The 56213-nt window shown below is 67.6% G+C and carries 52 protein-coding genes and 1 pseudogene; 25 read left to right on the top strand and 28 right to left on the bottom strand.

The features are described 5' to 3' along the window. Window positions 1–151: 151 nt before the first annotated feature. The gene (locus IT41_RS03920; RefSeq protein ID WP_036738897.1) at window positions 152–970 is read right to left on the bottom strand and encodes an IclR family transcriptional regulator; all 819 of its coding nucleotides are present in this window, start codon (window positions 968–970) and stop codon (window positions 152–154) included. Between the two features lie 118 nt (window positions 971–1088). Next, window positions 1089–1229 (bottom strand): annotated as a pseudogene (locus IT41_RS21475) (IS5/IS1182 family transposase); the annotation flags it as partial. Between IT41_RS21475 and IT41_RS03910 the strand changes: the two are divergent. The 6 genes from IT41_RS03910 (at window position 1230) to IT41_RS03885 (ending at window position 8743) form a co-directional block, all read left to right on the top strand. Beyond that, on the top strand, window positions 1230–2231 hold the full coding sequence (locus tag IT41_RS03910; protein ID WP_081967455.1) for an FAD-dependent monooxygenase: 1002 nt from the start codon (window positions 1230–1232) through the stop codon (window positions 2229–2231). A 37-nt stretch (window positions 2232–2268) separates the two neighbouring features. After that, window positions 2269–3216, top strand: coding sequence for a cupin domain-containing protein (locus IT41_RS03905; protein ID WP_036738896.1), 948 nt, complete (start codon window positions 2269–2271; stop codon window positions 3214–3216). A 126-nt stretch (window positions 3217–3342) separates the two neighbouring features. Then, window positions 3343–3828: a YciE/YciF ferroxidase family protein gene (locus IT41_RS03900; protein WP_036738895.1), complete on the top strand. Its 486-nt coding sequence runs from the start codon at window positions 3343–3345 to the stop codon at window positions 3826–3828. 61 nt (window positions 3829–3889) lie between these two features. Next, entirely contained in the window at window positions 3890–5074 is a 1185-nt protein-coding gene (boxA, locus tag IT41_RS03895; RefSeq protein ID WP_036738894.1) for a benzoyl-CoA 2,3-epoxidase subunit BoxA, read from the top strand. A gap of 236 nt (window positions 5075–5310) precedes the next feature. Beyond that, window positions 5311–7923, top strand: coding sequence for a 5'-nucleotidase C-terminal domain-containing protein (locus IT41_RS03890; protein WP_052081266.1), 2613 nt, complete (start codon window positions 5311–5313; stop codon window positions 7921–7923). Window positions 7924–8338: 415 nt separating this feature from the next. Continuing rightward, the gene (locus IT41_RS03885; protein WP_036738893.1) at window positions 8339–8743 is read left to right on the top strand and encodes a DUF2177 family protein; all 405 of its coding nucleotides are present in this window, start codon (window positions 8339–8341) and stop codon (window positions 8741–8743) included. A gap of 4 nt (window positions 8744–8747) precedes the next feature. On the opposite strand, the gene IT41_RS03880 is transcribed toward IT41_RS03885, so the two are convergent. From IT41_RS03880 to IT41_RS03870, 3 genes are read right to left on the bottom strand one after another with little or no spacing between them, the layout of a single operon-like run. Further along, on the bottom strand, window positions 8748–9482 hold the full coding sequence (locus IT41_RS03880) for an SDR family NAD(P)-dependent oxidoreductase (RefSeq protein WP_036738892.1): 735 nt from the start codon (window positions 9480–9482) through the stop codon (window positions 8748–8750). A 3-nt stretch (window positions 9483–9485) separates the two neighbouring features. Then, window positions 9486–10118, bottom strand: coding sequence for a ChrR family anti-sigma-E factor (locus tag IT41_RS03875; RefSeq protein ID WP_036738891.1), 633 nt, complete (start codon window positions 10116–10118; stop codon window positions 9486–9488). Next, window positions 10115–10645: a sigma-70 family RNA polymerase sigma factor gene (locus IT41_RS03870; protein WP_052081265.1), complete on the bottom strand. Its 531-nt coding sequence runs from the start codon at window positions 10643–10645 to the stop codon at window positions 10115–10117. The genes IT41_RS03875 and IT41_RS03870 overlap by 4 nt, the downstream gene beginning before the upstream one ends. 250 nt (window positions 10646–10895) lie before the next feature. Here IT41_RS03870 and IT41_RS03865 point away from each other — a divergent pair, with 250 nt between their 5' ends. Genes IT41_RS03865 through IT41_RS03845 form a run of 5 tightly spaced genes read left to right on the top strand, consistent with a single transcriptional unit; the run spans window position 10896 to window position 16272 of the window. Then, window positions 10896–12179, top strand: coding sequence for an NAD(P)/FAD-dependent oxidoreductase (locus IT41_RS03865; RefSeq protein WP_036738889.1), 1284 nt, complete (start codon window positions 10896–10898; stop codon window positions 12177–12179). After that, on the top strand, window positions 12176–12955 hold the full coding sequence (locus tag IT41_RS03860; RefSeq protein WP_331435191.1) for a DUF1365 domain-containing protein: 780 nt from the start codon (window positions 12176–12178) through the stop codon (window positions 12953–12955). Before IT41_RS03865 ends, IT41_RS03860 begins: the two co-directional genes overlap by 4 nt. Further along, entirely contained in the window at window positions 12952–14118 is a 1167-nt protein-coding gene (locus tag IT41_RS03855; RefSeq protein ID WP_036738888.1) for an SAM-dependent methyltransferase, read from the top strand. Before IT41_RS03860 ends, IT41_RS03855 begins: the two co-directional genes overlap by 4 nt. Next, window positions 14115–15557 carry a cryptochrome/photolyase family protein gene (locus tag IT41_RS03850; protein WP_036738887.1) on the top strand — a complete coding sequence of 481 codons (1443 nt, stop codon included), beginning with the start codon at window positions 14115–14117 and terminating at the stop codon, window positions 15555–15557. Before IT41_RS03855 ends, IT41_RS03850 begins: the two co-directional genes overlap by 4 nt. A gap of 1 nt (window position 15558) precedes the next feature. Continuing rightward, window positions 15559–16272: a tryptophan-rich sensory protein gene (locus IT41_RS03845; protein WP_036738886.1), complete on the top strand. Its 714-nt coding sequence runs from the start codon at window positions 15559–15561 to the stop codon at window positions 16270–16272. A 70-nt stretch (window positions 16273–16342) separates the two neighbouring features. Here the strand turns inward: IT41_RS03845 and IT41_RS03840 are convergent, their stop codons facing one another. Both IT41_RS03840 and IT41_RS03835 read right to left on the bottom strand, forming a co-directional pair. Beyond that, window positions 16343–16828 carry a fasciclin domain-containing protein gene (locus tag IT41_RS03840; protein WP_036738885.1) on the bottom strand — a complete coding sequence of 162 codons (486 nt, stop codon included), beginning with the start codon at window positions 16826–16828 and terminating at the stop codon, window positions 16343–16345. Between the two features lie 218 nt (window positions 16829–17046). Continuing rightward, window positions 17047–17697, bottom strand: a complete 651-nt coding sequence (locus IT41_RS03835; protein ID WP_036739080.1) for a carbonic anhydrase — start codon at window positions 17695–17697, stop codon at window positions 17047–17049. Between the two features lie 144 nt (window positions 17698–17841). Here IT41_RS03835 and IT41_RS03830 point away from each other — a divergent pair, with 144 nt between their 5' ends. From IT41_RS03830 to IT41_RS03815, 4 genes are all read left to right on the top strand, one after another. Continuing rightward, window positions 17842–18219: a hypothetical protein gene (locus IT41_RS03830; RefSeq protein WP_036739079.1), complete on the top strand. Its 378-nt coding sequence runs from the start codon at window positions 17842–17844 to the stop codon at window positions 18217–18219. Window positions 18220–18292: 73 nt separating this feature from the next. Beyond that, the gene (locus IT41_RS03825; RefSeq protein WP_036738884.1) at window positions 18293–19690 is read left to right on the top strand and encodes a leucyl aminopeptidase family protein; all 1398 of its coding nucleotides are present in this window, start codon (window positions 18293–18295) and stop codon (window positions 19688–19690) included. Then, on the top strand, window positions 19687–20541 hold the full coding sequence (locus IT41_RS03820) for a C40 family peptidase (RefSeq protein ID WP_074948004.1): 855 nt from the start codon (window positions 19687–19689) through the stop codon (window positions 20539–20541). The genes IT41_RS03825 and IT41_RS03820 overlap by 4 nt, the downstream gene beginning before the upstream one ends. Window positions 20542–20638: 97 nt before the next feature. Next, entirely contained in the window at window positions 20639–21853 is a 1215-nt protein-coding gene (locus tag IT41_RS03815; RefSeq protein ID WP_036739077.1) for a PQQ-dependent sugar dehydrogenase, read from the top strand. 69 nt (window positions 21854–21922) lie between these two features. Here the strand turns inward: IT41_RS03815 and IT41_RS03810 are convergent, their stop codons facing one another. From IT41_RS03810 to IT41_RS03770, 9 genes are all read right to left on the bottom strand, one after another. Next, window positions 21923–22294 (bottom strand): DUF3775 domain-containing protein, encoded by a 372-nt coding sequence (locus IT41_RS03810; RefSeq protein ID WP_036738883.1) that lies wholly within the window; start codon window positions 22292–22294, stop codon window positions 21923–21925. A 75-nt stretch (window positions 22295–22369) separates the two neighbouring features. Beyond that, window positions 22370–24217 (bottom strand): DNA mismatch repair endonuclease MutL, encoded by a 1848-nt coding sequence (mutL, locus tag IT41_RS03805; RefSeq protein WP_036738882.1) that lies wholly within the window; start codon window positions 24215–24217, stop codon window positions 22370–22372. A gap of 43 nt (window positions 24218–24260) precedes the next feature. Further along, complete coding sequence (locus tag IT41_RS03800) at window positions 24261–25574, bottom strand: M16 family metallopeptidase (RefSeq protein ID WP_081967452.1); 1314 nt, start codon at window positions 25572–25574, stop codon at window positions 24261–24263. Continuing rightward, the gene (locus IT41_RS03795; RefSeq protein WP_036739075.1) at window positions 25571–26974 is read right to left on the bottom strand and encodes a M16 family metallopeptidase; all 1404 of its coding nucleotides are present in this window, start codon (window positions 26972–26974) and stop codon (window positions 25571–25573) included. The genes IT41_RS03800 and IT41_RS03795 overlap by 4 nt, the downstream gene beginning before the upstream one ends. Before the next feature lie 123 nt (window positions 26975–27097). Continuing rightward, on the bottom strand, window positions 27098–27658 hold the full coding sequence (locus tag IT41_RS03790) for a DUF3035 domain-containing protein (protein WP_036738881.1): 561 nt from the start codon (window positions 27656–27658) through the stop codon (window positions 27098–27100). A 30-nt stretch (window positions 27659–27688) separates the two neighbouring features. Next, window positions 27689–28354, bottom strand: coding sequence for a signal peptidase II (lspA, locus tag IT41_RS03785; RefSeq protein ID WP_052081263.1), 666 nt, complete (start codon window positions 28352–28354; stop codon window positions 27689–27691). After that, a complete protein-coding gene (gene purH, locus IT41_RS03780) occupies window positions 28354–29943 on the bottom strand; it encodes a bifunctional phosphoribosylaminoimidazolecarboxamide formyltransferase/IMP cyclohydrolase (RefSeq protein ID WP_036738880.1) in 1590 nt (529 codons plus the stop codon). Before purH ends, lspA begins: the two co-directional genes overlap by 1 nt. A gap of 37 nt (window positions 29944–29980) precedes the next feature. Then, a complete protein-coding gene (locus tag IT41_RS03775) occupies window positions 29981–31630 on the bottom strand; it encodes a heparinase II/III family protein (RefSeq protein ID WP_036738879.1) in 1650 nt (549 codons plus the stop codon). Between the two features lie 38 nt (window positions 31631–31668). Further along, window positions 31669–32940 (bottom strand): RsmB/NOP family class I SAM-dependent RNA methyltransferase, encoded by a 1272-nt coding sequence (locus tag IT41_RS03770; RefSeq protein ID WP_036738878.1) that lies wholly within the window; start codon window positions 32938–32940, stop codon window positions 31669–31671. 54 nt (window positions 32941–32994) lie between these two features. Between IT41_RS03770 and IT41_RS21470 the strand changes: the two genes are divergently transcribed. The 3 genes from IT41_RS21470 to IT41_RS03755 all read left to right on the top strand — a co-directional run bounded on the left by IT41_RS21470 (window position 32995) and on the right by IT41_RS03755 (window position 34782). Beyond that, window positions 32995–33168, top strand: coding sequence for a DUF1674 domain-containing protein (locus IT41_RS21470; RefSeq protein ID WP_036738877.1), 174 nt, complete (start codon window positions 32995–32997; stop codon window positions 33166–33168). 56 nt (window positions 33169–33224) lie between these two features. Beyond that, window positions 33225–34268 (top strand): selenide, water dikinase SelD, encoded by a 1044-nt coding sequence (gene selD, locus IT41_RS03760; protein ID WP_036738876.1) that lies wholly within the window; start codon window positions 33225–33227, stop codon window positions 34266–34268. A gap of 97 nt (window positions 34269–34365) precedes the next feature. Beyond that, a complete protein-coding gene (locus tag IT41_RS03755; protein ID WP_036738875.1) occupies window positions 34366–34782 on the top strand; it encodes a PaaI family thioesterase in 417 nt (138 codons plus the stop codon). A 3-nt stretch (window positions 34783–34785) separates the two neighbouring features. Here the strand turns inward: IT41_RS03755 and IT41_RS03750 are convergent, their stop codons facing one another. Further along, complete coding sequence (locus tag IT41_RS03750) at window positions 34786–35481, bottom strand: fumarylacetoacetate hydrolase family protein (RefSeq protein WP_036738874.1); 696 nt, start codon at window positions 35479–35481, stop codon at window positions 34786–34788. A gap of 113 nt (window positions 35482–35594) precedes the next feature. On the opposite strand from IT41_RS03750, the gene IT41_RS03745 reads away from it, so the two are divergent. Genes IT41_RS03745 through IT41_RS03735 form a run of 3 tightly spaced genes read left to right on the top strand, consistent with a single transcriptional unit; the run spans window position 35595 to window position 38508 of the window. Further along, window positions 35595–36248 carry a protein-L-isoaspartate O-methyltransferase family protein gene (locus IT41_RS03745; RefSeq protein WP_036738873.1) on the top strand — a complete coding sequence of 218 codons (654 nt, stop codon included), beginning with the start codon at window positions 35595–35597 and terminating at the stop codon, window positions 36246–36248. A 23-nt stretch (window positions 36249–36271) separates the two neighbouring features. Then, window positions 36272–37666: a TolC family outer membrane protein gene (locus IT41_RS03740; RefSeq protein WP_052081262.1), complete on the top strand. Its 1395-nt coding sequence runs from the start codon at window positions 36272–36274 to the stop codon at window positions 37664–37666. Between the two features lie 26 nt (window positions 37667–37692). Next, window positions 37693–38508, top strand: coding sequence for a hypothetical protein (locus tag IT41_RS03735; RefSeq protein WP_036738872.1), 816 nt, complete (start codon window positions 37693–37695; stop codon window positions 38506–38508). A gap of 108 nt (window positions 38509–38616) precedes the next feature. Here the strand turns inward: IT41_RS03735 and IT41_RS03730 are convergent, their stop codons facing one another. Genes IT41_RS03730 through surE form a run of 3 tightly spaced genes read right to left on the bottom strand, consistent with a single transcriptional unit; the run spans window position 38617 to window position 41259 of the window. After that, window positions 38617–39774: a LysM peptidoglycan-binding domain-containing protein gene (locus tag IT41_RS03730; RefSeq protein ID WP_036738871.1), complete on the bottom strand. Its 1158-nt coding sequence runs from the start codon at window positions 39772–39774 to the stop codon at window positions 38617–38619. A gap of 31 nt (window positions 39775–39805) precedes the next feature. Further along, window positions 39806–40456 (bottom strand): protein-L-isoaspartate(D-aspartate) O-methyltransferase, encoded by a 651-nt coding sequence (locus tag IT41_RS03725; RefSeq protein WP_036738870.1) that lies wholly within the window; start codon window positions 40454–40456, stop codon window positions 39806–39808. 8 nt (window positions 40457–40464) lie between these two features. Beyond that, window positions 40465–41259 (bottom strand): 5'/3'-nucleotidase SurE, encoded by a 795-nt coding sequence (gene surE / locus IT41_RS03720; RefSeq protein WP_036738869.1) that lies wholly within the window; start codon window positions 41257–41259, stop codon window positions 40465–40467. A 170-nt stretch (window positions 41260–41429) separates the two neighbouring features. On the opposite strand from surE, the gene IT41_RS03715 reads away from it, so the two are divergent. Together IT41_RS03715 and IT41_RS03710 are read left to right on the top strand one after the other, a co-directional pair. Further along, window positions 41430–42353 carry a sulfite exporter TauE/SafE family protein gene (locus IT41_RS03715; protein WP_036738868.1) on the top strand — a complete coding sequence of 308 codons (924 nt, stop codon included), beginning with the start codon at window positions 41430–41432 and terminating at the stop codon, window positions 42351–42353. Continuing rightward, window positions 42350–43162: a TIGR02186 family protein gene (locus tag IT41_RS03710; protein WP_036738867.1), complete on the top strand. Its 813-nt coding sequence runs from the start codon at window positions 42350–42352 to the stop codon at window positions 43160–43162. Before IT41_RS03715 ends, IT41_RS03710 begins: the two co-directional genes overlap by 4 nt. Here the strand turns inward: IT41_RS03710 and IT41_RS03705 are convergent. The 5 genes from IT41_RS03705 to smc all read right to left on the bottom strand — a co-directional run bounded on the left by IT41_RS03705 (window position 43159) and on the right by smc (window position 49563). Then, window positions 43159–44289, bottom strand: coding sequence for a GNAT family N-acetyltransferase (locus tag IT41_RS03705; RefSeq protein WP_036738866.1), 1131 nt, complete (start codon window positions 44287–44289; stop codon window positions 43159–43161). The two genes, IT41_RS03710 and IT41_RS03705, sit on opposite strands and share 4 nt — an antisense overlap. 128 nt (window positions 44290–44417) lie before the next feature. Further along, complete coding sequence (locus tag IT41_RS03700) at window positions 44418–45173, bottom strand: glycerophosphodiester phosphodiesterase family protein (RefSeq protein WP_036738865.1); 756 nt, start codon at window positions 45171–45173, stop codon at window positions 44418–44420. Beyond that, window positions 45173–45613, bottom strand: coding sequence for a RidA family protein (locus tag IT41_RS03695; RefSeq protein ID WP_036738864.1), 441 nt, complete (start codon window positions 45611–45613; stop codon window positions 45173–45175). Before IT41_RS03695 ends, IT41_RS03700 begins: the two co-directional genes overlap by 1 nt. Window positions 45614–45622: 9 nt before the next feature. After that, on the bottom strand, window positions 45623–46075 hold the full coding sequence (locus IT41_RS03690) for a YbjN domain-containing protein (protein WP_036738863.1): 453 nt from the start codon (window positions 46073–46075) through the stop codon (window positions 45623–45625). Window positions 46076–46116: 41 nt separating this feature from the next. Then, on the bottom strand, window positions 46117–49563 hold the full coding sequence (gene smc / locus IT41_RS03685) for a chromosome segregation protein SMC (protein ID WP_036738862.1): 3447 nt from the start codon (window positions 49561–49563) through the stop codon (window positions 46117–46119). Between the two features lie 149 nt (window positions 49564–49712). On the opposite strand from smc, the gene IT41_RS03680 reads away from it, so the two are divergent. Both IT41_RS03680 and IT41_RS03675 read left to right on the top strand, forming a co-directional pair. After that, the gene (locus IT41_RS03680; RefSeq protein ID WP_036738861.1) at window positions 49713–50066 is read left to right on the top strand and encodes a CidA/LrgA family protein; all 354 of its coding nucleotides are present in this window, start codon (window positions 49713–49715) and stop codon (window positions 50064–50066) included. After that, on the top strand, window positions 50063–50779 hold the full coding sequence (locus IT41_RS03675; protein WP_036738860.1) for an LrgB family protein: 717 nt from the start codon (window positions 50063–50065) through the stop codon (window positions 50777–50779). The genes IT41_RS03680 and IT41_RS03675 overlap by 4 nt, the downstream gene beginning before the upstream one ends. Before the next feature lie 39 nt (window positions 50780–50818). Here IT41_RS03675 and IT41_RS03670 read toward each other — a convergent pair whose 3' ends face one another. From IT41_RS03670 to IT41_RS03660, 3 genes are all read right to left on the bottom strand, one after another. Beyond that, complete coding sequence (locus tag IT41_RS03670) at window positions 50819–53899, bottom strand: efflux RND transporter permease subunit (RefSeq protein ID WP_036738859.1); 3081 nt, start codon at window positions 53897–53899, stop codon at window positions 50819–50821. Then, window positions 53896–55026, bottom strand: coding sequence for an efflux RND transporter periplasmic adaptor subunit (locus IT41_RS03665; RefSeq protein ID WP_139221596.1), 1131 nt, complete (start codon window positions 55024–55026; stop codon window positions 53896–53898). Before IT41_RS03665 ends, IT41_RS03670 begins: the two co-directional genes overlap by 4 nt. A 342-nt stretch (window positions 55027–55368) precedes the next feature. Further along, on the bottom strand, window positions 55369–56213 hold an 845-nt coding region (locus IT41_RS03660; protein WP_462498363.1), incomplete at its 5' end, for a Vgb family protein.

Here is a 56213-nt window from a genome sequence, read left to right as displayed (position 1 = left end):
AATATGAACTTATTGTTCAAATTTTGATGGCGAAGTTTCGCGAGTCGGACAAGAACAGCATTGCCGTCTCGTCAGCGGGAGGGCGCATCCGGCCGCAAACATGGCCTGCAGCCCCGGTTGCAAAGCCGCCCAGGCCGCAATTCGGGGCAGTTCAGCGCTGCGCCCCCATCAGCGAGGAAAGCTGCTGCGCCGTTCCCCGCAGGCGGTCGGCGATAAGCTGGCGCGCCTCGCTTTCGGGTTCGAACGTGCTTTGCTGCCCGGCCACGCTGATCGCGGCAACCGGCCGGTTCGAGTGGTCCAGCACCACTGCCGCGCAGGAGCCGATGCCGGATTCATAATTTCCGGCCGACCATGCCAGCCCCTCGGCGCGGTCTGCTGCAAGCTGCTCGTCCAGCTGTTCCAGCGTCACCGCCGTATGCTGGGTGATCGCCGTCAGCTTCTGGGCCGAGAGGGTCGCGTGCACCTCGTCGGTCGACATATTGGCAAGGATGATCCGGCCCATGACGGTCGCATAGGCGGGCAGCCGGCTGCCTTCGCGGATATTGCTGACCAGCCGCACCTCGGGCGCCTCGCGGACCAGGACGATGACATCCGCCCCGGACAGCACCCCCAGATGCGCGGAAAGCCCCACATCCGAGGCGAGCCGCGCCAGAAGCGGCCGCGCCAGGCGCGCCACATCGCGCGAGGACAGCATGCTCGACGCCAGTTCCAGAAGGCCATAGGACAGCCGATAGCCGCCGTCACCCTCGTCGCGTTCGATCATGTTTTCGCGTTCCAGCGTGTGCAGCAGACGCAGCAGGGTCGTTCTGTTGATATCCAGCGCCGATGCGGCCCGCGACATGTTCCGGCAGCGGTTCCCCTCGCTGATATAGCGCAACAGGCTGAAGTCCCGCGTCACCGGCGGGACATCATAGCTGCGACTTGTGTCATCGACTGCTTCGACGGCTGACGGCTGTGACGGACGGGTCATCTGCAACGGCCTGCAAAATTTGGAACGAATGTTTCTATAATGAACAATAACCCACGGCCTCCAAGCAGGTTCCGGCGAAGCCCTGCACCGCGCCCTGCCCCTTGGGCCCCGTGGACATTCAGCGTGATGCGATCATGGTCGCGGCGAGATGCCAGTTGGCGGCATAGCTGCAGGTCGTCTTTTCGCAGCGCGTGGCTATGGCCCGGAATTCCTTGATCTTTGCGAAGAATTTTTCGATCAGATGCCGCCATCTGTAGACGTGTCTGTCGTAGTCACGCTTGATCTTGCGGATCGCTTTACCGCACAGGGCCTGTTGAAGGCGCGTCCCGACTGGGCCGTGGATGTCTATGATTCGCTGCCGGTTCCCTTTGGCCTCGTGCGCTATGGCGTGGCCGCCGACCATCAGGGCAGCAAGGCCATCACCCGCCAGTTCGAGCGTATCTTCGAACGTCAGGGCGCGCGGTTCTTTGGCAATGTCTCGCTGGGGCGCGACGTCACGCTGGAGGCGCTGCGCGGGGCTTATGACGCCGTCGTGCTGGCCGCCGGGCTGGCCGGGGACCGCGATCACGGTCTGGGCGAGGCCGACGGCATCCATTCGCCGGTGCGCCGGGCGCTGTTCGGCGAGGACGATCCACGCTTTACCGGCCTGATCTCGTGGCGCGCGGTGGTGCCGCGCGCGGCGGTGGCCGATCTGCCCAATCTGGACAGCTTTACCAAATGGTGGGGGCCGACGCCGGACCGGCAGATCGTCACCTTCCCGCTGAGCCGGGGCGAGGAGATCTTTGTCTTTGCCACCACCGGGCAGGACGACTGGACCGAAGAGGGCTGGACCCTGCCCGGCGATGTGGCCGAATTGCGCGCGGCATTCGCCGATTTCCACCCCGAGGCGCGGGCGCTTTTGGCCGCCTGCACCGAGGTCACCCGCTCGGCCCTGCATGTGTGCGAGCCGATGGCCGAATGGTCGCGCGGTTCGGTCGCGCTCCTGGGCGATGCGGCGCATCCGATGGTGCCCTTCATGGCACAGGGCGCCTGCATGGCGATCGAGGATGCGGTCGTGCTCTCGCGGGCCCTCGGGGGCGTCGATGCCCAAGGCATCCCCGCCGCGCTGCGGCATTACCAGGCGGTGCGCATCCCGCGCACCAGCCGCGTGCAAGAGCGCTCGCTGGCCAATGAATGGCTGAAAGAGGGCGGCAATGCCGACTGGGTCTATGGCTATGACGCCTGGTCCGTCCCGATCCCCGATGCCGCCCCGGCGGCGTGACGAAATTATCCGCAACCCTTCTGAAAAAAGGTGAACCATGACCGTACAGGACACGAAACTTCAGACCCTTGCCGATGAGCTGAGGGCCCATACCGGACGCTTTACCGATAAGCAGTTCGACTGGAAGGCCTTCCCCTCCAATGTCGGCTTCGACGAATTGTCGCGCGCTCAGATGCGCTATATCGGCGCCGGCGGCTCGCCCAAGGTGGGCGACAACACCACGCTGAAGCCCGACAATTTCACCCTGTCGCTGATCTACAAGGAGCCGGGCAAATACGCCGCCTGCCACAGCCACGAGATCGAGGAAAGCTTTCTGATCATCGACGGCGCGCTGATCGTCGGCTGGGAAAAGGACGGCGATGTGGTCGAGGTCAATCTGGGCCCCAAGGACATGATCCTGAACGTCCGCGAGATCGGCCACGGCTTTCGCGTGGACGGGGTCGAGCCGGTGATGATGTCGATCTCGGTCGATGTCGGCAAGCCGCTGCCGCCGGTCTATCACTACCACCCCAAGGAGCATCCCCCGGAACTGGCCCGCGCCTTCGGCGCCCAGCCCGGCAGGACCCAGGTCTTCGACCGCACCAGCAGCCATCCGCTACAGCAGCTGATAGCGAAATATGTCGTCCGCCATTCCGAGCTGAAGACCCATTGGGACGATGCCGGCTTCAGCCGCAAGATCTATTGCGGCCCGGGCGGGGTCGAGGTCGATACCTGCCGCAAGGAGATGCTGGGCATCCCCTCGCGCGTCGGCGTCAAGCCCTTCAGCCGCGATGTCGAAGACGCGTTCCTGGTGCTGGAAGGCAGCCTGACCGTCGGCTGGGAGGAAAACGGCGAGAAGGTCGAGATCGAGCTTGGCCCGCGCGATCTGGTCAAGACGCCGGCCGGACGCAAGCACTGGTTCCGCAACAATGGTGCGGGCCATGCGACGGTGTGGTACATTGTAGGTTCCGGCTCGCCCGAACTGGTCAAGTTCGAGGCCGCGTAAGGTCATGACACGGGCCGAGGCGGATCCGCTCCGCCCCGGCCTTACCGCCCTGAAGCCTGACACCGGGGCATGGCGGCGCCTTCAGGGCGGCGTCCGGTCGTGCCCAGCCACGGGGGAGGAGAACCCATGAAGACATTCAACGACCTGTTCATGCATTTCCTCAAGGACATGTATTTCGCCGAGCAGTCGATCCTGAAGATGCTGCCGGAACTGGCCGCCGCCGCCGATGACGGCAGGCTAGGGGCGGTGCTTCAGGGCCGCGCGGACGAGACCCGGCAGCAGATCGCCCGTCTGGAAGAGGCCTTCAAGGCGCTTGACCAGAAGCCCGAGGGCGTGACCTGCGAGGCGATCCTGGGCCTGCTGCAGGAGACCGAGGACGTGCTGAATGACGGTCAGGGCAAGGGGGCGTTGCAGGATGCGGGCCTGCTGGCCTGTCTGCAGGCGATCCAGCATTACGAGATCGCGCGTTTCAACACGCTTGGCGCATGGGCCAGGGCCAAGGGGTTGCCGGCCGCATCGCATCTGCAGGGCGCGCTGGACATGGCCAATGCGCAGCATGCGACGCTGGACGATCTGGCCGCCGCAATCCATGACAGCGCCGTGGCGGCCTGACCGGGAAACGGCCGCGCCGGCCTGCTGACCTCGTTCAACGGGCCGGCGCGGGCACTGGGCCATGACCATCCGCCAGCATCTGATCGATCCCGAAATCTGCATCCGGTGCAACACCTGCGAAACGCGTTGTCCCACCGGGGCGATCAGCCATGACCGCAACTATGTCGTGAATGTCGATATCTGCAATTTCTGCATGAGATGCGTGCGGCCCTGCCCGACCGGCGCCATCGACAACTGGTTCGATGTCGAGACGCCCTTTACGCTGGACGAACAGCATGGCTGGCAGTTTCTGCCCCCGCGCCCGGCTGCGGCGGATGTGGCGCCGCCCGATGCCTTCGACGACGAGGCCGCCGACCTTCTTGCCCGCGCCGCCGGCGCCATGGGCGGCGCCGCCCGCGCCCCCGCCAGCGCCGCGCATCCGCAGGTCAATGTCTATACCCGCGCCGATCCGGCCCATGCCACCGTGACCGGCAATGCCCGCATCACCGAAAGCGGCACCGACAGCGACGTGCATCACATCATTCTGGATTTCGGCTCTGAATACTTTCCCTATCTGGAGGGGCAGAGCATCGGCGTCCTTCCCCCCGGCACCGATGCCGAGGGCCGGCCCCATGCGATGCGGCTCTATTCCGTGGCCAGCCCGCGCGACGGCGAAAAGCCCAATACCAACAATATGAGCCTGACGGTCAAGCGGGTGATGCGGTCGGACGGGCAACCCGGGCTGGCCTCGAACTGGCTGTGCGACATGGCCGTAGGCGACCGGCTGGACGTGATCGGGCCTTTCGGCTCGACCTATCTGATGCCGGACGACCCGACCACCGATCTCTTGATGATCTGCACCGGCACCGGCGTCTCGCCCTTTAGGGCCTTTTCGCTGCGCCGCCGCCGCACCGCGCCCGAGCCGGGCCGCATGTATCTGTTCTTCGGCGCCCGCACGCCCGAGGAACTGCCCTATTTCGGTCCGCTGCAGCGCCTGCTGCAATCGCAACTGCACCGCGAACTGGTCTATTCGCGGCAGCCGGCGGCTGAGCGCGAATATGTCCAGGACCGGCTGCTGCAGCGCCATGACCTGGTCGCCGACGCGCTGCGCAACCCCAAGACCTATATCTATGTCTGCGGGTTGCGCGGGCTGGAAGAGGGGGTCGAGACCGCCATGGCCGAGATCTGCGCCCGCCATGATCTGGACTGGCCGGCGCTGCGCCTGCAGATGTGCGACGAGGGTCGGCTGCATATCGAGACTTACTGAATACCCCCGCCTCTCCATCCTCCTGACTGACAAATGACATGGCGGCTTCGGCCGATCTGGGACCCATGTTTCGATATCCGGGACGCGGGCGCCCGAACACCGCCCGGCCCCATGATCCGGTTACATAATCTTCATGTCCGGTTCATCGGCGTGTCGCAGAGTGACCGCCACCATGTCCTTCTGATGAGGCTGCCTCTCAGAAACGGGCTGATTTCTTGTTTTTTGGGGAAAAACGGATGTTTGCAAAATTCGGCGCTTTCGGCGGGGACTGGACCGGTCGCGGAAACTTCGGAAAAGGCGACGGGCGCCGGTCCGATGACGGGCACGGCAGGGACAGATGGGACGGCCGCGACAAGGATGACGGTCGCGACAAATGGGGCGGCCGGGATGACGACCACGGCCGGGACAAGGGCCGTGGCGGGCGTGACGACCACGGCCGCGACAAGGATGACGGCCGCGACAAATGGGGCGGCCGGGATGACGACCATGGCCGGGACAATGGTCATGGCGGGCATGACGGCCACGGCCGCGACAAATGGGGCCACGGCGGCAAGGACGGCTGCGACCGCCCCGAGCCCACGAACGAAAACCCGGTCGCCGCCGACGATTACGTGCTGGCCGACGGCAAGAAGGTCACCGTCGATGTGCTGGCCAATGACAGCGATGCCGACGGCAACCGCCTTGAGGTGACCGAGATCAACGGCATCAAGGTCGACAAGAACTGCAAGGTCATCCTGCGCGACGACGATGGCGACGTCCAGGGCTGGGCCAAGGTCAACGAGGATGGCGAGATCGTCGTCAAGAAATACGACGATGCCGGCGAGATCCAGCTGACCTATACCGTCTCGGACGGCAAGGGCGGCGAGGATGAGGCGACCCTGACCGTGGCCGATCAGGATACCACCTTCCGCCTGAACCTGCTGCATTTTTCCGATCAGGAAGCCAATGCCAGCTCGACCGAGGACGCGCCGAACCTGTCGGCGGTTCTGAACGCGCTGCGCGATCAGGATCTGGGCGCCGATGGCGTGCTGACCGTGACCTCGGGCGACGCGCTCATTCCGGGGCTGTTCTTCGACGCCTCGACCGCCGTCTATGGCGCGCCGGGCATCGCCGACATCCTGATCCAGAACGAACTGGGCATCGACGCCATCGCGCTTGGCAACCATGATTTCGACCTGGGCACCGAGGTACTGGCCGATCTGATCTCGGGCGCGGCCGCCGAAGGCTTCGGGGGCACCGCCTTCCCCTATCTTTCGACCAATCTGGATTTCTCGACCGATCCCAATCTGGCGCCGCTGGCCGTCGAGGGCGGTCAGGCGCCGCAGGGCAATTCGGTGACCTCATCGGTGATCATCGAGACCGGCGGTGAACAGGTCGCCGTGATCGGCGCGACCACGCCCACGCTGAGCCGGATCTCCAGCTCGGGCGAGGTGACCGTGATGCCGGTCTGGGCCGACACCATTCCGACCGCCGAGGAAATCGCCGCCCTGGCCGAAATCATCCAGGCCGAGGTGGACGCGCTGCTGGCCGCGAATCCCGACCTGAACAAGGTGGTGCTGGCCACGCATATGCAGCAACTCAGCATCGAAGAGGCGCTGGCGCCGCTGCTGGAAAACGTCGATGTCATCGTCGCCGGCGGCTCGAACACGCGTCTGGTCGATGAAAACGACCGCCTGCGCGACGGCGACAGCGCGCAGGGCACCTATCCGATCTTTGTCGAGAATGCCGGCGGCACCACCACGGCGATCGTCAATACCGACGGCAATTACAGCTATGTCGGCCGTCTGGTGGTCGATTTCGACGAGGATGGCAATATCATCCCGGCCAGCTATGACGCGGATGTCTCGGGCGTGTTCGCGACCGACGATCAGGGCGTGGTCGATCTGGGCGCCGAGGATCTCGTGGACCCCGAGATCCAGGAGATCGCCGACAATATCCTGGCCGAGATCGTCGAGACCCAGGGCAATGTCTTCGGCATCTCGAACGTCTATCTGAACGGCAACCGCTCGGGCACCGATGCGGCGGACGATCCCGACGGGGTGCGCGTGCAGGAAACCAACCTGGGCAACCTGACGGCGGATGCGAACCTGGCCTATGCCAACGAGATCCAGGACGATGTCGAGGTCTGGATGTCGATCAAGAACGGCGGCGGCATCCGCGCCTCGATCGGCGAGATCACCGTGCCCGCCGGCGAGACCGAGGCCGTGCGCGGCGTCAATTCCGCGATCTACGATGCCGAGGGCAATGAGATCCGCCCCGAGGGCGGCATCAGCCAGAACGACATCCAGACCGCACTGGCCTTCAACAACGATCTGGCCGTCGGCACGCTGACCGCCGCCGAGATCGTCGAACTGCTGGAATACGGCATCAGCGCGCTGCCCGATGTCAACGGCCGCTTTCCGCAGATTTCGGGGATCCAGTTCAGCTTCGACCCCACCGCCGCAGCCGGCGACCGGATCGAGGATGCGGTCTTTGTCGATCCCGAAACCGGCGCGGTGCGCGCGGTTCTGGTCGATGACGGCGAGGTGGTCGATGCCACGCGCGAATACGGCGTCGTCACGCTGGACTTCCTGTCCACCGGCGGCGATGGCTACCCCTTCCCGACGGGCGACGAATTCGACTTTGTCTCGATCGAGAATCTCGGCGTGCAGAGCGGCGACGCGACCTTTGCCGATGACGGGACCGAGCAGGACGCGCTGGCCGAATATCTGCTGGACAATCATGCCACGGCGGACACCGCCTATGACGAGGCCGATACCGGCCGCGATATGGACGTTCGGATCGTGAACCTGGGCTATCAGGACGGCGCGGCGCTGGATGCGGCGGTGGACGAATTCCTGCTGGGCTGATCGCAGACGCAGCAGCGGCAACAATCGAAACAGCCGGCTGGCCCGGCTGTTTTTTCATTGGCCCGGCGCGGCCGCGCGGCTGGGCCTGTTCCGGAAAGACGCCGGCTCAGCGTCGAAGGGGTTGGCCCCCCGACGGGCGGGACCGGTTCATCCATTCCACCGCCGAACCGGCGCGAGCGCTGGTCCGGGAAAGGTCCCCCGCCGAGCGTCGGGCAAAATCGGAATCTCATCCATTTTTCGGCTGTCGAATGATCCGGGGTGACGGCGCGGGCGTATAGCACGAAAGAATGCTGCGATGGGCCGGGCCTCCGCCGCGCGATACCTGAACCGGCCTCCGGCGGACACGCCGTCCGGGTGGGCACAGATCCATCGAGCGTGACACATGCGATCGACACCATGAGGACAAGGATACGAGATGCTGCAAGCCCTGCTCCTCTATCTGATCACCGCCGGGGTGTTCCTCGGGCTCGACATCATCGGCATCCGGTTCCTGATACGCCCGGTCTTTGATCGCCATGTCGGCCACCTGCTGGCCGAGCCGCTGCGGCTCGGGCCGGCGGCGGTGTTCTACTTGGTCTATGTCGCGGGGCTCTTGTGGATGGTGTCCTGGTCGGCGCTCAGAACCGGCGAGCCGGTGCAGGCGCTTCTTGGCGGGCTCGTGCTGGGATTTCTCTGCTACGGAACCTATGAGATGACCAATTACGCCACGCTTGCCGACTGGTCCTGGCAGCAGGTCGTCGCGGATACGCTCTGGGGCACGGTGCTGACCGGGTTTTCCGCATGGGCGGGGGTGGTCGCGCTGACCGGCCGGCTGGCCTGAGCGCTCAGCCCATGCGCCCGGTGATGCGCAGCGACAGGGCATAGGGCAGGATCCGCAGCAGCTTCACCGCCAGGGTGAAGCGGCGCGGAAAGTGGATTTCGAACCCGCGACGGCTCATGCCGCGCAGGACGTGCCCGGCGGCCTCTTCGGGCGTGATGATCGCGGGCATGGTGAAGCGGTTCTTGGCCGTCAGCCGCGTGCGCACGAAGCCGGGGCAGACCAGCTTAACCTCGATGCGGGGGGCCAGTTCCACCGCAAGACTTTCGGCCAGGTTGTTCACCGCCGCCTTGGTCGCGGAATAGGGCTGACCGCCCGGCAGGCCAAGATAGCCCGCGACCGAGCCGAACAGCAGCAATTGCCCGCCATCGCGCAAGAGCGGCGGGCAGAGCCGCGCCACTTCCATCATGCCGAGGATGTTGACGCGTACCATCGCCTCGGCCCGGGCGGGGTCGAGATCGGCCACCCGGCCCGGATCATAAAGCGCGGCGGTGCAGATCACCGCATCCAGCGGCGCATCGGCGGCAAGGGCGTCGCAGGCCTCGGCCAGCGCTTCGGCCCGCGCGAGATCGAGGGCAAGCACCCGCGCCCCGCCGCATTCCGTCGCGAGCCGGTCCAGCGCGCCCGCATCGCGCGCGGACAGGACCAGCCGCGCGCCGCGATCCGCCAGCGCGCGGGCAAGCGCCGCGCCGATCCCCGCACTGGCACCGATGATCCAGATGCGGCGGCCGGCGAAATCCACCGCTCAGATCCGGAAAAGGGGCTGCAACAGCCGCGGCAGCATCGCGTGGAACCGCAGCGGCGCATCCGTAGCCGCGAGGCAGATGCAGGGCGCGCCCGGGTCGGCTATGGGCTGATGGTCGATCTCGTCATGGGCGGCCTCGACATCGCCGCGGCCAAAGCTGCCTTCGCTGTCGTGAAAGCTGCCCTGCAGGACCAGCGTCAGCTCCAGCCCGCGATGGCCGTGCTCCGGCACCGCCTTGCCGCCCGGAATGTAAAGAAGCCGCAGCGATCCGTCCCGGTCGGCCGACAGGATCTGCTGGCGGATGCCGCCGCCCAGCATTTTCCAGCGCGGCGGGAGGCCGCCAAGCTCTGCCATCACCGGCGCCGGAAACATGCCCGTGCCGCGCATCGGCGGGCGCGGCGGCGGCCCGTCCAGCAGCGCCATCATCCGCTGCCGGGCGCCCGTAGCCAGGGGCACCGCCTCGGCCTGATCCAGAAGCGCGCCGCCGATCATGTCCGCCGCCTCGTGACGGGCGCGGCAGCGGTCGCAGAGCGACAGATGCGCGGCCACGACCACGGCAAAGGCATGCGACAGGCTGCCGGCGCGATAGGCGTCCAGAATGTCCTCGGGGATATGGTGGCGGATCTCGGTCATGGGGCGATGTTCTTCAGCTCGTGGCGCAGGCGTTCGAGGCCAAGGCGGATGCGGGACTTGATGGTGCCAAGCGGCAGCCCGCTCATCTCGGCGATCCGGCGGTGCGGCAGATCGCTGAAATAGGCGGCGCGCAGTGCCTCGGCCTGTTCGGGCGCCAGGCGGGCAAGCGCCTCGGCAAGGTGGCGGGCCTCCTGCTGCAGCGCGAGGATCTGCGCGGCATCGGGCTCAGCGGTTTCGGGTTCCGGCAGCTCCTCGGGCTGCGACAGGGGGCGGCGGCGCTCCAGGTCGATGCGGCGGTTGCGGGCGATGGCATAGATCCAGCCGGAAGCTTCGGCGCGATGCGGATCGAACTGCGCCGCCTTGTGCCAGACCGTCAGCATCACGTCCTGCACGACATCCTCGGCGCTTCCGTCGCGCAGACCCCGGCGCAGCAGCATCGCCTTGAGCCGGGGCGCGAAATGGTCGAACAGACAGCAAAAGGCCGCCCGGTCGCGCCGGTCCCGCACCGCGATCAGGTGGCGCGTCATCTCTGAAAGGCTGTCATCACCGGACTGCAAACATTCCGCCTTCTGTCCATGGCCATGGCGTTGCGCCGCCGGATTGGCATGCGGCCCAACTCCTCTATGGTCTCTGCAGGCAACGGGCACAATCGCGGTTTCCATGTCGGGGCTACGCGTCAGGCGGCCGATCGGATCACAAAGCGCGGAAAATTTTCGCCGCGACTGATCCGCACCCCGGGATGCCGCGTAATGAGGAAACAACAAGCAACGGGAATCCATGCCCTTCGACGTTTCAAAAGGTGCGCCGCAGCGCATCGCCATTGTCGGCGGTGGCATTGCCGGGCTTGCATCCGCCTGGCTTCTGTCGCGCGCGCACAGGGTAACCCTGTTCGAGGCCGAGCCGCGTCTGGGCGGTCACGCGCGCACCGTGATCGCCGGGCGGCATCGCGACCGGCCGGTCGATACCGGCTTCATCGTCTTCAACCATGTGAATTATCCGCATCTGACGGCCATGTTCCGCGACCTCGACGTGCCGGTCGTGAAAAGCGACATGAGCTTTGGCGTCTCTCTGGATGGTGGGCGTGTGGAATATGCGCTGCGCTCGGCCAATGCGCTGTTCGGGCAGCGGCGCAATATTCTGGATCCGCGCTTTCACGGGATGATTCGCGACATCCTGCGCTTCAACGCCGGGGCCGAGGCCGCCATCGAGGCCGCGCCGCAGCTGACCATCGCGCAGATGATCGCGGGGATGCGTCTGGGCGCACGGTTCCGCGACCATTATCTGTTCCCGTTCTGCGGCGCCATCTGGTCGACGCCCGATCGCGATATCGGCGCCTTTCCTGCGCGGGCGCTGGTCCGTTTCATGCGCAATCACGGGCTCTTGTCGCGGTGCGGCCAATATCCGTGGTGGACGGTCGAAGGCGGCTCGGTCACCTATGTCGGGCGGCTGCAGGCGGCGCTTTTGCGCGCCGGGGTCGATCTGCGCCCGGGCAGCCCGGTGTTGAGCGTCCGGCGCAACGAAGGCCGCGTATCCCTGCGCTGCCGGGGCGGGCTGGCCGAGACATTCGACCAGATCGTGCTTGCCACCCATGCCGATCAGGCGCTGGCGCTGCTGGCCGATCCCGACCCCGATGAGACCGCCGGCCTTTCCGCGATCCGTTTCCAGCCCAACCGGGCGGTGCTGCATGCCGATCCGTCGGTCATGCCCCGCCTCAGGCGCTGCTGGAGTTCATGGGTCGCGCGTGGCGCGGCACCGGGCCACGGCGTCGCGGTCAGCTATTGGATGAACCGCCTGCAAGCCATCCCCGAGGACGATCCGCTTTTCGTGACGCTGAACCCGCAGGGCGGCATCGACGAGCGGCTGATCCATGACGAGACCACCTTTCGCCACCCGGTTTTCGATCACGCCGCGCTCGCGGCGCAGGAGCGGATCAGGCGCCTTGACGGCCGCCACAACACCTGGTTCGCCGGGGCCTGGCTGCGCAACGGCTTTCACGAGGACGGATTTGCCAGCGCCATGCGCATCGCGCGCCGCCTGCTGCCCGGCATGGTGGCGCTGTGACGCTGGCGGCGCGGCTGGGATCGGGCGAGGTGCTGGCGATGCGCGCGCAGGTCACCCATGCCCGGCGCGGCCAGCTGCGCCACGCCTTTCGCACCGATGCGGATTACCTGCTGCTGGCGCCCGAGGGGTTCCGCCCGCCGGCGCTCATGTCGCATAACCGCTTCAACCTGCTGGCATTTCACGATGCCGACCATGGCGGCCCGCGCGGCCGGGGTTCCGGCGCCTCCTGGGCATGGGAGCAGATCGGCGGCGCCGGGATCGCCCGCCGCCCCGGTCTGGTGCTGGCACTGCTGACCCAGCCGCGTTTTCTGGGCTACTGGTTCAATCCGGTCAGCTTCTGGATGCTGATCGAGGATGACGCGCTGCTCGCGGTCATCGCCGAGGTGAACAACACCTTCGGCCAGCGCCACAGCTATCTGCTGGTCGCGCCGGACCGGGCGCCAATCACCCAGGGCACGCGGCTGAGCGCGCGCAAGGTCTTTCACGTCTCGCCCTTTCAGGATGTCAGCGGCCGCTATCGGTTCAGCTTTGCCCTGCATGCGGACCGGATCGCCATTCGCATCCGCCATATCGACGGCAAGGCCGGGGTCGATACCGCCATGAGCGGCCCCTTGCGGGGGCTGACCAACCGCGCGATCCTTGCCGCCGCGCTGCGCCGGCCGGGGGGCGCGCTGCGGGTGATCGCGCAGATCTACTGGCACGCGCTGCGCCTGAAACTGAAAGGCGCGGCCTATCGCCGCCGCCCCGCCCCTCCCGACAAGGAGATCAGCCGATGACGCTGGCCACGCGCGCCCTGAAAACCCGCTTTCTCGCCGCGCTCGAAGGGATTGCCGGGGGGCGCCTGATCCTGACCACGCCCGAAGGCGGGCAGCACCGCTTTGGCGATACCGGCCCCGAGGTGGAGATGCATCTCCGCGACTGGCGCCTGTTGTCGCGGCTGGCCCTGCGCGGCGATGTCGGGCTGGGCGAGGGCTGGGTCGCCGGCGACTGGCACAGCGACAGGCTGGAGGACCTGCTTGCGCTGGCGATGCGCAACAGCGGCGCGCTTTCGGGCTGGTCGGCGCCCGGGCGGCTGCAGACATGGCGGATGCGGCTGGTGGACGCGTTCCTGCGCGGCAACGGCCCGCGGGGTGCCTCGCGCAATATCCGCGCGCATTACGATGTCGGAAACGAATTCTACCAGCTCTGGCTCGATCCCGGCATGACCTATTCCTCGGCGATGTTCGGGCCGGGCGACGATCTGGAACAGGCGCAGGCGCGCAAGAACCGGCGCATCCTGTCGCTTTTGTCGCCCGGCGACAGCCTGCTGGAAATCGGCTGCGGCTGGGGCGGCTTTGCCGAAACCGCCGCGGACCGGGGCCAGCGCGTCACCGCCATCACCCTTTCGCCCTCGCAGATGGGCTATGCCGATGCCCGTCTGGACGGCCGCGCCGAGGTGCGGCTGCAGGACTATCGCAAGGTCACCGGCCGCTACGACAATATCGTGTCGATCGAGATGATCGAGGCCGTCGGCGAACGCTATTGGCCGACCTATTTCGCGACGCTGAAATCGCGCCTCAAGGCGGGCGGAAGCGCGGTCCTGCAGGCGATCACCGTGCCCGATGCCGGGTTTTCGCTCTATCGCCGCCGCTCGGACTTCATCCGCCAGCATGTCTTTCCGGGCGGCATGCTGCCCTGCGAGGCGATGATCGCGACCGAGGCCGCACGGGCGGGATTGCGGGTCCGGGCCAGCCACGCTTTCGGACAGGACTATGCCCGCACCTGCCGCATCTGGTCCGCGCGCATGCACGAAGAACGCCGGCGAATCCTGCGGCTTGGCCATGACGATGCCTTTCTGCGCGGCTGGCAATATTACCTTCAGGGCTGCGCCGCCGCCTTTGCCACCGGCAGATGCGACGTCGTGCAGGTTGCACTTGCCCATGCCAGCGAGGCAAGGTGACGACCGCACCGCCCGGCATATTCTGGCTGACCCGCGATTTCCGTCTTGCCGACAATGCCGCCCTGCGGGCCGCGATCACCGACGGGCCGCTCTTGCCGGTGTTCATCATCGACCGCCTGACGCTGGAACAGGGCGCGGCCAGCCGCTGGCGTCTGGGGCGCGCGCTCGCAGCCTTTGACGCGGCGCTGCGGGCGCGCAGCGGCGGGCGGGGCGTCAGCGTGCTGCGCGGCGAAGCCGATGAACTGCTGCCGGTGCTGATGCAGCGCCTTGGCGCGCGCCGCCTGCATCAGTCGGACTGGCCCACGCCCGGCATGCGCGCGCTGCAGGCGCGGCTGCGCGCGGCCCTGCGTCCGATCGGCGGCGATCTGGTGCTGCATCAGGGGCATCTGCTGCTGCCTCCGGCCGCGCTGCGCAATGCATCGGGCGGCGCCTTTCGCGTCTATTCGCCCTTTGCCCGCGCGCTGCGCCGCATCGGCGCCGACCGCCCGGCGCCCGACGCGCCCGCGCGGATCACGGGTTTCGCCGCTCTGCCGGACGACCCGGACCCCGCCCGGCTGGATCTGGCGCCCGACCTGCATCGCGGACGCGCGGCGCTGGAACGTTTCGCCCTGCCTGCCGGCGAAGCGGCGGCGCAGGCACGGCTGGCCGAATTCCTTGACCGTGCAGAGGACTATGCCGACGGGCGCGACCGCCCCGACCTGAATGTGACCTCGGGCCTCTCCGAGCATCTGGCCCTGGGCGAGATCGGCCCGCGCACGCTTTGGGCCATGGCCGCGCCGCAGGCGGAGCTGATATCCGGTCAGGCGCAGGGGATCGCCAAATTCCTGTCCGAGGTGATCTGGCGGGAATTCGCCTGGCACCTGCTGATCGAATTCCCGCAGATGACGGACACCTGCTGGCGCCCGGAATGGCAGCGTTTCCCCTGGCAAAAGGACGGCCCCGGCCTGACGCAATGGCGGCGGGCGGAAACCGGGGTGGCGCTGGTCGATGCGGGCCTGCGCGAAATGTGGGTCACCGGGCGGATGCATAACCGTGTGCGCATGGTGGCGGCAAGCTGGCTGACCAAGCATCTGCTGACCGACTGGCGCGCGGGGCTTGCGCATTTCGCCGATTGCCTGACCGACTGGGACCCGGCCTCGAATGCGATGAACTGGCAATGGGTGGCCGGCTGCGGCCCCGATGCGGCGCCCTATTTCCGCATCTTCAATCCCGACCTTCAGGCCCGCAGATACGACCCCGATGCGGCCTATCGCCGGCGCTGGCTGGCGGGGACGGGCAGCGCCGGGACATCCGAAGCCCGCGCCTGGCTGGACACAGTGCCGCGCGCATGGCAGGTGAAACCATGCTGGCAGCCCGGCCCGCCATCGGCGCTGAGCGCGGGCCGCAAAGCCGCGCTTGCCGCGCTGACGCGGTTTCGCGCCCTGAGACCGGAGAACTGACATGAACGACCGCATCAAGCGGCTGGCCGTCCTGCTGCTGGCCATCGCCTTTGCCCTATCGCCGCTGCTGTCCGAGGGCTTCGGCGGCTTTTACCGCGAAAGCTTTCCGGTTCAGGTCGAGCGCTGGCCGGCGCAGCCGGCGGGCTGGGCTTTCTCGATCTGGGGGGTGATCTATCTGGGTCTGATCGCCGCCGCCGCATGGTCGCTGTGGCGGCCGGCGGCAATTCCGGGCTGGAGCCGTGCGGCATTGCCCCTGGCCCTCAGCCTGTTCATCGGCGCGTTCTGGGTCGAGACGGCGATGCGCTCGCCGCCCCTTGCCACGGCGATGATCCTGCCGATGGCCACGGCGGCGATCATGGCCATGCGCCGCGTGGGACCGGATTGGCGCGGCTGGGCGCCACTGGGCCTTTACGCGGGCTGGCTGACGGCGGCCTCGGCGGTTGCCGTGTCGGTCGTGCTGACCGGATACGGGTTTGCCGCGCCACGGGTCGCGGCTGTGTCACTGATCCTCGCGGCCTTGATCGTGGCGATCCCGGTCGCCGCCACGCGCCTGCATATCTGGACCTATCGCCTGGGCGTGGGCTGGGCGCTGGTCGGCGTCATCGCGGCGAACCTGCAAGCGGGCGACACGCTGATCGCCCTTGTCTGCGCCGCCGGGATTGTCGCCCTGGCAGTGCTGGACCGGCTCGTGCCCCGCCCTGCCTCGCGGCGGTGATCCGGCATGGAAAGACCCGGGCAACAGGCCCGGGTCCATCCTGTCCGCGTCGGAACAATCGGCCGCCGGCTCAGTTTGCCGGAGGCATGATCACCTTGTCGATGACATGGATCACGCCGTTGGACGCCATGATATCGGCCGTGACCACATTCGCGTCATTGACGCGCACGCCGTCCTCAAGCGTGAAGGTCACCTCGCCACCCTGAACGGTTGCCGCAGTCATTCCCGCGGTGATATCGGTGGACATCACCTTGCCGGGAACGACGTGGTAGGTCAGGATCGCCACAAGCTGATCCTTGCTTTCCGGCTTCAGCAGCGTGTCGACCGTGCCCTCGGGCAGTGCGGAAAAGGCGGCATCGGTCGGGGCGAAAACAGTGAAAGGCCCCTCTCCCTTGAGCGTCTCGACGAGACCCGCGGCCTGGACCGCGGCGACCAGCGTCGTGAAGTCACCCGCGGCGACCGCCGTATCGACGATATCCGTCGTTGCATCCTGTGCAAGCGCGCCATTTGCCAAAGCGGCACTCATGGCCGTCGCCATCAGAAAGTTGCGCAGCATTTTCTGGTTCTCCTCGCGATGATGCGGTTTGTCGTTCCGAAGAGCCGTTCCGTGGTCTCTTCGCGATTCTTACGCAGCAAGGGCGGGACCGGATCAAAAACCGCGCGCGGATCCTTGCGACCGGGATTGCCGCGGTCGCGCGCATCTGAAGTACCCGTTTGATTCAAATTGCGGCGGGATGACCCGTGCCGCGCTGCAACCCGGCGACATCCGGACCTTCAGGCAACCGGCGCGAAAACCCCCAGCTTGCTGTCATATTGCTCCAATGTGCCCTGCGCGATGTCATGCAGCACACCGTGCAGGGACAGCTCTCCGGCTTCGAGCGCTGTTTTGACAAAGGGAAAGGTCATGAGATTTTCAAGCGAAATCAGCACCGCCTGCTGCTCCAGCCCGCGAATCTGCTCGTCGGCCGGCAGGTTCGAGATGCGCTCATATCCCGGGCGCAGGATATCCATCCAGCGCCCCACAAAGCTGCTTTTTTCTTCCAGATCGGGGGCTTGGCCAGAACACATCGCGTGACAGCCCTGCACCCCGCCGCAACCGGTATGCCCGACGATGACCAGATGCGCGACCTTGAGCGCGTTCACCGCATATTCCACGGCAGCAGAGGTGCCGTGCTGCTCGCCGTCCGGGGCATAGGCGGGAACGAGATTGGCGACATTGCGGTGAATGAAGAACTCGCCCGTATCCGCGCCGAAGATCGAGGTGACATGAACGCGCGAGTCGCAGCAGGCAATGACCATGGCCCGTGGCCTCTGACCGTCCTCGGCCAGACGCCGGTACCAGGCGCGATTTTCGACAAAGGTCGTCGCGCGCCAACCGTGATAGCGCTGGACAAGGTATTGCGGCAGCAGACTGGCTTCTTTCATGATTTCCTCGCTGGCGTTCTGCCGGTTTGATACCCGCAAAACCGATAAAGTTCGAGGCGTTTCACACAAGTGACATAACCATTTTTTCAGGGATTGATGCGAGCTTTCCTGATGGCGCGGGAAAGCCCGGATTAAGGAATGAACATGACAAAGGTTGCGTTGCTCACCGTCGATGAAGCGGTGCGTATCGATCTGCAAAGGCTTGAGCAAATCATCCATGAACTGGGCGAGCAAACCGCCTCGCAAGTCATCGGCGCCGCGCTGGAGCAGCTGGCACTGGCGCTGACCAGAACGCTGGAGGCCGTCGAAACGGGCGATCTGGCGGGGGTGGTCAACCATGCCGAGCATTTGTCGCGGCTGGCCTGGCAGGTCGGGCTGGTCACGCTGGCCGGCGTGGCGATCGATGTCGGCAGTTGCGCCGAGCGCCAGGACCGGGGCGCGCTGATCGCGACATCATCGCGGCTGGTTCGGATCGGCAATCGCTCCCTGACCCAGATATGGGACCCGCCGGCAGCCGGGTGAACCGGCCACGCCCCTTGCAGCCGGTGCTGCGCACGCTACCCTGCGCGCATCGAAACCGAAGACGAGAATGCCGATGCCCGCCCCCGAATTCGCCGACCGTTCCGCTCCGACCCTTCCCCTCTGGCTGTGCCGGCAGGCGGATGAAGGCCCCGAACTGCCGGCCGGGATCGACGGCGCCGCGGCCGGCTGGGCCAGGGCGCAGGGCTTTGCCGGCAAGGCGGGGCAGCTTTGTCTGTTGCCCGACGCCAAGGGCGATCTGGCCGGCGCGCTTTATGGCACCGGCCCGCGATCCGACCGCCCGACCCGCGAGCGCTATTGCCTTGCCCGCGCGGCGGAAACCCTGCCCGCCGGAAACTGGCGCCTTGCCAATCTGCCCGACGGGTTCGACGCGGAAATCGCGGTACTGGGCTGGCTGCTCGCGCAATATCGCTTTGCGCGCTATAAAAAGGCCGAAGCGCCACAGGCGCGGCTCCTCTGCCCCGAAACCCTGGACGAGAACAGGCTGCTGGCAATGGCCGAGGGCGAGTTCCTCGCCCGCGATCTGATCAACACGCCGGCCTCGGATATGGGCCCCGGAGAGCTTGAGCAGGCGGCCGGACATCTTGCCGCGCAGCATGGTGCCGAATTCGCGGTGACGACGGGCGAGGCGCTGATCGCGCGGAATTTCCCGATGATCCATGCCGTCGGGCGCGCCGCCGCGCAGCCTCCGCGCCTGCTGGACCTGCGCTTTCCCGGTCAGGGGCCGCGCGTGACACTGGTCGGCAAGGGCGTGTGTTTCGACAGCGGCGGGCTGGACATCAAGCCCGCCGCCTCGATGGCGCTGATGAAAAAGGACATGGGCGGCGCGGCCAATGTTCTGGGTCTCGCGCAGATGCTGGCACGGCTGGGAATGACGCGGGACATCCGGCTGCGGGTGCTGATCCCGGCGGTCGAGAATGCGATATCGGCCAATGCCTTCCGTCCGGGCGATATCCTGACCAGCCGCAAGGGCCTGACGGTCGAGGTGAACAATACCGATGCCGAGGGTCGTCTGGTGCTGGCGGATGCGCTGGCGCTGGCCGATGAGGAAGCGCCCGATCTGCTGATCTCGGTCGCGACGCTGACCGGCGCGGCGCGGGTGGCGCTTGGCCCGGATCTGCCCCCGTTTTTCTGCGATGACGATCATGTGGCCGGCGCCTTGCAAAGGGCGGGGCTGCGGCATGCCGACCCGGTCTGGCGCATGCCGTTCTGGGAACCCTATGAAACAATGATCGAGCCCGCCATCGCCGATCTGGACAATGCCCCCGGCGGCGGCTTTGCCGGCGCAATCACGGCGGCGCTGTTTCTGCGCCGCTTCACCACGCGCGCCCGCCATTACGCGCATTTCGACATCTATGGCTGGCAGCCGACCGCAGCGCCCGGCCGGCCCAAGGGCGGTGCCGGTCAGGCGATGCGCGCCATCCTGCACGCCCTGCCGGAGATCCTGACATGAACGCGGCCCCGACAGATCGCCGCCTGACGCCGGCGACCGAACGGATCGCGCTGGAAACCCTGCGCGGCGTGATCGCGCGGCCGGCCTATACGCCCGGCAGGCCGGCCCGTCTGACGGTGCCGCTGGCCGATCTGCACCGCGCACCCGCCGGCGCGCGCGACCGGCAGATCGGTTTCGGCGCCGATCTGACCGTGATCGACGAAAATGACGGCTGGGCCTTTGTGCAGACCGCGCTGGATGGCTATTGCGGCTGGATCAGGGCCGGAGAAATCGGCGAGCGCGCCTGCGCGATCACCCATCGCGTCGATGCGGCCGCGACCCATATCTATGCCGAGCCGGATCTGAAAAGCCCGGAATCGGCGGCGCTGTCGCTGGGCGCGCGCCTGTCCGTGACCGCCCTGCGGAACAATTTCGCGCGGCTGGCGCAAGGCGACTGGGTGCCGGTTCAGCACATCTCGGACCAGGCCGCGCGGGATCCGGCCGGCATGGCCGAGCGGCTTCTCGGCACGCCCTATCTCTGGGGCGGAAACAGCCGCTGGGGCATCGACTGCTCGGGCCTCGTGCAGGCCGGGCTGACCGCCTGCGCGATCCCCTGCCCCGGCGACAGTGACCTGCAAGAGGCCGCCTTTGCCCCGGTCCCGGACGCAATTCGCCGCAATGACCTGTTGTTCTGGCCCGGCCATGTCGCGATGGCGCTGGATGGCGAACGGATGATCCATGCGACCGCCTTCGCCATGGCGGTCATCGTCGAACCCATCGCGCAGGCCATGGCCCGGATCGAAGCCGCCGGCCAGGGACCGTTTCGCGGCGCGCGGCGGCCCCCGCCTGCCGCCACGGGCGCGTTCCCCTAGGTTGCGCGCAGGATAAGGAGCAGGCATGACGCGATTGTCAGAACCCGCAAAGCCCCCGCACCCTATAACCAGTATCACCAAGTTGACGGAGACCGACATGACGCCCCTTCGCGCCCTTGCCACCAGTTTCGCGCTGGCCCTCGCGCCCGCCCTGCCAGCACTGGCACAGGAAGATTTCAACGACCGGCCGCCCGAGGCCCGCGGCCAGAGCCCGGCATTCGAGGGGCAGACCCGCGCGCCCGTCATCCCGCGGGCACCGCGTCTGATCCGGATCCCGCTGGTCGAAGGGCTGGAATATCCCTGGGGCATGGCGGTGCTGCCCGATGGCGGCATCCTGATCACCGAGCGCCCCGGCACGATCCGGCTGTTTCGCGACGACCGGCTCTCCGAGCCCCTGAAGGGCCTGCCCGAGATCTTTGTCGAGGGTCAGGGCGGCATGCTCGATGTCGCGGTCGCGCCCGATTTCGCGCAGACGCGGCAGGTCTGGTTCAGCTTTTCCGAGCCGCGCGGCAATCGTGAAAGCTCGACCTCGGTCGGGACCGGCATCCTGTCGGACGACGGCAGCGCGCTTGAGGATGTGCGGGTCATCTTTCGGCAGGAGCCGCCGGTCGAATCGCCGATTCATTTCGGCTCGCGGCTGGTCTTCGACCAGCAGGGCAATCTTTATGTGACCACCGGCGAACGCGGCATATACTCGGCCGAACAGCCTGTGTCGCAGGATCTGGGCGGTCATCTGGGCAAGGTGCTCAGGATCGACCCGCAGACCGGCGAGGCCGCAGCGGGCAACCCCTTCACCGAGAGCGAGGCGCGGCGCGAAATCTGGTCCTACGGCCATCGCAACATCCAGGCCGCCGCGCTGGACGCTCAGGGCCGGCTCTGGACGGTCGAGCATGGCGCGAATGGCGGCGACGAGCTGAACCGCCCGCAGGCCGGGCTGAACTACGGCTGGCCGATCATCAGCTATGGCCAGGACTACGGCGGCGAGCCGATCAATCAGGGCATCACCCACAAGGACGGGATGGAGCAGCCGGTTTATTACTGGGATCCCGTCATCGCCCCCAGCGGCATGGTCTTTTATCAGGGCGAGATGTTCCCGGAATGGAACGGCAACGCGCTGATCGGCGGCCTGCGCTCGGGCACGGTGGTGCGGCTGGAACTGGACGGCGACCGGGTGACCGGCGAACAGCGCATCGGCGACAATCTCGGCCGCGTGCGCGATGTCGCGATCGCCCCCGACGGCGCCTTGCTGGTGCTGAACGACGAAAACCCCGGCTCCCTGTTCCGCCTGACCCGGATCGGCGCGCAGCCCTGATCGCCGCCGCCCCCTCCCACGACCGCAGCCGGGCGCGGCGCGGCCGGGGTGGCGCGGGGCTTCGGCGGATCAGACCGGGCGCTGCAGATCGTCCTCGGCTTCCTCCGGCGACATGCCCAGTGCCTCCATTCCGGCCTCGAGGTAATCGGCCAGTTGCGGCTCGCCCATCAGGTAATCCTCGGTGGGGGAGCTGCGCTCGGCCTTGGCGGTCTCGATCGCCTCGCCAAGATCCTCGGGGCCGAACGTATCGCGGCCGATCCACATGACGGCGACAAGGCTGGCCTGCTCGTCCTCGTTCAGGCCGGCAATGAATTCGTGCAGTTCGGTCCGGGTTCCGTCACCCTTGCGATGGCCGCTATGGGCCCAGGCGTTGACGCCGCTGTCATATTCGCGCGCGCGGATGATGACATGGGCGATCTTGTCGGGGCTGATTTCCAGCATCTTGTCCTCCGGCTTACCCCTGTTGTCGCGCCCCTTCCTTGTCGCCCCGTCAGAGGACGGGGTCAATGCGCCAGATCAACCGCTGCGTCCGAAAAGACGTTCGATATCGGCCAGTTTAAGCTCGATCCAGGTCGGGCGGCCATGGTTGCACTGACCGGATTTCGGCACGCGCTCCATTTCGCGCAGCAAGGCGTTCATTTCATCCGCATTCATCCGCCGGCCCGAGCGGACCGAGCCGTGGCAGGCCATCGAGGACAGGACCGCATCCACCCGCGCGCGCAGCCGGTCGGACGCCCCCTGATCCTCAAGGTCGTCCAGAATATCGCGAATCAGGCGCGGCGCGTCGATCTGCCTGATCAGCGCCGGCACCTCGCGCACCGCGATCGCGCCGCCGCCAAAGGGCTCGATCACCAGACCCAGAGCGGCCAGATCATCGGCGATGGACAGGATGCGGGCGGCATCGGCTTCGGAAAGCTCGACGATCTCGGGGATCAGCAGGGCCTGGCTCGCGATGCCGTTCTCGGCCGCCTGCGCCTTGAGCCGTTCATAGACCAGCCGCTCATGCGCGGCATGCTGATCGACGATGACAATGCCCGTCGCGGTCTGGGCGATGATCCAGTTTTCATGCAACTGCGCGCGGGCCGCGCCCAGCGGCGCATCGGGGCCGGGCGCGATCTGGGGATCGGGCTCGACGCGGCCGGTCGGGGCTTCGGCAAAACCGGGGGCCTGAAAGGCCAGGCTCGCGGCGATGGCCGGGGCCGAGGGGCGCGGCGCGGCATATCCGCCGGGCCGGTAATCCGCCTGATAGGCACGGGGGCGCGCATCGGGTTCGGGGCGCGCTGCCCCCAGGGCGGCGGCCGCCACGGTCGATGAGGCGCGATGCCCCGCCCCCGCCAGCGCATGGCGCAGCGCGGCAACCACCAGCCCGCGGGCGATGGCAGGCTCGCGAAAGCGGACCTCGGCCTTGGCGGGGTGGACATTCACATCGACCTGATGCGGCTCGCAGGTGACGAACAGCACCGCCGCCGGATGCCGCCCCGGGGCCAGCACATCCATATAGCCCGCGCGCAGGGCGCCGGTCAGCAGCTTGTCCCGGACCGGCCGGCCGTTGACATAAAGATGCTGCGCCACCGCCGCGCCGCGCGAATAGGTGGGCAAGGCGGCAAAGCCGGTCAGGGTGATGCCGTCGCGGGTGGCGTCGATGGGCAGGGCGTTCTCGATGAAGTCGCGGCCCATGACCCGGCCAAGCCGGGTCTGCAAGGCACCGAACAGCTCACCCTGTTCGGCATCGGCGCGAAACAGGATGCGGCCCTCATCCTCGTCGGTCAGCGAAAAGCCGACATAGGGCTCGGCCATCGCGAGGCGGCGGATCGTATCGGCGACGGCCTGGGTTTCCGCCCGGTCGGTGCGCAGGAATTTCAGCCGCGCCGGCGTGGCAAAGAACAGGTCGCGCAGCTCGACCGTGGTGCCGCGATTGCCGGCGGCGGGCCTGACCGGCCCGATCCGCCCGCCCGACACGGTGATTTGCGCGGCATCGCCGCCCTGCACGCGGCTTGTGATCACAAGCCGGCCGACCGCGCCAAGGCTGGGCAGGGCCTCGCCGCGAAAGCCGAAGCTGCGGATATCCAGCAGATCGCTGCCGTCGATTTTCGAGGTGGCATGTCGGGCCAGCGCCAGCGGCAGATCCTCGGGCGTCATGCCGCAGCCGTCATCGCTGACGCGGATCAGCGCCTTGCCACCCTTGGCAATCGCGACCTCGATCCGGGTGGCGCCGGCATCCAGCGCATTCTCGACCAGTTCCTTGACCGCCGAGGCCGGGCGCTCGACCACCTCGCCAGCGGCGATGCGGTTGGCGGCGGATTCGTCCAATTGCCGAATGACCGGGCGCGGTTCAGCGCGGATATTGGGGGCATGACTGTTCATACCCCCATATCTAGCAGTTTCCCGGTGACGGGCAAAGGATTCGTCACTCGCTGGCGGCGATGCCTTCGGGGCGGCCGACCAGCACGAAACGGATCCGGTCGGAGCGCAACAGCCTTTTGGCGACGCGGGCGACATCCTCGGCCGTGACGGCCTCGACCCTGCTGTTGCGGATATTGACGTAATCGGCGGGCAGCCCGATCAGCTGCATGCCCGCCAGAATGCCGGCGATCCGGTTGTTGCCATTGAAGCGCAAGGGATATTCGCCGGTCAGATAGGTCTTGGCGTCGGTCAGTTCCCGCTCGCTCACGCCACCCTCGGCCAGACGGTCCCATTCCTGGCGGATCAGGTCGATGGCCTCGGCCACCTTGCCATTGGCGCTGGCCATGCCGCCGCGCCAGGTCTCGCCATAGACGCCATTGGCCAGCGCGGTGCCGACGCCATAGGTCAGCCCGCGCTTTTCGCGGATCTGCTCCATCAGGCGCGACGAGAATCCGCCGCCGCCCAGGATGTGATCGGCCACCACGGCAGCGAAGTAATCCGGGTCGGACATGGGCAGGCCGGGCTGGGCGAAGCTCACCACGGTCTGCGGGCTGTCCCAGTCGATCACCGTGACGCCGCCGGTCAGTTGCAGCTGGGCCTGCGCGGGCAAGGGAGCCGAGCCGATTTCCGGCAGATCGCCCAGAATCCGGTCGATCAGCAGCCCCAGTTCCGCGGCCGAAATGTCGCCGGCGGCGGCCACGATGACCCGGTCGCGGGCGAGGATGCGCTCCCGGGCCGCGACCAGATCGTCGCGGGTCAGCGCGGCAACCGATTCGGCCGTGCCGTTGATCGAGGTCGCATAGGGATGCTCGCCCCAGGCCTGCCGCGCGAGTTCCTTGGCGGCGATGGATTGCGGATCGGTGCTCTCGGACCGAATCACGGCCTGCACCTGCGCGCGCACCCGCTCGACCGCGTCGGCATCGAAACGCGGCTCGGTCAGGGCCAGACGCAGCAGATCCGCGACCTGATCGCGATTTTCGGTCAACGCGCGGGCGGTGACGGTCAGCGCGTCATCGCCCACGCTGAAACCGACCCGCGCGCCCAGACCTTCGACCGCTTCGGCGAACTGGACCGATTCCATGTCGCCGGCGCCCTCTTCGAGCAGGGCGGTCATCAGGTTGATGGCGCCGCGCTTGCCGGGCGCGTCCAGGCTGGCGCCGCCCCGGAACATCAGGGTCAGCGCGGTAAAGGGGATCGAGCCGTCCTCGACCAGCCAGGCCTCGATGCCGCCGGGCGAGGTGATTTCCTGGATATCGATGGCGCGGGCGGGCAGGCTGGCCAGCGCCACGAAAAGAAAGGCGGCAAATGCGCGAATCATTCACTGTCCCCCGGATTGGCGGAAACGGGCTCCGGGCCGGCCGGGGCCGCAGCCTGCGCCCCGCCGTCCGGTGGCTGGGGCAGCAGCCAGCCGGTCACGTTCACCTTGTCGGCCAGCACCTCCCGGGCCGCGGCGCGGATATCCCCGGCGGTGACGGCGGCCAGAATATCGGGCCATGAGTTCACATCCTCGACCGACAGGCCGATGGACAGGCCCTGGCCGTATTCATAGGCGCGGCCATGAGCCGAATCCCGGGCATAGATTTGCGCGGCCCGGATCTGCGTCTTGACCCGTTCCAACTGCGCCGGGTCGGGACCATCGGCCAGGAATTTCGCCAGCGCCGCGTCCAGCGCCGCCTCGGCATCCACATTCGCGACACCCGGCGCAGGCACCAGCGAAATGCCGAAGCTGGTCGGGTCGACCGTCAGCCCGTCATAAGAGGCGTTGACGTAAAGCGCCTTGCCGGTGAGCACCAGATCGCGCGCCAGCACCGAGGTCTGGGCCGAGCCGCCCAGCAATTCGGCCAGCACGGTCAGCGCGGCCGCGGCCGTCTGATCGCCCGGATTGCGCTCGGTCGCCAGGGTGGTGCGGGTCAGGACCGGTTGCGCGACGCGCGGGTCGCTGCGCTCGATCCGGCGCGCGGCATATTTCACCGGCTCCTGCGGGCGCGGCTGGCGGGCGGTGTCGGAACGGGCCGGGATCGGGCCGTAATATTCCTCGGCCAGTTCCCTCGCGCGTTCCGCCGTCACATCGCCCGCGATGATCAGCACGGCCTGATTGGGCGCGTAATAGCTGTCATACCAGGCGATGGCGTCCTCGCGCGTGAGGCCCTCCATCTCCTGCCGCCAGCCGATGACCGGGCGGCCGTAAGGGTGATTGTAGAATTGCAGCGCACCGCGTTCCTCGGAGAACTGCGCGCCGGGATCGCTGTCGGTGCGCTGCGAGCGCTCCTCGAGCACGACCTGACGCTCGGCCTGCCAGTCGTCTTCGCCGATCCGCAGATTGGCCATGCGGTCGGCCTCCATCTCCATGATCAGCGGCAGGCGATCGCTGGCGATTCGCTGGAAATAGGCGGTGAAATCATAGCTGGTAAAGGCGTTGTCCATGCCGCCATTGGCGGTCACCGTCCTGGAAAGCTCGCCGGCCTCCAGCTTGTCGGTGCCCTTGAACATCAGATGCTCGAGGTAATGCGCAAGCCCCGACTTGCCCGGCTGTTCGTCGGCCGAACCGATCCGGTACCACAGCATCTGGACCACGACCGGCGCGCGGCGATCCTCGATCACCACGGCCTCAAGGCCGTTATCCAAGGTAAAGCTGCTGATTCCCTTGGGCATCTCAGCCAAGGCCGGGGTCGCGGCCAACAGCAGCGCCAAGGGGGCCAGGCGGACGGGTCGTATCATGGGCATGCTCCGGTTCCGGGTCGCGGCCAGACCCTGCCCCGAGGCGGTCTGGCGCGCAAGCCCGTTGCCCGTCATCTAAACGTGATCCGCCGCGTGATCGTCCGGGAAGCCGGGGCGGCCCGATCAGTCACCCTGAAGCCTCGGCGCGTTATCGGTGGGGCGCGCCAACGGCTCGCCGCGATTGCGCGGGGGCGCTGCCGGCAGCCGCACGCCGGTCGGGCGCCAGCGCTCCAGCTCGGCCCAGCTGTCCAGCGTCATCGGCTCATAGGCACGGTAATAGACATTGGTGCGGGCCCAGACCTCCAGCAGGCGGCGCGAGTGGCGGCTGCGCCATTCGACATCCTCCTGCGCGGTCACCTGCCGGATCGCCGGATCACGACCAAAGCGCGAGACATAGCTGACCAGCCCGCCATCCGAGGCACCGATTCCCTGCACCGCCAGCCGTTCGGGATTGCCGCCAAGCGCGGCAACCGCATCGCCCATCGGCGTGGCGTCGGTGATATTGCCGCCGCCCGGCGTCGGCGCGGGCAGGATATTCAGATCCTCGGGCATCTGCAGGGGTTTGGTCGGCACGATGCCGAATTCGTCCGGCCCGTCCTGGCCGGCATTGGTATTCATCAGACGGGGATCGCTGCTGCAGGCGGTCAGCAGCAGCATGGTCATGGTCAGCGCGATCACCCGCATCTTGGTCCCTCACATTCTGGTGGCGCCGTTCTAACGCGAATTCCCGGCCTCGTCACGGGTCTTGTCTTCAAACGGCAATTCGGCCTGTGCCTCGGCCGGTTCCGGGCGGGGTGCTGCCACCTGCGTCCGGGTGGCGGGCTTGCGTTTGCGGGGCACGGGCTTTTTTTCCGGGGGCTGCAGCACCAGCCCGATTGCGCCCAGGAAAATGGTGATATCGGCCACATTGAAGCTGTAGGGATTGCGCCAGTTCGGCAGCGACATGTTCAGAAAATCCGCGACCGCGCCATAAAGCACCCGGTCCACGACATTGCCAAGCGCTCCGCCGATCAGCAACCCGGCAGAGATCTGCGCGAAAACCGAAGGTTTCGAGCGCCCGACCCAGATCGCGACCCACAGGCAGACCGCAAGGGCGATGCCGATCAGGATCCAGCGCGTTCCGTCCTGCTCGCTGGCGAACATGCCGAAATTCATGCCCTGATTCCACGCCATGCGCAGGTTGAGCCAGGGATCCAGCACGTTGATTTCGCGCAGCTGATCCAGTCGCAGCATATGCACGACCAGATATTTCAGCGCCTGATCCAGCACGAAGATCAGCGCCGCGGTCAGGCCGACATTGCGCCAGATGCGCGGCGGCGGCTTCTTGCGGCTGCGGCGTCTGGCGGGGGCCTTGCGGGTCTTGTCGGATGTCGCTGTCATCAGTGGCGGAAATGGCGTTGACCGGTGAAAACCATGGCCAGACCCAAACGGTCGGCGGCCTCGATCACCTCATCGTCGCGCATCGAGCCGCCGGGCTGGATCACCGCCCTGGCGCCGGCGGCCGCCAGCGCCTCGATCCCGTCGGCAAAGGGAAAGAATGCGTCCGAGGCGACAGCCGAGCCAATGGTCAGCGCCTGATCAAGCCCCAGAGCCTCGGCCATGTCCTCGGATTTGCGCTTGCCGATACGGGTCGAATCGATCCGGCTCATCTGGCCGGCGCCGATGCCCACCGTGGCCATGTCGCGGGCATAGACGATGGCGTTCGATTTCACGTGTTTCGCCACGCTCCAGGCGAAAAGCAGGTCGCCCAGCTCCTGTTCCGAGGGCTGGCGCCGGGTCACCACCTTCAGATCGGCGCGCGTCATGCGGGCATTGTCGCGGCCCTGCACCAGAAACCCGCCGGCGACCTGGCGGAAGGCCAGACCGGCCGCGCCGGCATCGGGCAGCCCGCCGGTGGTCAGCAGGCGCAGGTTTTTCTTGGCGGCAAAGACCTCGCGCGCCTCGTCGCTGGCTCCTGGCGCGATGACGACCTCGGTGAATATCTCGGTGATCGCGCGGGCGGTTTCGCCGTCCAGCACCGTGTTCAGCGCAACGATCCCGCCAAAGGCCGAGGTCCGGTCGCAATCATAGGCGCGGCGATATGCCTCGACCGCCGATGCGCCGCGCGCCACGCCGCAGGGATTGGCGTGCTTGATGATCGCGACGGCCGGCCCCTCGGCCGGGTCGAATTCCGCGACCAGTTCAAAGGCCGCATCGGTATCGTTGATATTGTTGTAGGACAGTTCCTTGCCCTGCCATTGTTTCGCGCTCGCCACGCCCGGCCGGTCCGAACCGTCGCGATAAAAGGCCGCCGCCTGATGCGGGTTCTCGCCATAGCGCAGGGGCTGCGCCAGGGTGCCGGCAAAGCTGCGGCGACGGGGCGTATCCTCGCCAACCGCCTGCGCCATCCAGCCCGAGACCGCCGCGTCATAGGCCGCCGTGCGAGCATAGGCGATCTGCGCCTGATGCTGACGAAACGCATGGCTGGTCGCGTCGTCGTTTTCATCCATCTCGGCCAGCAGGGCGGCATAATCCCCGACATCGACGATGGTGGTGACAAAGGCGTGGTTCTTGGCCGCCGCGCGGATCATCGCCGGGCCGCCGATATCGATATTCTCGATGCAATCGGCATAGTCCGCGCCCTTGGCCACGGTTTCCTCGAACGGGTAGAGGTTCACCACCAGCAGATCGATCATTGCGATCCCGTGCGACCGCGCCGCCACCATGTGCTCCTCATTGTCGCGCAGGGCCAGCAAGCCGCCATGCACGGCCGGGTGCAGCGTCTTGACGCGGCCGTCCATCATTTCGGGAAAGCCGGTGGCATCGGCAACGTCGCGCACCGTCAGACCCGCCTCGCGCAACGCCTTGGCGGTGCCGCCGGTGGACAGAAGTTCGACCCCGCGCGCGGCCAGTGCCCTGGCGAAATCGATGAGCCCCGTCTTGTCGGAAACGGAAATCAGCGCGCGCTTCAGCGGAATGCGGTCGGTCATCGGTCAGGGTCCCGTCATGGATCGCGAATTCTGCCCGTCACCTAACCCCGGAACGCGCCAAGGTCCAGCCGATCTGAATCGCCCGCCCCTGCAAGGCCGCAGAGATCACGACCTGCTGCGACGGCCGCGGCGCCGCAAGCGCCCGATCCAGCAGGCATGACGCCTCCAGCCGGGCGGCGCCCACGCCGTCATGGGAAAGGCGCCATTCCTCGCCATTCGGCAGGGTCAGATGCGCCTCTGGCCCATGCATGCGTGCCTGAATATCGGGATGCAGGTGAAAGCGGATGTCGAAGGCCAGCCCCGCCTCGGGAAGTATCTGGTTCAGCCGGGCCTGGGCGCTCGCGTCCAGCGCCGCCAGCGAATCCTCGCCCCGCAGGGACATGCCGTCCGGCTGCAGCCATAATTCGCGCAGATGGGTCAGCCCGTGGCTGGCCAGCCAGCCGTCGTGACCCGACAGCAGATGCGCGGGTTCGGGCGAATGGGCCGGGCCGCAATCGGGCGCGGTCAGGTTGCCCAAGGCATCGCAATCGCCGGCCCAGACAAGATCGGGACGCTCGGTCAGGGTATCGGGCTCACCCTCTTGCCGGTTGGGGTTCAGCCGCGACGAGGACAGCCCCGCCAAGCACAGCGCCGAATGGCAGGCCGTGGCGCGGCTGGCCTTGGCCCAAAGCGGGCCGAACCCATCGCCGGGGCCGCAATTGATGATCAGCGGCTGGCGCTGCACCGTCAGCTCGAAGCCCAGCGTCGAGGCATGGGCGCGCACCGCCGCCGGCCCGCCCGGAGGCGCGGCCGCATCGAGGATCAGCGTCGTGCGCGACCGCGCCATGCGCGCATAACCCATGGCCAGCCCGTGCGACGGCAGCGCCGCCCCGTCCGAGGCGCGCAGGCAGCGATCCAGTCGCCCCGCAGCGCCGCGCCCGCCGCCATGAAAACTGGGCAACCCGCCATCCGCATGGCGCAGGGCGCGCAGGATCGGCGCGATCTGGGAAATGATCGCCGCCAGTTCCGGCGGCGCGTCAAGCCCGATCTCGGTCGCGACCTCCTGCGCCCAGACCAGCAGCGCCATCGCCTCGAGCAGGGTTTCGGGCGCGCGCGATTCGGCCAGCGTATCCACGCCCATGGCATCGGCCTCTTCGGCCAGCGCGATCAGGGCAGGCGTCGCGACCGGCTGGCGGTCGCGCAGATACATGGCCCCGATGGCAAGCCCGGCCAGGGCCTCAAGCCGGTCGATCCCGTCCACCGCGTCATACCAGCTGCCGCGCAAATGGTTCAGATGCAGGTCCAGCGCCCGGAAATAGGGCCCGGCCCCGTCACGATCCAGACCCGGCAGCACCATCCCGGCATGAAAGATCCAGCGCAGCACACGGCGGCCGGCCACTTCGGGCAGCCATTCGACGCGGTCGCCATGCGGCACGCGATATTTGCGCAGCCAGCGCAGGACATGATCCTGTGCGATCGCACGCGCCTTGGGCGAGCCGACCGCCGCCAGATCGTCGAGCCAGCCGAAACCGTGAAGTTCGGCCGCCACGGTCGGCGGCGGATCGGCGGCAAAGAAATCGCCGGTCAGGGTGATGCCGCCAAGATGCAGCTCGCCCGCGACGATCTGCTCGCCCCGGCCGGAATGGCCGATGGCCTTGGGTTCGGGGCGGCGCAGAAAGCCCCTGGGCGCGACGGTCGTATCGGTCATGGCGAGGCGAATGTTGAAATGGCGCAACCTTAGGTCCGTTAGGCAGATTTTCGCAAGCACGCGATGAAGAACCCGTCCATGCCGCCGCGTTCGGGCCACAGGTCGGGACGCAACCGCAACCCGCCCTGCGCCGTGATCCAGCCGGGCTGGACAAAGGACGCCCGCAAGGGTTCGACCGTCACATCGGGGTGGCGGCCAAGCGCGGCGGCAAGCTGGTCTTCACCCTCGGCCGGCAGGAGGGAACATGTGGCATAGACCATACGCCCTCCGGGTTTCAGAATGCTTAACGCATGATCGATCAGCCGGGCCTGCAGATCGGTCAGCCCGTCCAGCCCGGCGCCGTCGCGCAGCCGGGGCAGTTCGGGGTGGCGGCGAATCGTGCCGGTGGCCGAACAGGGCGCATCCAGCAGCACCGCATCCAGCGGCCGATCCGGACGCCAGGTCAGCGCATCTGCCGTCACCAGTTGCGCGCTGAAGCCGCAGCGCGCCAGGTTCTCCGCCACGCGGGCCAGCCTTGATTCGGAGATATCCAGTGCCGTGACCTGCGCCCCGGCGGCCGCCAGCTGCAGCGTCTTGCCCCCCGGCGCGGCGCAAAGATCGGCGATCCGCTCGCCCGGACGCGGGTCCAGCAGCGGCACGGCCATGGCGGCGGCCGCGTCCTGCACCCACCAGTCGCCGCTGTCATAGCCCGGCAGCGCGCTGACCTGCGTCCCGGCGGGCAGGCGATGCGAGCCCGAGGGCAAACCCGTGCCCGGCACCGGCCCCTTGCCGGCGGGATTCGGGGTCAGGTCCAGCGGCGCGCCCAGCTCATGCGCGGCCTCGATGGCCAGGGCGGTCGCCTCGCCCCATGTCGCGACTACCGGCCCGCGCAGCCAGCCGGGCATGGGCTGCGGCGGCAGATCCGCCCATGCCGCGGCCCCTTGGGCGACCCTGCGCAGCACCGCGTTCACCATGCCCGCCGCCGCCTGCCCCTTGCGACCCGAGGCGCGCGTGAGGCCGACATAGGTATTGACGACGCCATGCGCGGCCTCGTCCAGCGCCAGCATCTCGACGGTGGCGAGGCGCAGGATGCGCATGATCTCGGGGCGCGGACGCCGCGCCAGCATGGGCGCCAGCAGCGCGTCGGCGCGGTCGCGGCGACGCAGCGTCTCAAGCGCCAGGCGGCGGGCGCGGGCGCGGTCGGCGGGCGCGAGCTGCCCGTTCAGGGCAGCGGCCTCGTCCAGCGTCGCGCCATCGTCGATCGCGGCCAGCAATTGCAGCGCCCCTGCCCGCGCGGCGTTCCCGACCTTTTTGCCCTGCGACTTGTCCAATGCCCGCCCCTTGCCTAGATTGACCCCATCTAGCCTGATGCAGGGATAACCGCCATGACCGAACGCAAGGATCTGCCGCCCGCCGCACAGCGCGCGCTGGACGAGGCCGAAGCCCGCCGCCGGGCCGCCGCGCCCATGAACCTGCCGGTCGAACTGGGCGGCCGCGACGGCCCCGAGCCGGTGCGCTACGGCGATTACGAGAAAAAGGGCCTCTGCGTCGATTTCTGAACGCGGCCCGGACGCCGCCTTCATGGCGCCGGCCGACGAACAGCAGGGACAGGGCCATGAACGAACACCCCAGACTGACATCGCTTGCCCATGGCGGCGGCTGCGGCTGCAAGCTGGCGCCCTCGGTGCTGCGCGAATTGCTGGCCGGCCAGCCCGTGGCACAGGCCTTTCCGCAGCTTCTGGTCGGGACCGAGACCGCCGACGATGCCGCCGTCTGGCAGGTGGACGCGCAGACCTGCGTCATCGCTACCACGGATTTCTTCATGCCGATGGTCGACGATCCGCGCGATTTCGGACGTATCGCGGCGACCAACGCGATTTCCGACATCTATGCCATGGGCGGAAGGCCGATCATGGCGCTGGCGATCCTGGGCATGCCCATCGACAAGCTGGCGCCCGAACAGATCCGCCAGATCCTTGAGGGCGGGCGCGAGATCTGCGCCGAGGCCGGCATCCCGGTCGCCGGCGGTCATTCCATCGACGCGCCCGAGCCGATCTATGGCCTTGCCGTGATCGGGCTGTGCCACCCGTCCGAGCTGCGCCGCAATGCCGATGCGCGACCGGGCGACGCGCTGATCCTGACCAAGGGGCTGGGCATCGGCATCTATTCCGCCGCGATCAAGAAAGGCGCGCTGGACGCCGAGGGGCTGGCCGAAATGGTCGCCAGCGCCACCCGGCTGAACCGGATCGGCACCGATCTGGCGAAACGCGACGATGTCCATGCCATCACCGATGTCACCGGCTTCGGCATTCTGGGCCATGGGCTGGAAGTCGCCCGTGGCGCCGGGCTGCGGCTGCGGTTGCGGCTGAACGATCTGCCGCTGCTGTCGCGCGCCGCCGAACTGGCCGAGGCGGGATTCGCCACCGGAGCCTCGACCCGGAACTGGGCGGCCTATGGCGCCGAGGTGACCTTGCCCGAGGGGCTGCCCATCTGGAAAAGGGCGCTGCTGACCGATCCGCAGACCTCCGGCGGGCTGCTGATCGCCTGCGCCGCGCCGGCCGCGGGGCAGCTTCTGGACGAGTTGCGCGCGGCGGGCTTTCCGCTGGCCACGATCATCGGCAGCGCCGAGGCGGGCCCGCCGGGCATCGTGGTCGAATAGCGCCGATGCCGGACGCGGGATCGCGCGGTCAGGGCAATCCTACCGATTGACTGTGGCGCTCGCCGACCTCACGATGCCGGCAGGATCGGGACATTGCATGAACGACGCTCAACCTCTTCAATACCGGGAAGAATCGCCCTTTTCCGATTCACTCGGAATCCGGCTGATCTCGGCCGGCAAGGCGGAAGTGCTGGCAAGGATGACCGCCACGCCCGCGCTGTCGAATCATAACGGCGTGTTGCATGGCGGCGCGGTCATGGGGCTGGCCGACCATGCCGGCGGCACCGCCGCCTTCATGAACCTGCATCGCGGCGAGGCCACCACCACCATCGAAAGCAAGACCAACTTCCTGCGTCCGGTCCGCACCGGCGATGTCGCGCATGCGCGGTGCATCGTGCTGCACAAGGGCGGCAAGACCATGGTGCTGCAGACCACCATCACCCGCGGCGATGGCAAGGTTGCCGCGATCGTGACCCAGACCCAGATGATCATGGAATGGCAGGAGCCGGACTAGCCGCTATTCCGCCGCGCCTATGGTCAGTTCGACCGCGGCCAGGCCCTGCACGCTGCCGCTCAGCCGGTCGCCCGCCACGACGGCCCCGACCCCGGCTGGCGTGCCGGTCAGAATCAGGTCCCCCGGCGCGAGGTGATAATAATGCGAAAGATCGGAAATCAGCTCGCCGATCGACCAGACCATGTCCGAAATCACCGAATCCTGCCGCACCGCCGCGTTCACTTCAAGGTGAATGCGCTGCCCCTCGGGGCGGAAATCAGCCGCCCGGGTCAGCGGCGACAGGACCGCGCCGCCCTCGAAATTCTTGCCCAGATCCCAGGGGCGCTGCTTGGCCTTGGCTCTGGCCTGAAGGTCGCGCCGGGTCATGTCCAGCGCCGATCCGTAACCCCAGATGGCGGCCTCGGCCTGCGCCGCCGGAATGCGGAAAGCCGGCGCGCCGATCGCCACGGCAAGCTCGATCTCGTGGTGCAGATCGCCAGTCCCGGGTGGATATGGCAGCGTTTCGCCACTGTGCAGGACCGCATGGGCCGATTTCAGAAAATAGAACGGCGCCTCGCGATCGACCTCGGCCCCCATCTCGGCGGCATGGGCGGCGTAATTGCGGCCGACGCAAAAGATGCGCCCGACCGGAAAACGCCGGCTCTCGGCGAGGACCGGCAGCGATGCGACAGGAGGGGGCGGAAACAGATATTCGTCCATGACCCAGACATGACATGACGGCAGAGCCGGGGCAATGGTGGCGCCTGCCGTTGCCCGCACAGGATTTTCATGGCAATAGTTCGCCAAAGCAAATCAAGAGCAGAGTTCGCTACATGACCGATTTCGCACAGCGTCGCACCTTGATGGTCGACACCCAGGTCCGCCCGAACGATGTAACCAGCTATCCGGTGATCGAGGCCATGCTGAACGTCCCGCGCGAGCAGTTCGTGCCCGACTCGCTTCGGGACATCGCCTATGCCGGCGAAAATATCGATCTGGCGGCCGGGCGTGTCCTGCTGGAGCCGAGAACGCTGGGCAAGATGATCGAGTTGCTGAACCTGCAAGGCTCGGATCTGGTGCTGGATGTCGGCTGCGGCTACGGCTATTGTGCCGCGCTGATGGCGCGCATCGCCGAGGCGGTCGTGGCCGTCGAGGAGGACGAGACCATGGTGGCCGAGGCAGAAGGCCGGCTGACCGCACAGGATGTGTTCAACGTCGCGGTGGTCCGGGGGGCGCTCAGCGAAGGCTGCGCCAGCCAGGGTCCCTATGACGCCATGCTGATCGAGGGCGCGATCGAGGAATTTCCCGCGCCGCTGGCCGAACAGCTGAACGAGGGCGGCCGCGTCGTCGCCCTGTTTCTGGACAAGAACCTGGGCATCGTCCGGATCGGCCACAAGCTGGATGGCCGGATCAACTGGCGCTTCGCCTTCAACGCCGCCGCGCCAGTATTGCCGGGCTTCGCGCGGCAACAAGGTTTTGTATTGTGAGCCCCGACCGGAAAGGCAGACAGATGTTGCGCAAATCGCTGAAGGCTCTGCGGAGCCCGCTGACCGCCGCCCTGCTCGCGGCGCTGACCGCCCTGCCGGCCTCGGCCCAAACGCTGGCGGACACGATGGTCGCCGCCTATCGCTACTCGGCCCTGCTCGAGCAGAACCGGGCAGTGCTGCGCGCCGCCGATGAGGACGCCGCCGCCGCCCTGGCCGAGCTGCGCCCGATCATCCAGTGGGTCGCCGAGCACACCTATAACTATAGCGACGGTCTCGACACGCAGACCACCGGCATCGCGCTGCAGGCCCAGATCACGCTTTACGACTGGGGCCGCAACGCCTTTGCCATCGACATCGCCAAGGAAACCGTGCTGGCGACCCGCGCCGCCCTGGTCGGGATCGAGCAGGACGTGCTGCTGGGTGCGGTGCAGGCCTATCTGGACGTGCGCAGCGCCACGGAACAGGTCGAATTGCAGACCAACTCGGTCCGCGTGATCGGCCAGGAACAGCAGGCCGCGACCGATCGCTTCGATGTGGGCGAGATCACCCAGACCGACGTGGCCCAGGCCGATGCCGCGCTCGCCGAGGCGCGCGCCAACCTGTCCGCGGCCGAGGGCGATCTGGAAATCGCGCGCGAGGCCTATCACACCTCGACCGGCGCCTATCCTTCGGCGCTGGCGGCGCCGCCGCCCCTGCCCTCGCTGCCCGCGAATCTGGATGCCGCGCGCGGGGTCGCGCAGCGCACGCATCCGGCGATCACCCAGGCGCGGCGCCAGACCTCGGCCTCGGAACTGGCCGTCGGCGCCGCCGCGGCCGAGCGAAGCCCGAACCTGACCGGCACGCTGGGCATCGAACGTCAGCGCAGCAATGCGAACGCGACGCTCTCGACAGAATATGCGACACAGGGCAGCGCCTCGATCCAGATGTCCCAGACCCTCTATTCGGGCGGGCGTCTGCCGGCGCAGCATCGCAGGGCGATGGCGAATCGCGATTCGGCGCGCGCCGTGCTGCTGAACACCTCGCGCCAGGTCAATGCCGCCGTGGCGAATGCCTGGGCATCGATCGATGTCGCGCAGGCACAGATCGTCTCGATCGACGAACAGATCGTCGCGGCGGAACAGGCCTATAACGGCGTGCGCGAAGAGGCCACGCTGGGCGCGCGGACCACCCTGGACGTCCTGGAAGCCGAACAATCGCTGATCGCGGCACGCGCCAGCAAGATTACTGCGGAAGCCAATCTGCAGTTAGCACATTATCAACTCTTGGCTGCTATGGGTTTGTTGACGGTAGAAAACCTGAGACTGGGGATTCCCACCTATGACCCATCGGCCTATTACAATGCGGTGCAAGACGCACCCTATACCAGCAGACAGGGCAAAAGCCTCGATCGCGTGCTGCGCGCTATCGGACAGGAATAATTCCGCCCTGAACAAGGGGGCGCCTCATGCGACATGACATGATGCGCCCTGCGACACCATCACACGGCTCGGACAATGTCGGGGATGTGCTGGCCTCGATCCGGCGATTGATCGCCCAGGACGAAGCCGGCGCAAAAATTCCCGATCGCCTGTTGAACAGCCTGCCCGGCCTCGCCGGCGCTGGTCCCGCAAAAGCGGCCGGCCCGACTGCGGGCGAACCGCTGCCGCTCAGGCTGGACGGCAGCAAGCTGGTCGCTCCGGGAACCGGCCACGAAAACGACAGCGACAAACCATCGCAAGAAGCCGCCGCCGCCCCGGGACCAGTGGCGGACGAGGCGGCCGACCAAAGGCCACCCTCCCGCGATCCATCGCCGGGGGCCGGTTCCGATATCGATCCGGCCGACCGGCCGCGACCGCGCGCCCTGATCGAATACTCCGTCGAAACCCAACCGGTGGATCGTTCCGCAGATGCGGCTCGGCACAGGGAACGGGAAGATGACCGGCCGGCAGACCTCGCCACATCCGATGCCGAGGATTCGGACTCCGACACCATGCATAATGAGGAAACCATGCTGCAAACCAACACCCCCGTGACCCCGATCAACCCCGCGGTCGAAGCTGCGCTCCAGATGGATGACACCCAGGCAGGCGGCGCCGAGCCGCATCTGTTCTCGCGCAGCGACAAGGATTCGCAAAAGGGCACCCATCTGCGCGGCATGATCCGGGATGCGATCCGGCAGGAACTGCAGGGCGAAGTCGGAAACCGGCTAAGCCGCAACCTGCAGCAGATGATCCGGCACGAGATCGAACAGACCCTGCGCCAGATGTGCGAAGAGGATTGATCGCCGGCCGCAGCGCCGGCCATGGGCATGCCGCGCCCCGGCAATGAACAGCTGCCGGACGCGGCACCATGTCAGCCCTGCTTTCCGTCCCGTCCGGCGCGTTCGTTCTCAGCCAAGGTATTTTTCGGGATCGACGCTGTCGAAACCGTTGCGGACCTCGAAATGGACGACACCCTGGCTGCGCACCTTGCCCAGGGCCGTGCCGGCGCTGACCTTCTGCCCCTTGCTGACAGAGACATCCTCCAGCCCGGCATAGACGGTCATCAGATTGCCGTCGTGACGGATGACAATGATCGGAACCTGGTCGACATCGCGGGTGATGGCGGCCACGGTCCCGCCGCCCGCCGCCACGACCGAGCTGCCAGGCGTCGCGGAAATGTCGATACCTTCGTTCTTGCCCTTCTCATAGGTGCGAATGATCGCGCCGCTGACGGGCATGCGGAAATTGCCGCTGCGCGAGGCCGCGGTGCGGGTCTTGCCCAGATCGGGGCTGCTGGGTTTGTTGACGGGCGAGGCGACCGGCTGGGTCTTTTCGGCCGGCAACGGCTTCGCGGCCGAGGGCGGGCGCGGCGTCGGACTCCCCGAACCCGGGGCCGTCACCGTGGCGCCGGCCGGCTGCGCCTGGCCCGCGACCGGGATCAGCAGGCGCTGGCCGACACGCAGCGCCATGTCCGAGGACAGCCCGTTCCATTGGGCCAGATCGTCGACCGAAACATCATATCGCCGGGCAATGGACCAGGCTGTTTCGCCCGAGGCGACGACATGCTGCCGGGGCTGGCTGCTGGCGGGAAGCGTGCTCGACGTGACCTCCTGGGCACCGGCCGGGGCAGTGGGTTGCTTCACCCCCTGCCCTGCGAACGGATCGCTGACCTGCCCGGTCGATGACACGACCGGCGCCGCAGCACCGGCCGCGACGCGGCGCGGCAGGGCCACCACCGCGCCGGGGTTCAGCACGGTATTCTCGCCGATCGCGTTATGGCGGGCCAGTTCCCCCGCATCAAGAGACAGGCGCGCGGCGATGGTCGCGACGGTATCCCCCTGCCGCGCGATGGCAACCTGATAGCCGGGATAGGAAATCACGCCGCGCTGATCGGGCGTGGGTCGCGGCGCCGCGCGGGCTGCCGCCTGCGCCGTGTCCAGCCCGCCACCGCCCCAACCGCGCAGGTCCGGGTCGAAATTTCTGAAATCCAGCCCGCCATTCGGCCCGCAGGACGCCAAGGTCAGTGCCGCGCCCGCGACCAATGCCAGCTTCCCGATTTTCGCCATCTGCCCGTTCCTCACTCTGCTCGGCCGGAGGTCATGTCTGTCCCAACCCCTCGACCAGCGGCACGAAGCGAACCTGCCGCAATTCGTCATAATCAAAGCCGTTCTCACCGCGCCGAACGCGGATCAGGGTCTGGACCGCGTCCGACTGCCCGACCGGCACCACCATGATACCGCCGATCTTCAACTGCGCCAAGAGCGGCCCGGGCGGATCCTCGGCCGCGGCGGTCACCATGATGCGATCAAAGGGCGCCTGTTCCGGCGATCCGCGCGAGCCGTCGGCAACCATGGCGGTGATATTTGACAGGCCGAAATGGCGAAAGATCACCTCGGCCTCGGTCACCAGACGACGATGGCGGTCCACCGTATAGACCCGCCGACACAAGAGCGACAGAATCGCGGCCTGATAGCCCGAGCCGGTACCGATTTCCAGCACCTTGTCGCGCGGCCCGACCTCCAGCGCCTGCGTCATCAGCCCCACGACCGAGGGCTGGCTGATCGTCTGGCCGCAGGGGATGGGCAGCGGCGTATCCTCATAGGCACGATCCTCGAAATGGCCGCGCACGAACTCGCCGCGATCGATCCGCTCCATCGCCTCCAGCACGCGCGGATCGGTCACGCCGCGCTGGCGCAGCTGGAACAGAAAGCGCATCTTGCGCTCGGCGATATCGGGATCGTCGCTCATCCCCGGGCTTACCCCTGTTCCAGCGCATCGCGCAGCGCGGCGAGCGAGGCATGGCAGGTCAGGTCGGGCCGCATCGGCGTCACCGAGATGTAATCCTGCATGTTCGCATCGACATCGCTGCCCGGCGTCGCGGGCGCGGTCTGCGAGCCGCCCATGATCCACATGAAGCGCCGCCCGTTCGGCGCGTGATACGGCTCGACCTCGAAGCGCACGCCATGCCGGCGCCCCTGGGGCGCGACCCGCACCCCCTTGACCGAGGCGGCATCGCAGGGCGGAAAGTTGATATTGTAGAACAGGCGGAAATCCTCGTCCGAGGTCCAGTCGCCATGGTCCAGCAATTGCCGGATCAGCCCTGGGCCATGAACGCGCGCGCCCTCGAACGGGTCGTCCAGTTCCGAGGTGCGCTCGCCCATGTATTGCGACAGCGCGATGGCCGGCAGACCCTGCAGGGCGGCCTCCATGGCGCCGCCTATGGTGCCGGAATACATGACGTTCTCGCCCGAATTATTGCCCCGGTTCACCCCCGACAGGACCAGATCGGGCGGATTGCCCTTGAGCACGTCGGCAATCGCCGCCAGCACGCAATCCGCCGGCGAGCCCTCGGCCGCGTAGCGGCGCGGCCCCAGCCGCGCGATCAGGGTCGGGTGGACATAGCTGATGCAATGCGCGACGCCCGATTGCTCAAAGGCGGGGGCGACGGTCCAGACCTCGCCGCCCGGCCCCGCGAGTTCCGTGGCGATGGCCTCGAGCGCCTCGAGCCCCGGCGCGTTGATACCATCGTCATTGGTAAGCAGAATTCGCATCAATATCTCCGCAAGGCCATGGACGCGCCGGCCGCCAGCCGTTATCCGTCCGTCAGACAATGATTATCCGTGCGGCGCGCCTGCGACAACCCGCAGGACGCATGCCATGTGCGTTTGACAGCGCGTGGTTTCCAAAGCAGAAGCAGGAAAGACAACCGACCGGACAGGACATGCAGATCTACCTTCCCATTGCCGAGGTTGTGGTGAACGCCTTTACCCTGATCGGGCTGGGCGGTCTCGTCGGTCTGATGTCGGGCCTGTTCGGCGTCGGCGGCGGCTTTCTGATCACGCCGCTGCTGTTCTTCATCGGCATTCCGCCCCCCATTGCCGTCGCCACCGGGGCCAATCAGGTCGTTGCCTCGTCCTTTTCGGGTGTGCTGGCGCATGTCAAGCGCAAGACCGTCGATTTCCGCATGGGCTGGGTGCTGCTGGCGGGCGGGCTTGTCGGCTCGTCCATCGGCGTGCTGCTGTTCAACATGCTGCAAAGGCTGGGCCAGGTCGATCTGGTGGTGCAGCTTTGCTATGTCATCTTTCTGGGCCTGATCGGCGGGATGATGTTTCAGGAAAGCCTGCGCGCCCTGCGCCGCACGCGGGTCAGCGGCCCGATCAAGCCGATGCGGCGGCATCAGCATGGCTGGGTGCATAAATGGCCGCTGAAAATCAAGTTCCGCGCCTCGGGCCTTTATATCAGCTCGATCCCGGTGCTGCTGGTCGGCGCGGCGGTCGGCGTTCTGGCCGCGATCATGGGCGTGGGCGGCGGTTTCATCATGGTGCCGGCGATGATCTACCTGCTGGGCATGCCGACCAAGGTGGTCATCGGCACCTCGCTGTTCCAGATCACCTTCCTGTCGGCCTATACGACGCTGATGCATGCGGTATCCTCGAACACGGTGGATGTCATGCTGGCGGTGCTGCTGATCGTCGGCGGCGTCGTCGGCGCGCAGATCGGCACGCAGCTGGGCACCCGCCTGCGGGCCGAGCAATTGCGCATCCTGCTGGCGCTGCTGGTGCTGGCGGTCTGCGCCAAGCTGGCGCTGGACCTGTTCCTGCGCCCGGACGAGCTTTATTCCGTCACCACGGGATTGCTGCAATGACCCGGCCTCTTGTCCCGTTGCTGCTGACCGCCCTGCTGGCCATCGCGCTGCCGGCACGGGCGCAGGATGCCGCGCCCGAATCGCCCGAGAAGGAACCGCCGGAAAAGATCGTGGCCGGGATTTCGCGCGAGAATATCGACATCACCACCAGCTTCGACGGGTCCGAGATCATCATCTACGGCGCCGTCAAGCGACAGGCCCCGATTCCCGCCGACGATCCGCTGGACGTCGTCGTCGCCGTCGCCGGCCCGTCCGAGGCGGTGACCGTGCGCCACAAGGAACGCAAGCTGGGCGTATGGGTGAATACCGGCCGCGTCGATATCGGGGCCGCACCGAATTTCTATGTCATCGCCTCGACCCGGCCGCTGCATCTGATCCTGACGCCGCAGCAGGATCAGGTGCATCGCATTTCCGTACCGCTGGTCATGCGCAGCTTTGCCGGCCCGCTGGAGGTCGAGGACGCCGTTCCCTATACCGAGGCGCTGGTCCGCCTGCGCCAGAATTCGGGCTATTACCGGCAGGACAACGGCGCCGTGCGGCTGGTCGAGAATACGCTGTTCCGGGCCGATGTCCGCCTGCCCTCGAACCTGATCGAGGGCGCCTATAGCGCGCGCATCTTCCTGTTGCGCGGGGGCGAGGTGCTCGACACATTCCGCGCGCCGATCGAGGTGCGCAAGGTCGGGCTGGAGCGGTGGTTGTATCGGCTGGCGCTGGAATATCCCTTTGTCTACGGGATCATGTCGCTGGCCATCGCGATTGCGGCGGGCTGGGGCGCGTCGGCCGCCTTCCGGCAGTTCCGGCGCAACTAGCCGCGCCGGAACGGTCCCATTTCGGTCAGCAGGGCCATCTCCTGGCCGACGGCGTCGCGCTCGCGGCGCAGGTAGTCCGCGATGGCCTTGTGAAAGCCCTCGTCGGCGACCCAGTGCAGGGAATGGGTCTGGCTGGGCATGTAGCCGCGCGCCAGCTTGTGCTCGCCCTGCGCGCCGGCCTCGACCCGCGCCAGCCCCTGCGCGATCGCCCAGTCGATGGCGCGGTGATAGCACAGTTCGAAATGCAGATGCGGGTGATCCTCGATACAGCCCCAGTAACGGCCGTATAGCGCATCGCGCCCGATCAGGTTCAGCGCGCCGGCGATGGGGCGGCCGTCACGCTCGGCCAGGACCAGCAGGCAATCGTCGCGCATCGTGTCGTGCAGGATGTCGAAGAACGCGCGCGTCAGATAGGGGCTGCCCCATTTGCGCCCGCCGGTATCCTGATAGAAATGCCAGAACGCATCCCAATGCGCGGGCAGGATCTCGTCGCCGCGCAGGCTGCGGATGCTGCCGCCAAAGGCCTGCGCGCGTTCGCGTTCCTTGCGGATCGCCTTGCGCTTGCGCGAGGACAGCCGGCCCAGGAAATCGTCGAAGGCCGCATAGCCGTCATTCTGCCAGTGGAACTGTTCGCTGGCCCGGCTCAGATAGCCGACCTCTTCGCCAAGCGCCGCCTCGGCCGCGCTGCAAAAGGTGACATGCGCGCCCGACAGGCCGGATTGCCGCGCCACCTGCGCCATGGCCTGCAGCAGCGCGCCCTGCACCGCCGGAATCGCGGATATCAGCCGCGGCCCGGTCACCGGGGTGAAGGGCACCGCGCATTGCAGTTTCGGGTAATAGCGCCCGCCCGCGCGTTCATAGGCATGCGCCCAGGCGTGATCGAAAATATATTCGCCCTGGCTGTGGGTCTTGACATAGCAGGGCGCGACGCCCGCCACCTTGCCATCCAGCCGCGCGATCAGGTGGCTGGGATGCCAGCCGGTCCCTTCGCCAACCGAGGCCGAGGCCTCGAGCGCGGCCAGAAAGCGATGCGTGGTGAACGGGTTCGCATCCGCCCCGCAGCCATCCCATTCGGCCGGGTCGATGCCAGAGATCGCGGACAGGACGGAGACGGTCAACTCGCTCATGCCGGCAAGATAGGCGTCCCGCCCGGCTTTGTCAGCGCCCGCCGGTAACTTCCACGTTTGTGCCGGTGACATGGCAGGCCGGTCACGACCCTTGCGCTGCTCATATTCTCCCCTCCCCCGACAGGCTGTCAGGACAGGCGCGGCAGATAGCCCTCGAAGGTGATATTGTCGGCCACGCGCCGCGCCTCGGCCTCTTGTCCGGGCGAGCGGATGGTCCAGCTCAGCACCGGCACGCCGCGCGCCTTCAGCGCCAGCAGGGCCGGGTTTTGCAGATCCTTGCGGTCATGCGATACGAATACGGCGCCCACCCGGTCGAAATCCGCGATCCGGGCCAGATGTTCGCGCCTCGGCCGATCCAGCGCCGGCCAGTCCAGGGCCGAATAGCCGCAGGTCACCAGCCCCGCCGGCACGCCGGGCGCCGCCTTGTGAAATGCCGCGACCGTATGCGGGTTGAAGGACATCACCGCCACCGGGCCGGCATAATCGGCCAGCAAGCCGGCCACGCTGTCCTGCAGGTCCCCCACCGCCTCGGTCGAGCGCAGGCTCTGATCCTTGATCTCGATCAGCAGAGGGACCCTGCCGGCCACCTCGGCCAGCATTTCGCGCAGGGTCGGGATGGGCTGATCCGTGCCCATGAGCCGCAATTCCGCCAGCGCCGCGCGGTCAAGATCGGCAAGCCGGCCCCGGACGCCGGTCAGGCGCGGCAGGTCATCGTCGTGAAACACCATCGCCGTGCCGTCGCCGGCGCGCTGGATGTCGCATTCGATGCCGTAACCCGCCGCGATGGCGGCGCGAAAGGCCGCCATGCTGTTTTCCGGCACGCCCGGCCCGTGCAAACCGCGATGGGCGATCGGCAGGCGCAGAAAACCCGGATGCAGCGGCATCACTCGATCTCGAATATGCCGTCGATCTCGACCGCCACGCCCAGGGGCAGCGCCGGGGCGGATACGGCGGCGCGGGCGTGCCGGCCCTTGTCGCCGAACACCTCGACCATCAGGTCCGAGCAGCCATTGACCACCTTGGGCTGATCGGTGAATTCGGGCGTCGAGTTCACGAAAGCGCCCAGCCGGACCACACGCCTGACCCGGTCCAGCGACCCCAGTGCCGCGCGCGCCTGTGCCAGCAGGGCCAGCCCGCAGCTGCGCGCGGCCCCGGCCCCGTCCTCGACCGTCAGATCGGCGCCCAGCCGGCCCTTGACCGTGCTGATCTGCCCCGAGACGTAAAGCAGATCGCCCGAGATCACATAGGGCACGTAATTCGCCGCAGGGGCCGGCGCGTCCGGCAATTCGATCCCCAGTTCGGCCAGCCTTGTCTCGATTGTCATGCCATTCCCCTACCAGTCGATGAAATCGCGGAAATCGTTCAGCAAAACGCGCCAGATGTCCAGCGCATCCTTGAAATTCCGGCGCCCGATACCTTCGCCGGTCAGCCCGATATCCATCTCGATGAAGGGATCGCCGTCGCGATCCAGATAGACCCGGCCAAAGCGCCGCTCGCGGTTCCACAGATTGGCCATCTCGATCGGCAGGGGCGCGTCCAGCTGAAACCCGGCCGAAAACTGCATCGCGGCACAGGTCGCCTGACAATCGAAGAAATGGACGCGAAAGAGCACATCGTCAATCCGGCTTTCCAGCATCGGATCGCCCTTGTTATCGGCCAGCTGCGTCACCCGCAGACCGGTATCGGCCATCATGCGCTGTATCAGGTCGGGGTCGCCCCGCACCTGCGCCGCCACGACAGAGCTGGCCAGCATCAGCGCAACCGGAAAAAGAATCAGGACACGCATGCACGCCTCCACACCACAGCGCGCAGATAGCGCAAACGATGTCAGGCGACCAGAGCCTCGGCGCGCTTCAGATCGACGCTGACCAGCTGGCTGACGCCCTGTTCCACCATGGTCACGCCGAACAGCCGGTCCATGCGCGACATGGTGACGGCGTGGTGTGTGATCACAAGAAAACGGGTATCGGTGCGGCGCGTCATCTCGTCCATCAGATCGCAGAAACGGGTCACGTTGGCGTCGTCCAGCGGCGCATCCACCTCGTCCAGAACGCAGATCGGGGCGGGATTGGCCAGAAAGACGGCAAAGATCAGCGCCAGCGCGGTCAGCGTCTGTTCGCCCCCCGACAGCAGGCTCAGCGTGCTGAGCTTCTTGCCCGGCGGCTGGCACATGATTTCCAGACCTGCCTCAAGCGGGTCGTCGGATTCGACCAGCACCAGCCGCGCCTCGCCACCGCCGAACAGATGCGTGAACAGCGTGGTGAAATTGGCGTTCACCGTGTCGAAGGCGGCCAGCAGTCGCTCGCGCCCCTCGCGGTTCAGGCTGGCAATGCCCTGGCGCAGCTTGCGGATCGCCTCGGTCAGGTCGTCTTTCTCGCCGCCCAGGCGGCCCCGTTCCTCGTCCAGTTCGCGCTTGTCCTCTTCGGCACGCAGGTTGACGGCGCCAAGCGCGTCGCGCTGCTGGCGCAGGCGGGCGACGCGGTCCTCAAGCTCGGTGGGGGCGATTTCCTCGACCTCGCCCAGCGATTCCAGCAGCGCCTGCGGGGTGGTTTCGGCCTCTTCACCGATGCGCGCGCGGGCGCCGGCCTCGGCCTCGATGGCGGCTTCGGCGCGGGCTTCGCGTGCGGCGCGGGTCTCGCGCGCCTCCGAGGCGCGGCGCTCGGCCTCGCGTTCGGCCTCCGAGGTGGCGCGCAGGGCCTGATCGGCGGCGGCAAGCCTGTCGCGGGCGGCGGCCAGCCGCGCCTCGGCCTTGCCCTCGGCCTCGGTCAGGATGCCGCGGCGCTCGGCCAGGATCTCGGGCTGGGCCTCGGCCTCTTCCAGTTCCCCGGCGGCCTGATCGCGGCGGTTGGCCAGTTCGCGGGCGCGGGTGCCGGCCTGATCCAGACGCAGCCGCCAGCCGGATTCCTCCTTGGCGATTTCCTGCAGGCGGCGGATGCGGGCATTCGCCTCGCGCTTCAGTTCATCCAGCGCGCCGCGCCGGGTCATGGTGGCGATGCGCGCCGCCTCGACCCCGGTGCGGGCATGTTCGACGGCATCGGCCGCCGCCGCGCGGTCGGGCAGATCGGCCAGCGCGCGCTCGGCCTCGGAGAGCCGGGCACGGGCATCGCCCATATCCTCGCGGTGGCGGGCCAGTTCCGCGCGAGCGGATTCGGCGCGGCTTTGCGCCATGGACAGGTCCGATTCGGCGCGCGTCACGGCGCGGGCGGCATCGGACAGACCGCGCTCGGCCTCGCGCCGCGCGTCGCGGGCGCGTTTCTCGGCCTCGGTCGCGGCGGAGAGCCGGTCGCGCAGCGCCTGATGGGTCGCGCCCGCATCCTCGGCCCGGGCCTGCGCCGCTTCGGCCTGCCCGGTCATTTCGGCAAGCTGGTTGACCTTTTGCAGATGCAGCGCGGCCGAGGACGAGGCTTCGCCCGCCATCACTCGCATCCCGTCCCAGCGGAACAGATCGCCGTCGCGCGTGACCAGCCGCTGACCGGGGGCCAGCGATTCCTGCAACGCGGCGCCGGTCGCGGCATCGGCGACCAGCCCGACCTGCGACAGGCGGCGGGCCAGCGCATCCGGCCCCTGAACATGCGGGGCCAAGGGCTGGGCGTCCCCGGGCAGCGCCTGCACCGAGCCATAACCCGGCAGCGCGTGCCAGCCCGAGCCATCCTGCGCCAGCCCGGCGGAAAGATCGTCGCCAAGCGCCGCGCCAAAGGCCGTTTCATAGCCCCGCGCCACGCGCACAAGGTCCAGAATGGATTTGCCGCCGCTGCCGCCGCGCTCGACCAGCCGCCGCAGCGCCGCCATTTCCGCATTCAGGGCCGAGACCTCGCCCTCGGCCTCGGCGCGGGCGGCGCGGGCGGCGGATTCCCCGGCCTCAAGCTCGCCGCGCGATTCCTCGGCGGCGGCAAGGGCGTCCTCGGCGGTCTCGACACGCTCACGGGCCTCGTCCTGCGCCTCTTCGGCGGCGGCGCGGGCGGTTTCGGCCCCCTCGCCAGCCTCGGCCGCGCGGGCAGCAGTGGCCTCGGCCTCGGCGGCGGCGCGGGTGGCGCGGTCCAGCATCTGGCGCAGGTCATGCACCAGACGCTCGGCCGACTGGTGGCGGGCGGCCAGACGGGCGGATTCGTCGGTCAGCTCGGCCAGCTTGCCCTCGACCTCGCGCAGCGCCTCGGCGGCCTCATCCGCGGCATCGGCGGCCGCCTCAAGGCGTTCCTCATGCCCCTGCCCGGCCTTGTCCAGCTCGCGCTTTTCCCATTCCAGCCGCTCGATCACCTCGCCGGCATCGTGGTTCAGCGCAGCTTCGCGTTCGATATCGCGGTCCAGCTGGGCAATGCGCGCCAGCAGGGTCTGGATTGCCTGGGCGGCGCGGGATTCGGCCTCGTCCAGGGCCTCGCGCTCGACGGTGGCGCGGGACAGGATGGCGGCGGCGACCTGTTCCTCTTCGCGCAGGGGCGGCAGATGCGCTTCGGCCTCTTCGCGGGCGGCGATGGCGTGGCGGGCAGCGGCCTCGGCGCCGGATGCGGCGGCGATGGCGGCGCGCAGGGCCTCGGCGGCCAGATCGCGGGATTTCTCGGCCTCGGCCCAGCGGCGATAGAGCAACTGCCCCTCGGCCAGACGCAGGGCGGCGCCGATCTCGCGATAGCGGGCGGCGGCGCGGGCCTGGCGGGCGAGGCTGGCGGCCTGCGCCGAAAGTTGCTCCAACGTGTCGTCGACACGGGTCAGGTTGTTTTCGGCCCCGTTCAGCTTCAGCTCGGCCTCGTGCCGGCGCTGGTACAGGCCCGAAATCCCCGCCGCCTCTTCCAGAATCCGGCGCCGCGCCTTGGGCTTGGCATTGATCAGTTCGGAGATCTGCCCCTGCCGCACCAGCGCCGGCGAATGCGCCCCGGTCGAGGCATCGGCGAACAGCATCTGCACGTCGCGGGCGCGCACCTCCTTGCCGTTGATGCGATAGGCCGAGCCGGCATCGCGGGTGATCCGGCGCGAGATATCCAGCGAATCGGCATTGTTCACCGCCTCGGGCGCCAGGCGCTGCGAATTGTCGATGGTCAGCGTCACCTCGGCATGGCCGCGCGCCGAGCGGCGCGAGGTGCCGGCGAAGATCACATCCTCCATCCCCTCGCCGCGCATGGCCGTGGGGCGGTTTTCGCCCATGACCCAGCGCAGCGCCTCAAGCAGGTTGGACTTGCCGCAGCCATTCGGGCCGACCACGCCGGTCAGCCCCTCGTGAATGACCAGATCGGTCGGATCCACGAAGCTCTTGAAGCCATTCAGTCGCAGCCGGTCGAAACGCAATGGGGGTCCATCCTGTGCCGTAAATGTCACGAGTTTTGGCGATCAGGACAGCCGAGTCAACCGAAACCACAATATATTGTCGACGGAACGCAGTTTTCCACAATATTTGAGGGATCAACACAAGAGCCCCCGCCTGCTAATCTGACGCCATGATTCCAGCGCTTTGCATCATCCTGAGCTTTCAGCTGATCGGTGAGGTCGCCGCCCGCGGCCTGGGCCTGTCGCTGCCCGGCCCGGTGCTGGGCCTGCTGCTGCTGGTCCTGTCCTGCAGCCTGCGGCCACCGCTGGCCGATCTGCTGCGGCCGGTGGTCGGCACCCTGCTGGGCAACCTGTCGCTGTTCTTCGTGCCGGCGGGCGTGGGTGTCGTCGCCCATCTCAGCCAGTTCCGGCAGGACGGCATCGCCATCGCCATCGCGGTCATGGTCTCGACCGTGCTGGCGATCGCGGTCGGCGCGCTGGTCTTTCGCGCCGTGCTGAAGTGGACGGGAGGGTCCGAGCAATGACCGATGCCGCCCTGATCTGGAGCTATCTCACCCAGGAGCCGCTGCTGTGGCTGACGGCGACGCTGGTCGCCTATTGGCTGGGCGATACGTTTTTCCGCCGCATGGACCGGCAAAGCTGGGCCAACCCGGTGCTGACCGCGGTGATCGTCCTGGCGCTGCTGCTGGGGGTTACCGGCACCAGCTACCAGACCTATTTCGAGGGCGCGAAATTCGTGCATTTCATGCTGGGCCCGGCGACGGTCGCACTGGGAATGCCGCTTTACGACAATCTCAAGCGCCTGCGCTGCTCGGCGCTGCCGCTGGTGGCGGCACTGCTGGCCGGATCGCTGACCGCGATCCTGTCGGTCCTGCTGATCGCCCGGACCTTCGGCCTGTCCGATATCATGCTGGCCAGCCTGGCGCCGAAATCGACCACCGCCCCGGTCGCCATCGGCATCGCCGAAGGGCTGGGCGGCGATCCCACCATCACCGCCGTTCTGGTGCTGCTGACTGGCATTTTCGGCGCCATCGTCGCGACGCCGGTGCTGAACGCGCTGAAGATACGCGACTGGCGGGCGCGCGGCTTTTCGCTGGGCGTCGCCGCGCATGGGATCGGGACCGCGCGCGCCTTTCAGGTCAATGAAACCGCCGGCGCCTTTGCCGGGATCGGGATGGGGCTGAACGCCGTGCTGACGGCAATCATCGCGCCGCTGGTCCTGCGCCTGTTCCTGTAGCGCGGGCGCACGCCCGCGCGGAGTGACACGCCGTCGCTATCACCCCTCGGCGGCGGGCGCCGGGGCGGGCTGGTCCTCGTCCAGCGACCGCAGGCGCAGCCGCTCGATCAGGACATAGATCACCGGGGTCAGCAGCAGCGTCAGCACGAAGGCCAGGCTCAGCCCGCCGACGATCACCGCACCGATCGCCCTGCGGCTTTCGGCCCCGGCGCCCGTGGCCGTGGCCAGCGGCACTGCGCCCAGAACCGTGGCGATGGTGGTCATCAGGACCGGGCGCAGCCGTGTCACCGCGCCTTCGCGGGCGGCCTCGGCCAGCGGCCGGCCGGCGAGGCGCAGCTGATTGGCGAATTCGACGATCAGGATGCCGTTCTTGGCCATGATGCCGATCATCAGGATCATGCCCACCTGCGAAAAGATGTTCACCGTGCCGCCGGTCAGATACAGCGTCACCACCGCGCCGCCCAGCCCCAGCGGCACGGTCAGCATGATGGTCAGCGGCGTGCGGAAGCTTTCGAACTGCGCGGACAGCACCAGGAACACGATGGCCAGCGCCAGGACAAAGACCATCGCGATGCCGCCGGAACTCTCCAGGTAATCGGCGGCGCGCCCCTCCCATGCCAGCACGGCGCCGGCGGGCAGTTCCTGCACCGCCTGCTCGACAATGGCCATGGCGGTGGTCAGATCCAGCCCCTCGGTCAGGTCGGCCTCCATCTCGACCGAGATCAGCCGGTCGTAGCGGTTGATCTCGGGCGTGGTGGCGCCGGTCTCGATACTGGCAAATGCCGAAAGCGGGATCAGATCGCCGCGCTCGTTTCGCAGGAGCACGGCCAGCATGTCCTGCACCGAATCGCGATCCTCGGGCGAGGCCTGCAGGATGACCGGGTATTGCCGCCCGTCGCTGGTATATTCCCCGACCTCGCGCGAGGCGAACAGCACCTGCAGTGTCTGCGCGACGGTCTGCGCGTCCAGCCCCAGATCCTGCGCGCGATTGCGGTCTATCGACAGATCCGCGCCGGGCTGATTGGCCGAAAAGCCGACCTCGACCGAGGCAAGACGGCTGTCCTCCTCGAGCCTCGCCGCCATCTGCGCGGCCCATTCCGAGGTGCGCTCCATATCCGGGCCGCCCAGCATCCAGCGGATATTGCCGACCGCGCCGCCGATGCCCAGCCCGCCCGAGGCGCGAACGAAGGTCGCGACCTCGGAGATCCCGGTCAGCTGCGGCCGCAACTGCGCGACCAGATCATCGGCAGAGACCTGCCGTTCGTCCCATGGCGCCAGATCGATGAACAGCATCGCGCGGCGCATTTCGCCCCAGCTGCCGACAATGGTGGTGACATTTTCGACGATGCCCTGATCGCGCAGGGGCTCCAGCAGGGCCTCGACCCGGCGGGTTGCGGCATCAGTATAATCGAGGCTCGACCCCTGTGGCGCGGATACGAAGATCTGCACCTGACCGCGATCCTCGGCCGGGGTCAGCTCGCGCGGCAGGTATTGATAGATGGTGACCGAGGCGGCCACGGCAAAGGCGGTAATGGCAAGGATCGCGAGCGGCCGCGCGATCATCCGTTCCAGCGCCGCACCGTAGATATGTTCCAGCCAGCGGATCACCCGGTCCATGGCGCGGGTGAGCAGGCCGGGGCGCTCCTCGCGCGGCATGACCCGCGCGGCAAGCACCGGCGAGAGCGTCAGGGCGACAAAGCCGGACACCGCGACCGCGACCGCGAGCACGATGCCGAATTCCGCGAAAAGCAGGCCGATTTCGCCCTGCATGAAGCTGACCGGGATAAAGACCGCGATCAGCACCGCGGTCGTGGCGATGACCGCGAAACTGACCTGTGCAGCGCCGGCGCGCGCCGATTCGGCCCGCGACTTGCCCATCGCGCGGTGGCGCTGGATGTTTTCCAGCACCACGATGGCGTCATCGACCACCAGGCCGATGGCCAGGATCAGCGCGAACAGGGTCAGGATATTGATCGAATAACCAAGCGCCATCATCGACAGCGCCGCGCCCAGGGCCGAGATCGGGATGGTCACGACCGGCACCATCGACAGCCGGACCGAGCCCAGGAACAGGAAGATCACCGCCGTGACCAGCGCCACCGCCTCGGCGAATACCTTGAGCACCTGCTCGATCGAGCTTTCGATGAAAATGGCCTCGTCCGAGGTGATCCTGAGCGCCATGCCTTCGGGCAGGGTCGGGCGGATACGATCCAGCTCGGCCCTGACGGCTGTGGAAATCGCGATGGTATTGGCCTGCGCCTGCTGCTGCACGCCCAGCCCCAGCGAAACCAGCCCATTGGCGCGAAAGAACGATTCGCGCTGCTCGGGGCCTTCCTCGATCATCGCCACGTCGCCCAGACGCAGCGGCCGGCTGCCGTCATTGCGGATCACCATCTGGCGAAAGCTGTCCGCCGAGGTGAAACGGGTCTGCGCCAGCACCTGCAACTGCCGGGCGCCGGTCTCGATCTCGCCCGCCGGCAGTTCCAGATTGTTGGCCTGCAACGCAGTGATGATATCGCCGGTGGTGATGCCATGCGCGGCCATCCGGGTCTGGTCCAGCCAGATCCGCATCGAGGGCGAGCGTTCGCCAAAGATCGCGGTATTCGCCACGCCCGGCAGCCGCCCCAGCCGGTCGACCAGGAAACGGTCGGCATAATCCGACAGCTCGACCGGCGTCATGGCCGAGCTGGACAGGCTCAGCCGGATGACCGGATCGCTTTCATTGTCGTTCTTTTCGACCCGCGGACGGTCGGCCGCTTCGGGCAGCTGGTTGACCACCCGGTCGACGGCATTGCGCACGTCATTGGCCGCCGTCTCGATATTGCGGCCGGGGTCGAAGGTCATCACCGTGCGCATGCGGCCGCGCTCGGATTCGCTGGACATCGAGGTCATGCCGGAGATTCCGGCCAGCGCGCCCTCGATGACCGAGGTGACCTGACTGTCCACCACATCCGGCGCGGCGCCGGTATAGGCGACCGAGACGGTGATCGAGGCGGATTCCACCTGCGGCAGTTCGCGCACCGGCAGCCGGGTCAGCGCCATCGCCCCGATCAGCACGATCAGCAGGTTCAGCACCGTTGCGGTGACCGGGCGGCGCAGCGAGAAATCGGGCAGGCTCATCCGCCTTCTCCCGTGACGGGGGCCGCTTTCGGGGTCGCCGCGACCTCGGGCGGTTGTAGCTGCGGCCGTTCCTCGATCGCCATGCCGGGGGCGATGCGATGCAGGTTGGTCACGATCACCCGCGCCGAGGGTGGCAGGCCCGAGGTCACCTCGACCCGGCCGTCGCGCTGCTGGCCGGTGGTGATCGAGACCCGCCGGACCACGCCGTCCTGCGCCACCATGACATAGGTATTCGCGCCCTCGACCGTCAGGGCGCGTTCCGGGACCGCGGGGTTGCGGCGTTCGCCCATCAGCAATTCGGCCTGCAGGAACATGCCGCCGGACAGCGCCCGGTCGTCATTCTCGATCCGGGCCTTGAGCGCGATCGAGCGGGTGGCGGCATCGACGCGGGTGTCGATGCGGCTGATCCCCGCCCGGAAGATCCGGCCGGGCCAGGCGGCCGAGGTCAGATCGACCTGCTGCCCCGGCCGCAGGCGCGGCAGCAGGGCCTCGGGGACGCTGAAATCCACCTCGATCACCGACAGATCGTCCAGCGTGGTGATGATGGTCGAGGTTTCGACCATCTGCCCTTCGACCAGATCGGTCAGCCCGACGATGCCGGAAAATGGCGCGCGCAGGCTGCGGTCGTCCAGCGCGATCCGGGCGCGGTCGCGCTCGGCCTCGGCGCGCAGCAGGGTCGCGCGGGCGGTCTGATAGGCCGCGTCCGAGGCGCTGCCGCTGCGATTGAGCTTTTCCTGCCGGGCAAAGGCGGCCTGCGCCTCGGCCAGCGTCGCCTCGGCGGATTTCAGGTCGGCCTGTTCCGCGCGGTCGTCCAGCAGCAGGAGCACCTGCCCCGCCTCGACGCTGTCGCCCGACTCGAACCGGATCTCCGCGATGCGGCCGCTGGATTCGGGCACCAGTTCCAGCGCCTGGCGGGCGCGGGCGGTGCCGACGGCACGCACCCTTTCGGCAAATGTCTCGACCCCGGCGGCAACGGTTTCCACCACCAGCGGATCACGGTTGCCGCCCGGGCCAAGCATCGCGGTCTGTTCGCCCTGCCTGGCCAGGATGCGGTCGGTCAGGTACATACCGCCGCCGGCCGCGGCCAGCACCACGATAAGGGTCAGAATGATCTTGACGATCCGCATCACGTTATCCTTGTCGCGGCCCGGCCGGCTGGCGCAGGTGGCTTGTTTCCCGGCCCATGGCAAGGCAGCCGGGCGTGACCGGCCGTCGCATGGGCTCCATGCCGCCGCAAGCCGTCTTGGCGCTGCCTGTTCTGGCGCTGCTCAGTTTTCATTCGATCAGGTTGCCCAAAACCGATTCGGTTCCTCATTCGCATCGTAACATAGCGACATGAACGGAAACGGAGTCCTAACGGGCAGCGACGCGCCGCCGATCGTGATCGGCGCGCTCCGCAGGCGGGCGGCCAATAAAAAAGGCCCGGCGATCATGATCGCCGGGCCCGGTTTTTCTGAAATCGCCGTGACTTACGACTTGGGCGTGATGCGCCAGATGCGGTCGCCCGCCTCGTCGTTTTCGCCGCGCGACTTGTTCACGGCCCAGACATTGCCCTTGCCATCGGCGCGCAGCTGGTTGGGCAGGCTGCCGGCATCCAGATTGGCCACGATCTGGCCCTGGGTGTCGACCACGGTGATCGTGCCCGCGCCGCGATTGGCGACATAGGCCAGACGGCTGACCGGGTCGAAGGCGACGTTCAGCGCGCCCGCGCCCACCGGCACGTCATGCAGCACCTCGCCGGTTTCCGCCTTGACGATCAGCAGATTGTCGGTGCCCTGCGAGGCGGCGAAGATCAGCCCCTCCTGCGGGTCATAGGCGGCGCCGGAAACGCCCTTGGTGCCGGGCAGCGCGATCACCTTGACCTCGCCCGAGGCCAGGTCGATCAGCGCCGCTTCGGGCGTGGTCAGGCTGACGGTCACCAGCTTGCCGCCCTTTTCGTCCAGATCCAGCGACATGGAGGAAAATTCCTCGCCCCGGACCTGCGTTTCGATCTCGATCGGCTCGAGCTGTTCCAGCGTTGCGGTGTCAAAGACCTGGATGGTCGGGGTAAAGGTGGCGCTGGCATAGGCGCGGTTGTTCGCCTCGTCCACGACGATGTCGCGCGAATGGACCACCGCGCCCACGTCGAACTGCTTGACCAGCGACAGATCGTCCTGCTTGTAGACCGCGATCGTGTCCTGGCGGGTATTGCTGACCCAGACATTGCCGTTCGCATTGTCCACCTCGACGCCATAGACGGCGAAGACGCCGCCTTCGCGCCCGTCCGGGCGGGCGCGAAGGCGGCGTCTTCGCCGTCTATGGCGTCGAGGTGGAC

The sequence above is a fragment of the Paracoccus halophilus genome, assembly GCF_000763905.1.
Taxonomy (GTDB): domain Bacteria; phylum Pseudomonadota; class Alphaproteobacteria; order Rhodobacterales; family Rhodobacteraceae; genus Paracoccus; species Paracoccus halophilus.
This window is presented reverse-complemented; position numbering and strand designations above follow the sequence as displayed.

Coding starts and splice junctions, on each gene's coding strand:
- IT41_RS03920 (WP_036738897.1), bottom strand. CDS start 970: ATGACCCGTCCGTCACAGCCGTCAGCCGTCGAAGCAGTCGATGACACA.
- IT41_RS03905 (WP_036738896.1), top strand. CDS start 2,269: ATGACCGTACAGGACACGAAACTTCAGACCCTTGCCGATGAGCTGAGG.
- IT41_RS03900 (WP_036738895.1), top strand. CDS start 3,343: ATGAAGACATTCAACGACCTGTTCATGCATTTCCTCAAGGACATGTAT.
- boxA (WP_036738894.1), top strand. CDS start 3,890: ATGACCATCCGCCAGCATCTGATCGATCCCGAAATCTGCATCCGGTGC.
- IT41_RS03890 (WP_052081266.1), top strand. CDS start 5,311: ATGTTTGCAAAATTCGGCGCTTTCGGCGGGGACTGGACCGGTCGCGGA.
- IT41_RS03885 (WP_036738893.1), top strand. CDS start 8,339: ATGCTGCAAGCCCTGCTCCTCTATCTGATCACCGCCGGGGTGTTCCTC.
- IT41_RS03875 (WP_036738891.1), bottom strand. CDS start 10,118: ATGACCGAGATCCGCCACCATATCCCCGAGGACATTCTGGACGCCTAT.
- IT41_RS03870 (WP_052081265.1), bottom strand. CDS start 10,645: ATGACGCGCCACCTGATCGCGGTGCGGGACCGGCGCGACCGGGCGGCC.
- IT41_RS03865 (WP_036738889.1), top strand. CDS start 10,896: ATGCCCTTCGACGTTTCAAAAGGTGCGCCGCAGCGCATCGCCATTGTC.
- IT41_RS03855 (WP_036738888.1), top strand. CDS start 12,952: ATGACGCTGGCCACGCGCGCCCTGAAAACCCGCTTTCTCGCCGCGCTC.
- IT41_RS03845 (WP_036738886.1), top strand. CDS start 15,559: ATGAACGACCGCATCAAGCGGCTGGCCGTCCTGCTGCTGGCCATCGCC.
- IT41_RS03840 (WP_036738885.1), bottom strand. CDS start 16,828: ATGCTGCGCAACTTTCTGATGGCGACGGCCATGAGTGCCGCTTTGGCA.
- IT41_RS03835 (WP_036739080.1), bottom strand. CDS start 17,697: ATGAAAGAAGCCAGTCTGCTGCCGCAATACCTTGTCCAGCGCTATCAC.
- IT41_RS03830 (WP_036739079.1), top strand. CDS start 17,842: ATGACAAAGGTTGCGTTGCTCACCGTCGATGAAGCGGTGCGTATCGAT.
- IT41_RS03825 (WP_036738884.1), top strand. CDS start 18,293: ATGCCCGCCCCCGAATTCGCCGACCGTTCCGCTCCGACCCTTCCCCTC.
- IT41_RS03820 (WP_074948004.1), top strand. CDS start 19,687: ATGAACGCGGCCCCGACAGATCGCCGCCTGACGCCGGCGACCGAACGG.
- IT41_RS03815 (WP_036739077.1), top strand. CDS start 20,639: ATGACGCCCCTTCGCGCCCTTGCCACCAGTTTCGCGCTGGCCCTCGCG.
- IT41_RS03810 (WP_036738883.1), bottom strand. CDS start 22,294: ATGCTGGAAATCAGCCCCGACAAGATCGCCCATGTCATCATCCGCGCG.
- mutL (WP_036738882.1), bottom strand. CDS start 24,217: ATGAACAGTCATGCCCCCAATATCCGCGCTGAACCGCGCCCGGTCATT.
- IT41_RS03800 (WP_081967452.1), bottom strand. CDS start 25,574: ATGATTCGCGCATTTGCCGCCTTTCTTTTCGTGGCGCTGGCCAGCCTG.
- IT41_RS03795 (WP_036739075.1), bottom strand. CDS start 26,974: ATGATACGACCCGTCCGCCTGGCCCCCTTGGCGCTGCTGTTGGCCGCG.
- IT41_RS03790 (WP_036738881.1), bottom strand. CDS start 27,658: ATGCGGGTGATCGCGCTGACCATGACCATGCTGCTGCTGACCGCCTGC.
- lspA (WP_052081263.1), bottom strand. CDS start 28,354: ATGACAGCGACATCCGACAAGACCCGCAAGGCCCCCGCCAGACGCCGC.
- purH (WP_036738880.1), bottom strand. CDS start 29,943: ATGACCGACCGCATTCCGCTGAAGCGCGCGCTGATTTCCGTTTCCGAC.
- IT41_RS03775 (WP_036738879.1), bottom strand. CDS start 31,630: ATGACCGATACGACCGTCGCGCCCAGGGGCTTTCTGCGCCGCCCCGAA.
- IT41_RS21470 (WP_036738877.1), top strand. CDS start 32,995: ATGACCGAACGCAAGGATCTGCCGCCCGCCGCACAGCGCGCGCTGGAC.
- selD (WP_036738876.1), top strand. CDS start 33,225: ATGAACGAACACCCCAGACTGACATCGCTTGCCCATGGCGGCGGCTGC.
- IT41_RS03755 (WP_036738875.1), top strand. CDS start 34,366: ATGAACGACGCTCAACCTCTTCAATACCGGGAAGAATCGCCCTTTTCC.
- IT41_RS03750 (WP_036738874.1), bottom strand. CDS start 35,481: ATGGACGAATATCTGTTTCCGCCCCCTCCTGTCGCATCGCTGCCGGTC.
- IT41_RS03745 (WP_036738873.1), top strand. CDS start 35,595: ATGACCGATTTCGCACAGCGTCGCACCTTGATGGTCGACACCCAGGTC.
- IT41_RS03740 (WP_052081262.1), top strand. CDS start 36,272: ATGTTGCGCAAATCGCTGAAGGCTCTGCGGAGCCCGCTGACCGCCGCC.
- IT41_RS03735 (WP_036738872.1), top strand. CDS start 37,693: ATGCGACATGACATGATGCGCCCTGCGACACCATCACACGGCTCGGAC.
- IT41_RS03730 (WP_036738871.1), bottom strand. CDS start 39,774: ATGGCGAAAATCGGGAAGCTGGCATTGGTCGCGGGCGCGGCACTGACC.
- IT41_RS03725 (WP_036738870.1), bottom strand. CDS start 40,456: ATGAGCGACGATCCCGATATCGCCGAGCGCAAGATGCGCTTTCTGTTC.
- surE (WP_036738869.1), bottom strand. CDS start 41,259: ATGCGAATTCTGCTTACCAATGACGATGGTATCAACGCGCCGGGGCTC.
- IT41_RS03715 (WP_036738868.1), top strand. CDS start 41,430: ATGCAGATCTACCTTCCCATTGCCGAGGTTGTGGTGAACGCCTTTACC.
- IT41_RS03710 (WP_036738867.1), top strand. CDS start 42,350: ATGACCCGGCCTCTTGTCCCGTTGCTGCTGACCGCCCTGCTGGCCATC.
- IT41_RS03705 (WP_036738866.1), bottom strand. CDS start 44,289: ATGAGCGAGTTGACCGTCTCCGTCCTGTCCGCGATCTCTGGCATCGAC.
- IT41_RS03700 (WP_036738865.1), bottom strand. CDS start 45,173: ATGCCGCTGCATCCGGGTTTTCTGCGCCTGCCGATCGCCCATCGCGGT.
- IT41_RS03695 (WP_036738864.1), bottom strand. CDS start 45,613: ATGACAATCGAGACAAGGCTGGCCGAACTGGGGATCGAATTGCCGGAC.
- IT41_RS03690 (WP_036738863.1), bottom strand. CDS start 46,075: ATGCGTGTCCTGATTCTTTTTCCGGTTGCGCTGATGCTGGCCAGCTCT.
- IT41_RS03680 (WP_036738861.1), top strand. CDS start 49,713: ATGATTCCAGCGCTTTGCATCATCCTGAGCTTTCAGCTGATCGGTGAG.
- IT41_RS03675 (WP_036738860.1), top strand. CDS start 50,063: ATGACCGATGCCGCCCTGATCTGGAGCTATCTCACCCAGGAGCCGCTG.
- IT41_RS03670 (WP_036738859.1), bottom strand. CDS start 53,899: ATGAGCCTGCCCGATTTCTCGCTGCGCCGCCCGGTCACCGCAACGGTG.
- IT41_RS03665 (WP_139221596.1), bottom strand. CDS start 55,026: ATGCGGATCGTCAAGATCATTCTGACCCTTATCGTGGTGCTGGCCGCG.